The following is a 57,671-nucleotide window of genomic DNA, read 5'->3' on the forward strand; positions in this document are numbered from 1 at the left end:
CGTTCGGTGTAGCGGCAATACGGCGAAACCGCGCCGGGCGACTAGTCTTCGCGGGATAGCGCCGCGCGAGGGCACGCGGCGATGGCCTGCTCGGCGAGCGCCACCTGCTCGGCGGGCACGGGGTCGGTGAGGACCACGGCGTATTCGTCATCGTCGAGCTCGAACACCTCGGGCGCGATGTTCACGCAGAAGGCGTTGCCCTCACAGCGATCACGGTCCACTACCACGCGCATTGAAACCTCCTTCGATACTTCAGCGGGCTGCATCCTCACGCGTTCGCCTGCTGGCACACCCACCCGTCGGGCGTGCGTCCGGCCTCGATGAACCGGGTCAGCTCCGCGCTTGTTTGGGGCGGCAGGGTCGGTGTCGGCGTTCGGATAGATGACCGGCTCCTCTTTGGAGTTGTGCTGGTGGAGTTGATCCAGCAGCTGCGTGCACGTATCCCTCAGTCGCGGAATGTCGTTCCCGTCGGCGAGCAGATCCCCCAGCGTGTTCATGGTGTGCCAGAGCTGACCGTGCTCGCGCATCATCACGAAGATCGGCATCACGATCCCGGCCTCGCGCAGCGGCGGGAACAGGAAGACCTCCTCGAGGTAGATGTGCCGGCGCAGGGCTACCAGCGTGTCGGTCAATAGTTCCCGCTGCACGCTGCCGCAGTCGAGCTGTTCAATGAAAGCCTCTATCGCGTCATCGATTTCGCGGTGTTCTCGCGTCAGCTCGGCAGATAGCGTCAGGCTGGTCATTCGCGGTCTCCTCTGCGTCAGGCAGATTCTGTTCTAGTCGAGTTGGGCGTCGACACTGATCGTTGCGCCGGCGAACAGTCGTGACACCGGACATAGCGCCGCGGCCTGGTCCACCACGGCGGCAAACGAGTCGGCGTCCAGGCCGGCAACGCTGGCCTTGACCTTCAGCTGCGAGGTGGTGATCGTCGGAACACCATCGACCGCATCCAGGGTCACGGTGGCGGTGACCTCGAGTCGCTGTGGCGGAGTGTGGTTCTCGCCCAATTTCAGGGCCAACGCCATCGAAAAGCACGACGAGTGCGCCGCCGCCGCGAGTTCTTCGGGGCTCGACTTGCCGCCGGGCTCCTCGGTGCGAGAGGCCCACGTCAGCGGCAGGCCGTCCAGCGCTCCGCTGCTGCCCTGCGACAGTTTGCCTTCGCCCGACGCCAGCGGGCCTTCCCATGTGGTCCGCGCCGCCCGTTCCGCGATGCTCATAGTCCGCGCTCCCTTTCTCCATTGCGTGGCATTTATACAAGTCTTATTTGTGCAAACCCTAGCCCGTCACGGTGCGCGTTGGCCAGCATCATCATGCTGTTGTTTGCCGACGGTATGCGCTGATGACGTCGGGATCGGGGTCGATCCCCAGGCCCGGTCCCTGCGGGACCGAAATTCGGCCCGCCGTCGGGGTGAGGCCATCGCCATAGATGGAGGCTTCCAGTTCGAACCAGCGCCACTCGATCATGGAGTCGACGTCGCCCAGAGCGGCGGTCGCATGAAGCGCCGCGAGCAATCCGGGACCTTCGTAGAAGGAATGCGTCATCACCGGGACGTTGTGGACGGACGCGAGCGGAAAAACCTTGCGCAACTCGCTGATACCTCCCATCTTGGCCGGGCTCGGCTGAACAAAGTCCACCGCTTCCGCGGCGAGCATGCGCTCGAATTCCAGTACGGTGGAGGCGTTCTCGCCTGATGAGATCGGGATGCCGGTGGTTCGGCGCAGTTGGGCGAGTCCGTCGAAATCCTCCGGCGGCCACAGTGGCTCCTCGAGGAATTTGAGCCGAGCCGCCCGGAGTTCGTCAGCGACGGCAGTGGCTTCGGTCAAGGTCCAGGGGCAGCCGGCGTCCACGATCAGCTCGATATCGGGGCCGGCTTCCTCGCGGGCCGCCCGAATTGCCGACACCCCCGCCTCGTGCAGCTTGAGCACTTGGAATCCGGCGTCGATCGCCTGCCGAACCATGGCGCGGACCAGCGCCGGGTCGGAATAGCAGGCGAGGCTTGCGTAGCACGGCATGGTGGTCACCCCGCCGCCGAGGAGCTGGGACACCGAAGCATTGGTGAGCTTCCCGGCGATGTCCCACAAGGCGATGTCGACCGCCGAAAGGCCATAGGTCAACGCGCCACCGCGCCCGAACACGTGCAGCTTCTTTTGAATCTCCAGCATCAGCGGACCGATCCGCGTGGCGTCCCGCCCGATGCACAGGGGTGTGATGAGTTGGTCGACAGCAAGTTTGGCGGAATCGACGGCGCTGAAACCGAAGGCTTCCCCCCAGCCTTCCACTCCGTCGGAGGTCGTCACCTTGACGAGCAGCGAGTCCGCCGCGGTCAGTGCGTCTCCCCAGAGCGACGCCCCGGGAGTGCTGCCCGCCTTGAGCGGGATACGCAGGGGAACCGTCTCGATCTTCGCGATCACTGCGGCGCGGTCAGCGGCGATGGGCGCGGTGATCCCTGCCATGGCCGAGACTCAACTCGTCAGCCGCAACACGTCGGCGAGCGCCCGGCGCGGCGTGGGCGGTGGGGCTGCGTCGAGTGCCGGCGCGACACCCACCCGGATCAAGACCTGGGGGAGGTCGGTGTGACCCGTGACCGCCGCCAGCAGTTCACGGCTGACCGACAGTTCCGTCAGCTGCGACACCGGGCAGGTGGCCAAGCCGGCCATCGTGCATTCCAGGAGGACACCTGATAGCAACTCGCCGCACGCAAACGCGTTGGCGCGGCTGTCATCTTCGGTGGACAGCATCAAGATCTTCGAGAAGTCCCGCGTCACCCCGGCACGCCTGTCCGGGTTGCGGGTGAAGGGGAAGTGGCGATTGACGCCCACCCGATCCGACTCGGCGGCCGAGATCAACGAGCTGTAGGGGATCCCCTCCGATACTTCGAACGGTGCTGTCCACCAATCGAGTTCGACATGATACGCGGAGTCATACAGGCGCAGCGACTCGGTGAACTCGGCTGCTTCGGCCAGGCGCGGACGCATCTCCTCCGGCAGCACGTCCAATCGCACCACGCCCGCGTCGATCCTGCCGCGGAGCAAAGCCTCAAACGATCCCCAGTCGACCGGCGCAAGGAACGGGAGCCGGTCGGTCCGGCGTTGCAGGATCGCGTCGGCGCGGCGACGCTGGTGGTCCGTCACGCCGTCTGACGGAGCGAATGTCACCCTGGCCAGGTGCGTCGGATCGCGCGGCTCGGGAAATCGTTCGATCTCGGCGATCCAGCCCGCGGCCGCCATCGCCACCCGGAGGTGTTCAAGCGCACCCCCGCAGCTGATGTGGGCCTCGCGCATCGATCGGTCCGCGTGCACGACACGGCGTGTGTCGAGAAGCAGGTCCAGCCCCGCGCCGTCGGCCTCCCATCGCCACGGTTGGGTGTTGTACAGCGACGGGGCGCGGCAGGCCAAGCGAACCGCATCCTCGATGACCTTGGTTTCCACCATAGTGTCCAACACGGTGCACCTCCGGCTTCTCTGCTGGCCCAAGGCCGTTCGTTAGGGAGGACGACTCGGACATCCAGTGCTATTATTAATGAATAATATCCTCGAAATAGCTGGAAGGCAACCGCACGAGAGGACGGATGGGGTGGGCGAGCACAACGGGAGCGAGGCCGGACGGCCGCACCGCGGGGCGCAAAACCGGCAGCGCCAACGAGTTCTTGAACTGGTGCGTGAGCATGACGAACCGGTCGATGCGACCGAACTCGCCGGACGGCTCGGGCTGCACACGACGACCGTGCGTTTTCACCTTGACACGTTGTGCGCCGCGGGACTTGTCGAGCGGACTCGGATCACGCGGACCGGTGTCGGTCGTCCCCGTACCGGCTACCGCGCGATGCGCGAGCGGCTGGACTATCGAATCCTGGCCGAAATATTGGCCTTGGAACTCGGGGATACCGCCGACAAGAGGCGCCGCCGCGCCGAAGCCGCCGGCCGGCGCTGGGCTGAACGGATCGCCGACGACGTCCCGCACGAAGACGCTGCGGGACAACATGTTCCAGACGCGGCCGCACCGGGGAAGGTTGCTGAGGAGCGTTCGGTGATGATCACGACGGTGTTCGACAGGATGGGATTCGGTCCCGAGTTGGTCCCGGCTCGCAAATCGACCCGCGGCAACCAACGGACGATTCGTTTGCACAGCTGCCCGGTCCGTGATCTGGCCCGGGATCACCCCGAGGTGGCATGCGCGTTGCACCGGGGCCTCCTGCAGGGCCTGGCGGGCCCGACGAAGGCGGTTGGTTCGAAGCCGGGGATGCACGTCGAGCTCGAGCCGTTCGTCGAACCCGAATTGTGTCTTGCCACGGTGATCGCGCATGACTGAGGTGTGCGCCCCGGTTGGCCGAGCGGACGCAGATCTGGTCGCCCGCACGGACATCGAGGCGCTGTTGCGCCGGTTTTACGGCCGGGTGATGGTCGACGACGTCCTCGCTGAGCCGTTCGCGGAGTTGCGAAGCAAGGGCCTGGCGTCGCACCTCCCGGTGATGGCCGACTTCTGGGAGACCGTGCTGTTTCGCGCCGGACTGTACCGAGGCAGCGCCTTGCACGCCCACCGGCACGTCCATCGACGAATCCCGTTGGGCAGCCGTCACTTTGTCCGCTGGCTGAGCGTGTGGAACGACACCGTCGATGAGATGTTCCGGGGACCGATCGCCGAGCGCGCGAAGATTCAGGGCGCCCGGATCGCCTGGGCGATGCACCGACGGCTGACGGGCGCGGACTCACCGGAACTGGACACCCTGGTTCCGCGCTGAAACGCTGACCGGCCGCCGGACGCAAGGTGACGAGCTTGTCATCCGGGTCACGGTTCTTGGTTGCTTGCCGGTCATCGGAGCCCGATCCATCTGGTTTATACAAGCAGACTTGTGTAAACTCCACGGCATGGCATACGTGATAGGAAAGCCATGCGTAGACGTGATGGACCGGTCCTGCGTCGAGGAGTGTCCGGTCGACTGCATCTACGAGGGTGGCCGGGCGCTTTACATTCATCCCGACGAGTGCGTGGATTGCGGGGCGTGCGAGCCTGTTTGCCCCGTCGAGGCGATCTACTACGAGGATGACCTGCCCGAAGAGTTGCAGCCGTACCAGGCGGACAACGCGGCGTTCTTTTCCGAAACGCTTCAGGGCCGTGACGAGCCGCTGGGGTCGCCGGGCGGGGCCGCCAAGATCGGCCCGCTCGGCGTCGACACTCCGTTGGTGGCCAACCTGCCCAAGCAGGCCGAGCCGGCGTGAGCGCGGCCGTCATGTCATGCGACGAGCCGTCCGGCCACCGCCGCGATGAGCCGCGAACCCCTCGGATGGACCTCAACCGGCCGAAGCCGCAAGGAATTTCGGGGTGAACGCCCAGAGATCGATCGCCGTCGCCTCGGCGGGCGGATTTGAACTCCTCACGCCCGCCGGTGGGACGCTTCCTCGGACATCACATCCGCCCATACGCGACGGCCATCAGGAGGAAGATCGCTGCGATCAGAAGAAACATCGTCGCCAGCGGGTCGATCACATCGAATATCACGGGACGGCCATCAGCTGAGGCCCGCCAGGTGGACGCCGTAGGGAACGGCCTTCAGGAGCGTGACGGTGAGCGCGACACCGCTGGGCAGGGTGTAGGTGCGCCGCTCGCCGGGTCGAGCGCCGGCGATGGCGGCGCCCAGCGGCGATCGGATCGAATAAACCTCCATGCCACCGTATTCGGCGCCGCGCACGCTGAACAGGAACGTTTCGACCTCGCCGGTGTCGTCGTAGCGGATGGTCAAAACCATTCCGGGCTCGGCGATCCCGTCATCGGGCGGGTCCTCACCTACGACCGCATCGACCAACAGCTCATGGATCCGTCGAATGCGCACCTGCCACGCACGCTGGACAGCGACCGAATTTTCGTCGGTGGCATCGCCAACGGCGTTGGTGTCGCACAACTCCCGCAGCGTGGCCAGTTCCCGCTGGAGTCGCTCGTAGGCCTGCGGCGAAATCCATGCGGGTTGTGTGCTAGTCATATCTTTTCCCTTTCTTCTGACAGCGTTCGAGTGCACTCGAGAAACGTTCTCGCGGTCGGGACTTCGCGGGAGGTTTGCGTTCGGGGTTATCGGGCGGCGTTGCGCAGGGTTCTGTGCCGCGGGTCAAACTCGGCGAGAGCTTGGGGCTGCTTGCCGGTGGTGATGTGTTCGGCCAACAGCCGCCCGGTCACCGGGCCGTGTGCCAAGCCCCACATGCCGTGCCCGCCGGCCACGTAGATACCGCGCGCCAGCTCGCCGATCAGTGGCCACCCATCGGGGGGAACCGCGCAAGCACCGGCCCATACGTTGCTGCGCGCGGCCCAATCCACCCCGTCCAGCAGGGAACTGGCGGCGGCGGCGATGGCCTCCACCCGCTCGCGTGGGTGCGGCTGATGGGGTCGGCGAAGTTCCAGGGCGCTTGAAACACGCAGCGCGCCTTTGTAGGGCGTGCACGCCACCCGAATGTCGGGCAGGTAGATAGGCGCCAGTATCGGCCGGTCCACCGGCACGGTGAACGAGTAACCGCTCTGGGCCTGCACCGGGACGCGCAGCCACCGACCGGCCAGCCGCGACAACCGGTCACCGGTGGCGATGACCGCGGCATCGGCGGTCAGCGGGTCGCCGCGGCGCGGGTGCACTACGACACCGCGATCGGAGCCGTGAACGTCGTCGATTTCCCGCCTGTGCATCGCCGCCCCGCGGGCCATCACGGAGCGGCCCAGGGCTTCGACGAATCGTCGGGGATCGACGAACCGCTGACCATTGATGTTCAGGCCCGCGGTGACCCCGGGCGTGGCCAGGGGTACTTGCTCACGCAACGCCGCGCCGGAGAGTGCGGTGACATACATTGGCTGTCCGGCGTTTTCGAGCTGCTGCAGCATTTCCAGCATGCGCTGCGCCTCTTTGGTGCTGCGAAACAGCGCGGTGATCGGCGCGTCGGTGACCGGTGCATCGACGCCGTTGGCGATCAGCACATCGAAGGCTTCGATGCAGTCCTCGTTGAGCGCCACGCCGGCCCGCAGGGCCGACTGCGACGACGAACGCCGATGCGACGGTGAGAGCTGCATGAATATGGCCCCCAGGTGCGCGCCCAGGGTCGACGGCACCTGCGTAGGCGTGGCCGGTTCGCGACGGGCCTGCAGCTCGTCGCGCAGCACGCCGGGGGGCTGAAGCGGCAGAGTCAATGCCGGAGCGATCCATCCCGCATTGCCCCATGACGCACCCGCGGCGACGCCCGTGCGGTCGACCACCGTGACGTCGACTCCGCGTTCCTGGAGGAACCACGCCGTGGACAATCCGACGATGCCGGCGCCCAAGACGATCACGGATCTGGGTCCGCCGTCAATAGATTCGACGCCACCCATCGCGCACCTCCGCAGCTGATCTTCTCGATTGGTGATGTCCATGGTGGTGTGCGCAGGTGCCACCGTGTTTGCCGGAACTCGACAACGGGGGCGTGGGCCGTTGTTCCGAACCGACAACGCTGTTGCTGCCGTTATCTCACCGATGTCCGACGAGGTTGTCGAAGTCCCGTTGCCATCTGGCGTAGCGCGACCGGTCGAGCGCGATACGGACGACGCCGAATAAGCCCACCGCCAACAAACTCACGGTGGACCAGGTCGCCGCGGCGAACGCCACGCCCTCGTCGACGGCGGTCCGTACCGGCGGGCGCACCGGGGCGCCCGAGCCGTCGACCCAAATCTCTACCTTGTCACCGGGTTTCACGTTTAAGGGCGCGGTGACGTCGCCGCTGTGTTCGGTCCCGTCGACCGACCAGCGTGCGGGCACCGTCACCGTTGGGCTGTCGAGGGCCCTGCGCGGGTGGCTGTCCCCGGTGGACGTCGCGGTCACCTGCCGGTGAGCTTGGGCCTGCTCGGCGTGAACGCGGCTACTGGACTCGTGGACGGCGGTGCCCACGGCGGCCCCGATGGGAACCGCCACCAGCGAGATCGCAACGGCCAGCACCAACGTCAGCGCCTCCAGCCGGTCGCTGGCGCGTATCAGCGGGTTGCGCCCGAACAACCGCGAGGACAGCCTCCGCGGCAGTGGCACGGTGAAGCTCTCCATGGCGGCGCCGTCGTCCGGGTCGCCGGCGGGCCGAAGGTGATCGGGACGTTGGGTGCTCATCGGATGTTTCCTGTCGACGGGTCGGCGCGGGCTTGACGGTCGCACGCGGCGGACGGAAACACCCCCGCCACCGAAAACCCGGCCTTAGGTGGACAACCTCATGATGGCCGGGAGGGGTGGGGCGAGGTTTGCCGATACGAGACAATGGCGCCGCGGCGCTTTGTCGTATTCCGACAGCGCCGTCGCTCAATCGGTGTCGGTGGCCGCGAGCTCGATCATCATCGCCAGCCGCTTTCTGGCGTCGTCCAACGACAGGGTGGTGATCTCAGCCATCTTGCGCAGCCGGTAACGGACGGTGTTCTCGTGCACTCCCAGCCGTTCGCCGGCCTCGGTCGGGTCGCCCTGAGCCTGTAGCCACGCCCGCAGCGTCAGCACGTAGTCGGTGCCGTTGGCTTGGTCATGGCGGCGCAGTTCGGCCACGGGCCCGCGGGTCGGCGCGCGGCCCGAGCGCGCCGCGGCCCGCAGCCGCTGCAGCAGGATGTCGTCCCATGACTCGTCGTAGGCCGGAGGCGCGGCGGTGGGCGACATCTCGTGCAACGCCAGGCATTCGTCGGCCTCTTGGCGTGCGGCGGCGAGATCTGTCACCTCGGCCACACCGCTGACCCCGGCGATCACTGTCACCCGCTCGGGTAGGGACGCCTGCAAGGCGGTCACCCAGCGCCGCGCCGTCACCGCGTCCTCGCCGGGGAGCACGGTGTAAACGATATTGCCCGCCAAAGCGCTGCGCCCCGGCCGTGACCAGCCGAACCCGGTGGTGGCGCGCCCGAATGCCAACAACAGCGCGGCATCGCGGTCGGCTCCGACGAACGCCTGCACCGCGATGACGCGCAAACCGTTGTGCGCCAGGCCCAGCCTGCTCGCCACCGTGGGCGCGTCGGCGCCGCCCTCGAGCAACCGGATCACCAATTCGGACTCGACCTGGCGCTCCAGGTCCGCGCTCGCGCGTGACCGCAGCAGATGCAGGGCCACGGTGTGCGCGCCGTCGGCCAGGGCCCTGCGCGCCGCGTCGCCCAGCGGTGCCGGGCATGCCACCCACACGGACCCGATCAGTTCCGCGCCGGATCGCACCGCAACCACCATGCGCCCGGTCAAGCCAAGGTCAGGTGCCTCGGCGATGAACAGCGGCTCGTCGGAGGCCGCCAGGTGCGCGAGTACCCCCCGCTCCTCCAACAGCGCGCGAAGCGGTTCCGGCGTCTGCCGTCCGAGGATGGTCTCGACCCGCGCCGGGTCTGCATGGTGCTGCAGCCTCGAATACGCCAACACCCGCAACAGCCGATCGTGGATGACGACCGCGCTGCCGATCGCGTCTGCCAAGCTGTCGGCCAGCGCGAAGAGATCGGTTGGGCCGCGCCCGGATTCGGTCTCGCGGCCTTCCAGCACCAGGCCGTAGACCACCGCCGCCACCGCGCTCCATGACACCGTCTCATCGATGACCATCACCGCGCCGACGTCGGCGTTGCTGTCGAAGGTCACCGGTGTCTCACCGTCGCGCAGCAGCACCACGACCGCGCGCGCCGACGCCGCCCAGCGCACTGCCTCGTCGAGTGAGCCGGCGCCGATGGCCAGCAAGACGTCGCCCACCACCGGGCGTTCGGCGGACGGCTCGTGGACGACCACGCTGCGCAGCTCGGTCGACCGTGGCACCGAGGACCAACGCAATCGGACGCCATACCCACCCAGGACGTTCACCAGGCGGTCCAGTGTGATCATGCGCCGGCTCCAACGATGTTCAGAAACGAGAGGGAGGTGCCTTGAATTGTGCCCCCAGATCGCGAGCAGCGAGGCGGTTGTGGCTGCGGAGCCGGAAACCGCGTCGCGTGGCCGGCTGGACTTTTCACAATATCACTTGTAAAAACATAGGGCGGGCATGGACCACGTGGGCCACGATCAGCCAACGGCCGGCGACGGACATCTGCGAAGAAAGGGCAGCGACGCAATGAGTTTTCGCGACGACGGCAAGGTGTACCTCGAAGTCGGGGTCAACGAAGACGTCGGTAAGGACGAAAACCCGAATGTGCCGTACAGCGCTGAAGAGACGGCCCGCGACGTGGTCGAGTGCATTCAGGGCGGAGCCACGGCCGTCCAATTCCACGCCCGCTACGACGACGGTCGGCAGGCGTGGGCCGACGACGAGGTCTCGCGCACCATCTTGGCGACCGCGGCCCGTGACGTCGACCCGTTGGCCTATCCCGGCTACGCCGGCAGCCTCGACCACATCTGGGCGCTGGCCGAGCATCCACCGGCCGGCACCGGACTGCTGTTCGCGCCGTTCGACCCCGCTCAACACGTCCAGCGTGTGCTGTGGCAGGAGGACGAAAACCAGTTCAAGACAGTCGATTCGAGCGGTCCGAACGGTTCGCATCCGTCTTACCCGCCCGAACTCGACCGGTTCACCAAGTTGGGCCTGGTGCCCAGCATCGGTGTTTTCAACGACGTTGACCTGCGCTGGGTGATACTGGCGGCCCGCATTGGGATCGTGCGGCAACCGCTGAACATCAAGTTGTTCTTCTCCGATCGCTGGGTTTCCCATAGCGATCCCGACCCCGACGTCCTCGACTACCTGGTCTCGCGCGTCCCGACGTGGATCGACCACGAGATCGTCGTCGTTCCGTATGCGATGAGCTCCGCCGAACGGCGCCAAGAGCTTTGGGAGCATGCGCTCAACCGCGGGCTCGGCATCCGGGTCGGCATCGGGGATTGCCCATCGATATCGCGGACCGCCACCAACGCCCAGATGGTGGAACGCGCGGTCAACCTCATCACCAAACGGGGACTCACCCCGGCCACGCAGGATGACGCGCGTGCCCGCTTCGCCCCGGCCGAGGTGGACGAAAGCGAGTTGGTCAGGGTGGTCGTCAACCGGAATCGGTGCATGGGATGGGGTGTCTGCTACTCGCACGCGCCGGAGATCTACCAACCCGATGCCGAGGGCTACTGCGTCGTCGTCAAGCCCCATGTCGATGCCAGCCTGCTCGAGAAGGCCATCGAGGGCGCGGCGAGCTGCCCGGAACGGGCGATCCGCGTCGAGATGTGACAACGGCTCGCCGGCCGACGATTACGACGGGGGTGTTAGTGAGCGACGCAGGAAGGGCGTGAGTATGTCGACGGGCAGTGGGAACACCACGGTCGAGTTCTGGTCGGCGCCCAGCTCCAAAAGCGTTTGCAGGTACCGCAGTTGAAGCGAGGCCGGATTCTTCGACAGGGTCTCAGCGGCCTGGCGCAGCTCGTCGGACGCCTGTAGTTCGCCGCGGGCGTTGATGACCTTGGCGCGGCGTTCGCGTTCGGCTTCGGCCTCGCGGGCCATCGCGCGCTGCATGGATTCGGGGATCTCGACATCCTTGATCTCCACGACCCGGACCTCGATACCCCAGGGTCGGGTCTGCGCCTCGATGATGGTCCGCAGATCGTTGTTGAGATCCTCGCGTTGGGCCAGCAAGGTGTCCAGGTCTGCGCGGCCCAGCAGCGAGCGCAGGGTGGTTTGCGCGATCTGTGAGGTGGCCACTGCGTAGTTTTCCACGGCGAGAATCGCTTTGAGGGGGTCGACCACCTGGAACATCACCACCGCATTGACCCGGGCGGGCACGTTGTCACGGGTGATCACTTCCTGCGGTGGGATGGTCAACGTGACCACCCGCTGGTCGACCCGGATCATCTTGTCCACCAGCGGAATCAAACATCGCAGCCCCGGCCCGTAAAGCGGGCGGGCATGCCCCATCCGGAACACCACCCCGCGCTCGTACTCGCGCACCACCGCCAGCGAAACGAGCGCAAGCACGATCAGCAGCCCCGCGATCGTCAGACCAGCGACAATCAGCCGCGCGCTCACGGTGCGGCGCCCTTCTCCGATCGGCCTGCGCCCCAGCGGGTCGAATAGCGGTCGACCGCGACGGCCACCTGGTCTTCCATCCCCGAGCGGTGCGCCACGTGCTCGGGAGCGTCTGACGGGGTACGCCACAAATGGCCGGCCAGCGGCAACCCCGCCGCCATCGCGATGGCTATGGCGCCGATCAGAACCAGCAGGTCGGCGGGGGAGTGCAGCCTGGCGAGCATGACGAGGGGCATCACGACCGCCAAAGTGGCTACGCAGCAGGCGATTCCGCGGTGAAAGCGTCCTGCCTCGGAATGCGGCCAGGGGTCGATCTCGCGGCTGATTTCGCGCCCGTGCTCCGAGGTCGTGCAGGTCGATTTGACCGGGCAGCTGTTGCACACGCTGGGCTTCGCCCGATAACGCATCACCCGATGCTTCGGATCGAAGGAACTCGGCCACAGCCAGTGGTCTTCGGGACACACCCACGCGTCATGATCGGCGTGATAACGGAATCGGCCGCTGCGCCACTGCGCGGCGCGCTGCGACACCCGCCGCGCCATCATGTCGACACCCCAGGCGGTGGCCACCAGTGCCAGTGCATAGCCGGCAACCAGCCAGGCCGCGACGGTAGGGGACGCCATCGTCAACCTTTCTGCGATGCCGAGGGGACCGGGTCGAGTTCGGTGTAGAGCGGGTGTTCGTTCAGTTCGTCGCTGGCCGGCGCGCGGCGGACGTTGCGTATCGCCGTCCACGCGATCCAGACGAACGGCAGGACACCACCCAGGATGAAGACGAAGTCGCCGGGCAGCCGCAGCCATTCGATCAGCGAGTTGCCGGGGCGGGTGAGGTAGCCCAGCGAACGCGCCTCGAAATACCCTGTGCTCACGGAGTGGTACAGCTGCAAAACCCCCAGCGGCAGCAGGGTGGCGAACACCATCCAGGCCAGGCCGATGTTCATGCACCAGAAGGACAGCCGCGCCCACTTTTCCGGCCACTTGGCGGCGGGGATCGCGTAACGGAAGGCGAACATCGCCAGACCGACGGCCAGCATGCCGTACACACCCATCATCGCTCCATGGGCGTGGTTGGCGGTCAGTGCGGTGCCGATCTGGTAGTAGGACACGATGGGCAGGTTGATCAGGAACCCGAAGATGCCTGCTCCCAAGAAGTTCCAGAAGCCCACCGCGACAAGGAACATGACCGCCCAGCGGTGCGGGAACGGTGTTTCGTGGCTTTGTTGACGAGACCCTAGCTGAAGGAAGGCCCAGGCCTCGACGGTCAGGAAGGTCAGCGGGATCACTTCGGCCGCCGAGAAGAACGCGCCCAGTGCCATGTGTTCCACGGGGGTTCCCGAGAAATACAGGTGGTGCATCGTGCCGATCACACCGCCGGCGGAATACAGGATGATATCGAGGAAGATCACTCCGAGCGCGATGCGTTCGCGTACCACCCCCAGCAGGACGAAAATGTAGGCCACCATTACGGTGGTGAACAGCTCGAGGAAGTCCTCCACCCACAGGTGCACCACCCAGAACCGCCAGAAGTCGGCGACCGAGTAGTGGGTGTCGTGGCCGGCCAACAGGCCCACGGCATAGAAGGCGGGGATCGCCAGGCCGGTGAAGAAAAACATCCACGGCAGGTTCATCTTCGACGCGCCCTTGAGCTTTCCGCGGATGCCACGCCAGATGATGGCGATCCATAAGAACAGTCCGACGGTCAGCAGGATCTGCCACAACCGCGGCAGGTCGAGGAATTCCCACTGCTGGGAGAACAAGCCGCCCGCGGGAATCACCCCGTAGATCGAGAGGGCTTCGCAGATCAGTGAGCCGCCGACGACCAAGACCAGCGCGCCGAGGAGGCCGTAGACCAGCCAACTCTGCCGTCGCGGTTCGCGGCGACTGATGAAGGGCACCAGGAAGATCCCGCCCGCCAGAAACGCGGCCGCCGTCCAAAACAGCGACAGCTGCACATGCCAGGTGCGGGCGAGGTTGAACGGCAACAGCTTGGCCAGGTCCAGCCCGTAGAATGCCGACAGGTCGGCGCGATAGTGCTCGACGGCGCCACCCATCAGGGTTTGCGCCAAGAACAGCACCGACACGATCGCGAAGATCCAGATCGCGGCGCGCTGCGAGGCGGTTAGTCCCACCTCGCCGGGCTGGCGGAACGACAACGTGGATGCCTCGGCGCTGTGCCACCCGATCTTTTGGCTCCACCGCCCGTACACCGCGAACATGATCCCGGTCCCACCCAGCAGGGTGACCAGCGACAACACCGACCACACCACGATCGATGCGGTGGGCCCATTGTCGACCCGCGGCTCGGCCGGCCAGTTGTTGGTGTAGCTGTAGCTGTGACCCGGCCGCTCGGCGGCGGACGCCCACGCCGTCCACGCGAAAAACGCAGTGAGGTCATGGATGTCGGCCTTGCCGGTGATCATGCGCGGCAATAGTCCGTACTTGGTGGACTTCTCCCCGAAATAATCCGCGTAATGCTGTTGGATGTGATCGAAGGCGGCCGCCTGCTTATCGGTGAACACCAGAGTCTTGGTGTCGGCGTTGTAGCGGTTGGCGCGAAACTCGGCCACCACCCGCTCCTTGGCATCGGCCGCCCCCTGCGCCCGCCATTGCGCGGCCACATCGTTGGTCGACATACGCAGATATTCCGCGGTGTAATCGGGCCCCAGGTAAGCGCCATGCCCCAGCACGGAGCCGTACTGCATCAGGCCGCGCGCCTGATAAAGCTCCTGGCCGCGGGTGATCTGGGCGCCGGTGAACAGCACCTCGCCCGATTCACTAACGACGTTGGCCGGCAACGGCATTGAGGCGGTGTAGGTCCGGTACACCAAAATGCCCATCACCAAGAACCCAAAGATCATCACCAGGGCCACGCCCTGAGCCCAACCCTTGCCGATCAACGAGGTGGAGGGTGCTGGCGTGGTAGGTCGTGACGGTGCTGATCGGATTGCCATGTGCCGGTGCGCTCCTCGGGCTGGATGAAGGAGGGAAATCTGTCCGGGTAATTACACAATGGCGATTGTAGAAATTCACTATGAGCTGCATCACGCCCGCCGCGGTGGGCGCATGATCCAGTTAGCCGACTACCGAGCGCGTTTCGTACCCGCCTGCTGGCACACCCATCCATCGGGTATGCGGCCCGTGACGACGAACCGGGTCAGCTGCGCGCTCGTTGGCGCCGGCAACTCGTAGTCGGCGTGCAGGTAAACCACCGGCTCCTCTTTGAAGTTGTGCTCGTGCAGCTGGTCCAGCAGCTGGTCGCAGGTAGCGTCGAGTCGCGGACCTCCCGTCCGGTCAGCGAGCAGGCGCGTCAAGGCTTCCATCGTCCGCCACAGCTGGCCGTGTTCGCGCATCATCACGAAGATGGGCATCATGATCCCCGCCTTCCGAATTGGCGGGAACAGGAAAGTCTCCTCCAGGTAGATGTGCCGACGCAGCGCGTCCATCGTCGCCCTCAGCAGCTCGGGGTGCCGGTCGCCGCCACCGAGCTTCTCGATGAAACATTCGATCGCAGCGGCGATTTCGCGGTGTTGCCGCATGAGTTCGGCGGATAACACCCGGTCGGGCATCACGTGCTCCTCTACGTCGGTCTGCGGATCGGGGAGGTCGGTCTCGTAGCGGGCAATCGGTCAAGCCGGGGGCCTTGCCGGCGACGAACCGACGTTCGGTTCCCGTTGCCCGACAGCAAGCCCCTGCTGCATTCCCCCGATGAGCTGCTGTCTCTGACCAGGGCTGCCGGCGGGCCCGGGCTGTGGGCAGCTGCAGCTGAGGCCGCCGAAGGGATTGGGGCTGGGGCCACCCGGATCCGGATCGGCGCCGGCCTGCGCCGGTGTCGATGCCCCGAACGCCACGATGACGGCAGCGCACATCGAAGCGTTTGCGATGAACGCCAGCGGTTTTCGGGCCGCCGGCCCGGTCGCGCGTTCCTTCGGATTCGGAGAGCTCGCGCCCTCCGTGACGGCCCGCGGTCGGCGTCGGCGCATCACCCGGCCACCGGCGAATGCGGAATGAGCGAGACACGCAGGCCGACGCGCTGAACCGCGCCCTCGGATTCGCGTCCGACCATGCCGCCCAGCGGCAACTTGGACACGGTAGGGCCGGGGGTCGGCGCCGCGGCCCATCCGCCCGGCATGGTGCTGGAGTGGAGAGCCTGCAGCGGCGTGACCGACGACACGGTGGCGGCCCAACTCGGTGGCACGGACAACGTGCTCAGGGAGCTGGCTTGGCCCACACCCGCCGCGGCGCCGTGGCCCACTCCTGCCAGCGGGAGATTTCCCAAGCCCGCCGCGACGCCCATACCGCTTATGCCCTCCACTCCGCCGGCGCCCTCGGCCCCCAGGATGGAACCGGCGCCCGCGTAGTCCAGCGCCAATCCCTGGTAGTCCAAACCGAGCCCCTGGTAATCCAAATCGAGGCCGTAGAGGTCTATTCCGATTCCGCCGGTGTCGGCGATCAGGCCGGCGCCATCGGCCCCGAACCCGGCCGCTTCTCCGGCCAGGGCGCCCGTGCCACCGTCGAGTGCAGGTGCGGCCGCGAGCGTCGAGGCAAGTCCCGTCGCGGCGCCCGCGCCCGTGCTCGCGCTCTTTGTCGCCCCCTTGCCGGAGGCGTTGGTCAGACCCGACAGCGCGCTGAGCGGGGCGGTGGCCCCCGACGATCCCAGCGAAGCGCCCGTGCCCATCGCCGCCTGCGACAGCCCGGTGCTCGAGGACGAGCCGGGTGTCGACAGGCCTTGCAGGGTTTGCGGCACCGAGGAGGCCCACTGCGTCGCCGTCGCGTGGGCGGTGCTGCCGGACTGGAGCGCCGCGTGGGTGACGGCGCCGATGTGGCCGGCGACGGCGGTCGAAGTGGTCGTTTGCGGGGGTGGCGGCGCCACCGGCGAAAGTGCCGAGGCCGACGCCGAACTGGCGGCATAGCCGTACATCGCGGTCGCGTCTTGGGCCCACATTTCGCTGTACTCGGCCTCGGTGGCCATGATCGCAGGCGTGTTCTGCCCGAAGATGTTGGTCTGGATCAATGCCAGAAGCCGAACGCGGTTGGCGGCGACCAGCGGAGGCGGGACCGTCATTGCGTAAGCGGTTTCGAAGGCTGCCGCGGCGGCCGTCGCCTGCGCGCCGGCCTGCTGACATTGCTCGGCGGTCGCCGTCATCCACGTGATGTAGGGCATGACCGCGGCCACCATCGACATCGACGCCGGCCCCGACCAGGACTCGTCGGTGAGACGGGCGATCACGGCTTGGTAGCTGCCGGCGGCATCAGTCAGCTCGGCGGCCAGCGTCTCCCATCCCGCCGCGGCGGCCAGCAAACTTTCGGGACCGGGTCCCAAATACATTCGACCGGAGTTGATCTCCGGTGGTAACGCGCCAAAATCCATGCCTATCCCTGTCCTTGGTGACTCTTTGGGCGGACCTTGCTGATGCCGCGGTGCTCGCACGCGACATCTGGTCAGCAGTCGAAGTGGTGGTGAAAAGTCCAAGCGCCCAACGCATCACGCAGCGACCTGGGACGCCCGTGACCTCGGAATTCCGTTAACTGGCACGCCGGATTTCGCGGCGGTGCCGGGTGTGGTGGCCACAACGCATCGCTGAAACAGCCCAGACAAGCCGATCAGCGGATGCCGGGGGCGCCGGAGCTGAGAGCGGCTAGCGTCCAGCTCGCCGTGCGAGGGTGTTGCACGCCGACGAGCCGGTGTGCCCGATCAGCAACGGGCGACGCAGTATTGAAAAATATTGTGCCCGACGGGGCTGGTCGCCGGCGCGCGCGCCGGCGTATCGACGCGCTGCTGTGACCAGATTACCCCGACAGCGGGCGGGGCCGACGAGCCGGACTGCCGCGGAGTGGAAAGGGCGAAAGTGCTTCCGCGATCGCGCTTTAACGCGGCACTCTTGAACGCCTTGTCGTCGTTCACAGTGGAGCCGACGCCGAGGCGACGCACCGGAACCGACTCGTGGTCCGGGTATATCGGGTTGGAAAGCGGGCTGACCGACGAAGCCGCCACCTCCGGCGGTGAAGCGTTGGCGGCCATTTCGGCTCGCAAAGCCCCGCAACCGAGTACAGCTGCGACGAGGGTCAGCGCAGCAACGATGGCCAGCGCAGCTTGTCCTCGCGGCCACCGTGAAAACATTCCCACTCCGAAATTCACAGTGCCATGCACTCTACCAGCCGCGATACATCACCAGCCAAGCCGTCACGTCCAGCAAAACGATGATCGACATACGTTGGTGCGGCATCGATCGTGCGCCAGCTCGAAAAGGGCGGCGTCGTCAGACCATCCGCGGTCCGCCGAAACCCGGAACCGCGCCTACCGGGATCACGGCGAGCGCGATGACGAGAAGGATGAACAACCGCAACGTTTTTGGCGTGGGCGGCTGATCGATCTCCGGCCTGCGCGCTGCGAAAAGGACGAAAACGACCGCAACGTCGAACGCCACGATCGTCAGCCAGCGGGTCCAGTCGAAGCCGGTCAGAAAGACCGGGACGATCAACAGCAGGCCAGTGGTCACCCAGGTAGTCTGCCCCCGCAGCACCTCGACGAACGCGCGCAGCGGTACGCCCGACAGGACGCTGAGACCCCACACCGTCACCGCGGCGGCACCGGCACCGAAGATCACCGAGACTGTGAGACCGAGCGCGCCGATGTTCCCGACGGCCCGGATGGCGTCCGCGATTCCGTTGTCGTAGTTCGGCATCACGTTGCGGCACACCCAGTCGTGATAATCGGTTTGACTCGGTTGCCCCGCAAACACATAGCGCACCAGCGTCGCCGGCGATGTGACCGTGGCAAAGGGGTTGGGCACCGGGTGGTGCGGCACCGCCGCGCACAGTTGACGGGCGATGTCGTGGCGACCGAACGCCGCCACGGCGGCCGTGGTGAGGACGCCCGGCAACACGGCCAGCACCATGCCACGGCGCTGGGCCGTTTCCAACGCGCCGCCGAGGACGGCGATGGCCAGCAGCGCCCCCAACGCGAACTGCAGCCCTATCGCCTCGTGCACCAGCGTCAGCGCGGCGATGAGGGCGCCGTAGCCGGCGCACCAGCCCGTCGCGACGGGCCGGGAACGCGTGAGCGCCAACGCCGAGCTGAACACCGCCAGAGCCGCCGCGCCGAACAGGTCCGGCCGGGCCGAGAAGGCCGCAAACGGGACACCGAACGGCAACAACGGCATCACCCCCGCGACCAGCAGCCTGCGTTCAGACGGATGGCGACTGAAGAGCACCACACCGGCAACCGTTGCCAGGCCGCACAAATAGAGCGCGGTGGACAACCACCGCAAGCCGAGCGTGGCCGTGAAGTAGTGGCGTGGGGCCAACCGAACCAGCTCACCGGCGAGCCCGCGGCGCACGAAGCCGTGCGTGTAGTCGGCGGTGTAGTACGACATCCAGTACACGTCGAGCGGAACGACCTTGATCGCGAACCACAGCACGGCCGCCGCCCAGGCCGCGATCGCGACGGCGATAGCTACGTAACGGCGGCGTGTGCGTTGATCGGCCTCGAGGCCGAGGTCCACCATCACATCCCGCCCTCGTAGACCGTGGCGGCGCACAACCGCAGGTCGGCCAGCGCGCCACGCGCGAGCTCACGCGTGGCCGCTGTGGTGTCGCCGGCGCCGCTCTGGTAGGCGACGATCGTGAGAAATCGGCTGCCGTTGACCGTTCCTGTGGCGCAGAACAATTGGCCGCGTGTTTGCGCGATGCGCGACTGCGTGATGCCCTGCTCGGCCAGCCGCATCGAGAACTCGGTCGCGTCCGCACCGTCGATGCGGCGGACGGCGGGATCGAGGTTGCCGACGTTGGAGCAACCCACCGGTAGTTGGCCGGACGACATGGCGATGCCCTCGGCGCGACGCACCACCCATCGCGGCGTGAACGGAATGAGTGGCAATCCGGCGAGCATCTCGTTGGGTTGTCGATCCAGGGACGTCAGCAGGTTCTTGACTTCTGCACGCACGCCGCTCAGGTCGTGGACCACCGCGTGGCCGTCGACGGTGAGTGTGATCGAGGTCAGCGCGTTGGCGCGGTCGTCATCGGCGGTGCGATCGCTGACCGGAAGCACCACCGTCACGGAGCATCCGTCGGGGAGCACCCTGCCCATCCGGTGCGCCACGCGAGCGGCGAATGCGACGAACAGCGTGTTGCTGCTGCCGCCGAGGCCGCGGGCACGTGCGTCCCATGCCGCGGCGTCGGTTTGTATCGTCACCGACCCGAATGCGTTCTGGCCCTGACCCATTGGATCGTGCGCCCGAGGCGCCCGCGCCTGCGGGTGAACCTGCCGATCCGACGAGGCCTTGACCAGTATCGCCAGAGTCGCGATCAGCGCCCGGATCGCGGCCGGCAGGGCGAGAACGGCGTCAACCAGATCTTCCCGAATCGCGCGCCACCGGCCACGCGAATTCCGCTGCGGGTAGCCGCGATCGCGTCGTTCTCCCTTGACCGCTTCGGTGATGGCCGCCGCCATCGCGAGCCCGTCGACAACGCAGTGCGACGCGACCAGGGTGACGGCCGCCCCACCGTCGTCGAACGGCAACAGCCCGAGGTGAAACGACGGGCCGTGTTCGGGGTCGACGCGCACCCGCGCTCGTCGTTCGATCCACGCGCCGATCTCACGCCGCGGTTGCGGCGGCTCGCACGCGATGTCCGGCGAGCGGTCGTCGACGACCCAGCGATGACGCCCGAATGGCAGTGGTGAACGCTCGATCCGGCGCCCGAGCAGGCCGGCGCCGAGATTGTCTCGGAAGGACCGCAATTCGTCGATGTCCACGTCGCGGTCGTAGACCCACGTGCATTGCACCGTGCTGCCTTGGCCGGTGGCGCGCAACCGCAGGAACGCGGCCTGGTCCAAAAGCCCCAGCCTCGTCACTAGCAGCCCGCCTCGGCGGCGGCGCGATACCCGCGCACCGCGGCCGGCGCGAACACCGCGACCAGTACACCGGCCCACAGGCCCGCCTGCCACATCGGCGACAGCAGCGGCCCGCCCTCGGCGAGCGCGCGCATCGCCTCGATCGTCGGTGATATGGGTGAAAAGCGCACCACCGGTTGCAGCCAGCCCGGAAACACCCCGGCGGGCGCGACACCGGTGTTGAGGAACAGCAGCAGCACGCATCCCGCGCCCAGCCAGGTCACCATGGCTTTACCGTCCGCGCGGGCGGCGATCGCGATGACCAGCGTCGCCATCCCTGCCGAAATCGCCACGGGCACCAACACAAAGGCCAGTGCCGCGATCCAGCCGTAGCTGAATCGCAGACCCAGAGCCATCCCGAAGACGGTGAGCACAATGGCGGACGCGGTGGTGCGGGCGGCCTCGGCGACCAGCCGGCCGGCCACGGTGCTGGCCCGATGGACCGGCTGCACCCACAGCCTCGTCAGCACGCCCGACTCCCGCTCCGCCGGCAAAGCCAAACCGGCGCCGAGGGTTCCGAACACGGCGCCGACCACCGCACACATGGGGACCAGACCATAGAGGCTGTCGTGTCCCGTGACGGCCAGAACGGCCTTGCCGATCAGCAATTTGTAGACGATGAGCAGGAAGGTCGGGAACAGCAGCGCCTGCACCGCGACGATCGGGTCGCGCCGCCAGCGACGCAGGAGCCGCCCCGCCTCCGAGGCGCTGTGACTGACGAAGGAGGTCAGTGACGGTGCGAACGAAATCCCCTGTGGTGCAGTGGCATTCACCGCCCTGCGAGGTTGTTCGGCGGACACGTCCCGCGCCTGCCGGGCATCCCGCGCTGGAATCCGGACGGCCCGGGCCGCGCGGACACTTCCTCCGGCCGCGCGTTGCTGCATCCGCACCGCCAGAACGCCGAAAAGCGTCAGCATTCCAAGGCACCACGCCGATGCCACCGCCAAATCCCCACGCGTTGCGTGACCGGCGGCGAGTCCGCGCAACGTGTCGGTGACCCGGGAGACCGGCTGGTGCTGGACGAACGGGCCCAGCCATGTCGGAAACGATTCCGCGGGAGCGATACCCGTGGATAACAGGACCAGGACCAGTTGGGGCAGCAGCAGCAACTGGCTCGACGATTCGACGGTGCCGACCCGCGAGCCGAGGGCGTCAGCGCCCAGGCACACCGCCAACGCGAACGCCACGACGATGATCACGAACAGGACGGTGTCGCCCAGTCCGCCGACCATCCGGAAGCCAAACAACCACCCGACCGCGATAGCGGCGACGAGCGCGATGACCGAACGTATCAAGCAATAGAGCATCCGTGCGGCCAGGGGCACCGCCGCGGGCAGCGGCAGAGTCCGAAGCCGAGACCCGAAGCCGGACAGTCGGTCTCGTGCGGCGCGGTCGGCGGTGGTCATCGCCCCGAACAGCATCGCCTGCACGATGACCACCGGAAGGACATATTGCGGGTAGGTCATCGAACCGGTGTGGATGAGACTGCCCAACACCAAGGTGAACCCCAGGAAGCAGCCCACAGGCGCCAGCGCCGCGAACAGTAGGTCGGCATCGCGCCGGGAGCCTGACAGGGTCCGCGCGGTGAGTGCAACCAGGGCACTCATGCCGAGACCTCCTGCGGCGGGACGGAAACCGCATCATGCATCGCTGTTCAGCCCGGCGTCGGCCACCCGGGTGAACTCGGCGCGCATCGTCTCGACGTAGCGCGAGATGGACCCGCGGGCGACGTCGGTGCCGGGGTAGGCGACCACCAGCTGCGTTTTGTCGTGCATGCGATTGACCCACATGCACACCGTCTCCGAGAGCCGGTTGTCACCCCACACACCGGCGCGCAGGCCGTCGAAGTAGTCGCCGAACGGCAACTTGCGAATGTCGATGTAGGACAGCATCGGAACCGGTCGGTCCGGTACCTCGATGGGGCCTGACGATCGGTCCGGCGCCTCGAGCAGGTGGTAGTAGGGCACAGCGCCCAGGGCCGTGTTCGCGTCAAACGATGCCTGGGCGGCGGCGACGACCTCGTCGAACGAGGCGCCGGCGGTCGGAATTGCCAACGGGACGAAACTGGCCAACCATCCGACCGCGGTGGCGTGGGCGGGATCCCGGCGGTTGTCGAACGGCGTGAGGCCGAAATATGTTGCGGCGCCGGTCAACCGGTGCTCGGCCAGGGCGGCGCAGGCGAACACGCCACCGCTGAAACGCGCACCCGCGGCGCGGCATGCCGCTTCGAACCGTCGGCCCTGGTCGTCATCGATCAGGTCGAACACGTCGATGGCCCCCGGCGTATCCGCGGCCGCCTCGCCCAGCTCCAGCGGAAATTTCGGCAGCGCCCCGTTGTTCGCCGCGAGAAAGGCCCGCCACGACCGGATCTCGGGCGACTCTTCGTTCAGGCTCCTGGTGTACGCGTGCTGATTCGCGCTGTATTCGCGATGGCTGGCGGCGGGCGCCAACGGACTCTGCGCCTGCTGCAGCGCGCTGAAGTACATTGTCTGGATGTCGAGGAAGATCACCCCGGCCGACATACCGTCGGCGCGCAGGTGGTCTACGGCGATAAAGACCGTGAACCGGTCGTCGCCCTGGATGACGCCGAAGGTGAAGCAGTCCCATTGCAGGGGATCGGGAGTGTCGAGAAGCAGTTTGCGGATCTGCGGCGGGCCCATCCTCCCGAGATCCGTTGGCGCCAAAGTGATGACCTCCGGGTCGGCAATGACGTAGCGAAGGACCTCGTCGCCGTCGCCGAAGGCAAACCGGTCGTGGTAGGTGTCGTGGCGCCGCAGGTGCGCATTCACGGCGTACGTCATCGCATCGATATCGCAGACACCGCTGATTTCCCAGGCCCCGATGCACAACCGTGGGATATCACGGCCCCGGCTGACCTGGCGTCGGTAGTACCGAAGATGTTGCGATTGCTGATAACTGACCGGCGCCGGATGGTATTGCGCTTCGGCCGCGCGCCGATAGGTGGTCGCGGTGGGGTACCAGGATACGACGGTGCCCTCGGCCGTCCAGTCCTCAACCGTGCCCAAGAACATGCGTTACCTTTCGTCCGTCAGCTGGTGACGCCAGTTCGGATGACCTTAACGGCACCGCGCATGAGTTGCTGAACGAGCTGAGGGCCCAAAGAGCCCCGCTACGCGGGCCTGGCGATTGGCGCACCGCCGGATGCGTCGACGAATGCGCGCGAGAGATTAAGTTCAGCGTGATGTGAGTTGGCGACCCGCATGTTGCCAAGCGGCGCAAAGTGATGACTCGCCGGCGCGCCTGCGGCGCAATCATGAATTCCCCTTTCGGGCCCGAGCAATTCCCCAGGAACTTCTGACAACTCGTCGCGTGCCCGTGTGAGGTCATCGACGATGGGGGGTCATTAAAGCGCGTGCGTTAACACAGAACTGCTGCCCGAACAAGCATTTATCTCGACGCGATGACCAACCTGTCGATTCCCACCCACAGAGCGCTGTCTTGGCGAAGCCACCCGAGACGATGCTGGGCCTGCCGAAACGGCGCCTCGGTTACCATATCGTGATGTATGGCCGTATTGGAATAGTGTCAGCCGAACCTTTCTGGCACGGATGGTCCGGGCAAACAACATAGCCATGCTCAAAAGTGCGGTGGCACTGGGTCGCACGCTCCCGCCGATACGAAGTCGGCACGTGATTGGGCCGGATCCCCAGCGCTGTCAGCAAACTGCGCGTCAGTTTCGTCCAAATATTAGGCGGAGCTCAGGGGCGATTAACGCGTCGGTTTCCCTGGGGCGTTCAACAGTTCAATGAACCCCGCCTCGGCGAACCCGCAGACCGAACGCTTCGCACGTGGATTCGAAGGCGACCGCGAGGTTTTGGCAGCGCACTGACATTTGACAATGTTGACTCAGGGTTACGCGCAGACAAACAGTTGGGGAATCATCGACGATGGTCGTCCGACACCCGCCGTTCCCCTCCCGCGAGATTCCTACAGAAGGGACGTTAACGATGCCCGATGAGCTCCGGGGGTCGGCCAAGCTCTTCGATGCCCTGACCACCAAGGGCACCGCCTTCACCGAGGATGAGCGCCGGCGATTCGGCCTGATGGGCCTGCTGCCCACGACGGTGAAGACCCTCGAACAACAAGCCGAGCACTGCTGGCACGAATTCTCCACTCGCCGCGACGATCTGGACAAGCACATTTATCTGCGGGCGTTGCAGGACCGCAACGAGACGTTGTTCTACCGCGTTTTGCTCGACCACATCCCCGAGGCCCTGCCGATTGTCTACACGCCCACCGTGGGAGAGGCGTGCCAGCGTTTCAGTGAGATCTACCGGAGGCCGCGGGGACTGTTCGTGTCCTACGCCGAGGGGGACTGCCTTGAGGAGGTGCTGAACAATCGGCCCCAGCGCGAGGTGGACGTGATCGTGGTGACCGACGGGCAGCGGATCCTCGGGCTGGGCGATCAGGGTATCGGCGGCATGGGCATCCCGATCGGAAAGCTGTCCCTCTACACCCTCATTGGTGGCATCGACCCCGCTCGCACTCTCCCGATCGTGCTCGATGTGGGAACCGACAACAGCGAACTGCTCGATGACCCTCGGTATCTGGGCTGGCGGCACCGCCGTATCGACGACGACGATTACTACGCGTTCATCGACAAGTTCGTCGCCGCGGTGCACAAGCAGCTACCCAATGTGCTGGTGCAGTGGGAGGACTTCGCGACCACACATGCGCTACCGATCCTCGCCCGCTACCGCGACAAACTCCTTACCTTCAACGATGACATCCAGGGGACGGCCGCCGTCACCGTGGGAGCGCTGCACGGTGCCGCCAAGGTCGCGGGCCGCCCCCTGTCGCAGCAACAGGTCGTCATGCTCGGCGCCGGTGCGGCCGGCATCGGGGTGCTCGACATGATTCGCCGCCAAATGGTGAACGAGGGATTGTCCGAAAAGGCTGCCTCGGAGCGCATCTGGGTTGTCGACGTGGAGGGGCTCCTCACGGATGACCGCGCCGACCTCTCCGACGCGCAACGGGGATTCGCCCAGCCGGCGGGCCGGGTGGCGGGCTGGGGCGTGTCCGGACGCGTCGGGCTCGCCGACGTCGTCCACCATGTCGACGTCGGTGTGCTGCTCGGCCTGTCCACCGCCGCGGGCGCGTTCACCGAAGCCATCGTGCGTGAAGTCGCCGGCAAGACCGACCGGCCGATCATCTTCCCGCTGTCCAACCCGACGAGCCGGGCCGAGGCGTACCCGGCGGAGTTGGATCAGTGGACCGACGGGCGCGCCCTGATCGCTACCGGATCGCCGTTCGCGCCGCTGCGCCGCGGCGGGGTGGAGCGCCCTGTCGCCCAATGCAATAACGTCTACATCTTTCCCGCGATGGGTCTGGCCGTGACCGCGGCCCAGGCGACTCGAGTCACCGACGAGATGATGCGCGTCGCCGCCCAGACCTTGGGGGAGGCGTCGCCGGCTCTCGCGGATCCCGACCAGCCGTTGCTGCCCGCGTGGTCGGATGTGCCCGATGTCGCCGTCAGCATCGCGCGCGCCGTCGCCGTGCAGGCGGTGGCCGACGGCGTCGCCCCGGCCCGCAGCGACGCGGAACTCGGCGAACGCATCGCCGAGGTGCGGTGGCGCCCCCGATATCCAACCGCAGCCAGCCAGTGAGCCCAGGAATGGCGCCCACAACGAGTTCGGTGGGCGCTGCGCGGGTTCATCCCTGACCCGGGGCGAGCGCTGGCCCACCGCGTTACTTGAGGGTAGCCTAACCTAATCGCGATACGGGAGGTTGCCGACGTGCGCACCGCGATTCACCATCCGCTGATATCGGGGATGGACATCCGCCGAGAGCTGCCGGTCCATGAATCCAGCCGTCGCCTGCGCGGACTCTTTCCCGCGTGCCCGTTGGTGTATGGCATCGCCGTGCTCGACGATGTCGCGCGACATCGCTGGTGGCCCCTCGATTCCACGCGGACCGACACCCTGCTGCGGGCGATGTTCGACGATGCCGTGGACAACATCGGTCCCCACGCCGCCGCACGGCAGCTGGCGGCCAGCCTGATCCACGAGATCATCGGGCGGATGCTGCCGCTGGTGCTGCTGGAAGGAAGGGCCTGGGACGTGGGCCTGGAGAATCTCTGGCTGCACCGCGATCGGGACGGTGCGATCGATTGGGCCGCCGTGGTGGACCCCACGCTGCGCGTGCTGCCCGACGATCCCTGCGTGGTCGCGCCCGGCGGCGATGCCCGCGGGTGGCGTGCGCGCCAGGAGGGGCTGATAACGCTGCCGAACGAAGGGGCGCTGGCGATTTGGGTAGCGCATCGCTGCCACCGAAGCCTGACGCGGCTGTTCGACTCGGTGCACGCAATCAGCAACGGCGCCGTCTCGATCACGGCGATGTGGCACATCGTGGGATCGGCGACCATCGGGGTCGCCGCACAGATTCCACGCGCGGCGTCCGTGGACGACCACGTGATCACCCGCCGAAGCCAAGCCATCCTCGACGCGATGGTCGGATTCGGGCTGCCGGTACGCCGATCACGCTGCGCGGCAGCGCCTTTGCTTACCGCACCCGCCGGCTCTCATTGAGCGGCACTGAAACCGCGCCGTCGTCGCGCCCGTCCGGGCCCCTCGTGCCCGACAGCTTTCGAACCGTCGGGCCCCGCGTGGTATGTTCGCCGACGTGAACATCGGCGTGCGCGCGTATTGGCGCTTTATCGTGGCTCCGGGTGGAGCCGGCGATGCGGCGTCTGGTTGACGCACCCGCACGACTGAGACCCGGAGCCCAGCAGTGACCACAAGGTCGCTGCTTTTCGCTTTTCAGGGCATCGGGAACCAGCGGGCGTGCCCTGGCGGCCAACACAGAAAGACACACCCACCATGTCCCTCACCGACTTACCCACAGCTGTCGACACGTCCGACCACCGGATCGTCTCCTTCCGTGAACTCTCGGCTCCCGCCGCGATTCGCACCGAACTTCCGCTGACCCCTGCGCGCGCCCAGGTCGTCCAGCGCGACCGTGACGAGGTATCGGCGATCCTGGCCGGCCACGACGAACGGCTGCTACTCGTGGTCGGCCCCTGCTCGGTGCACGATCCCGTTGCCGCGCTGGACTACGCACGCCGGCTCGCCCCGCTTGCCGCCCAGTACGCCGAACGGCTGAAGATCGTGATGCGGGTCTACTTCGAAAAGCCGCGCACCACCGTCGGCTGGAAGGGACTTATCAACGACCCCGCGATGGATGGCAGCTTCGACGTGGAACGCGGCATCCGCACCGCCCGCGGGCTGCTGCTCGACATCATCGACGTCGGCCTCCCGGTAGGGTGCGAATTCTTGGAGCCCACCAGCCCGCAATACATCGCCGACGCGGTCGCCTGGGGCGCGATCGGCGCACGGACCACCGAATCGCAGGTGCACCGCCAATTGGCATCCGGGTTGTCGATGCCGGTCGGATTCAAGAACGGCACCGACGGCAACATCCAAGTCGCCATCGACGGCGTCAAAGCCGCGGCGGCGCCCCACCATTTCTTCGGAACCGACGACGTGGGCCGCGCGGCCGTCGTCGAAACGATGGGCAATCCCGACTGCCACGTCATCCTGCGGGGCGGCACCGCCGGCCCGAATTACGATGCGGCCTCGGTGGACACGGCCATCGAACGGTTGCGCAGCACCGGCCTTTCCGAGCTGGTCATGATCGACTGCTCACACGCCAACTCCGCCAAAGATCATGTGCGACAGGCCGAGGTCGCCGCCGAGGTGGCCGCGCGCGTCGCGGCGGGCGAGCGAGGTATCGCCGGCCTGATGCTGGAGAGCTTCCTGGTGGCCGGCGCCCAATCGCTCAGTGGCGAACTGACATACGGCCAATCCGTCACCGACGCCTGCATGGACTTCGGCACCACGGCGCGCTTGCTGGCGGAGCTCTACGAGGCCTTGGGCTGAACGCGGGGTGCAGCGTGCGGTGCGGTGCTCAGCGCGCCGAAACCTGGCCGGCGATGGCCTTTTTGTCAATCTTGCCGATCGGCGTGGTGGGCAGCGCGGTCATCGGAACCAAGACGTCGGGCCGGGCGTGTGCGGCCACGCCACGCTCGTCGAGGTAGCCGTTCAGCTCCGCAAGTGAAAGCTCTTGTCCTTTGAAAACGACCGCTGCACAGATCTTCTCGCCCAGGTAAGGGTCGGGCAACGCCACCGCGGCCGCCGAGAAGATCGCCGGATGGCTGTGCATCTGCTCCTCGAGGTCTACCGCGGAAACGGTTTCGCCGCAGCGGCAGATGACGTCCTTGACGCGGCCGGTGACCACCACGTAGCCGTCGTCGGTGATCCGGACCAGGTCACCGCTGCGGAAGAAGCCCTGCGCGTCAAAGTAGCGCTCATTGTCGCGCTCGGCGCGAAAGTAGCCGTTGAACGTGTAGGGCCCGCGGACCAGCAATTCGCCTTCCTCGCCCGCCGGCACCGGCCCACCGGCCCCGTCGACGACGCGCAATTCATCGGCGGCAGACAACGGCCGCCCCTGCGTGTGCTCGGTGAGGTCGGGTGGATCATCGAGGCGCGTGTAGTTCAGCAGTCCCTCGGCCATCCCGAATACCTGCTGCAGGCCCGGCGTCAAGGCGGCGCGCACCAAGCGGGCGTCCTCGGGCTCCAGCTTGGCGCCGCCGACTTGCAAGAGCCGCAAGGATTTTGGAGTCACCGGTTCCCACTCGCAGGCCTGCGCCCACAGTTTGGCCAGGGCCGGCACCAGGGCGGTGACCGTGACGCCGTGGCGGTCGATGGCGGCGAAGGCCGCCTCGGGGCTGGGATCGGTGCCGAACACGGTGGCGGCGCCCACCGTCATCGCGCCGAGCAGGCCAGGACAGGCGAGCGGAAAATTGTGCCCGGCCGACAGCACCGCAAGATAGACGTCGTCGCAGGTGAGCCGGCAGAGTTCGGCGCTGGCCGTCGCGTTGAACACGTAATCGTCATGGGTGCGGGGGATGAGCTTGGGTGTGCCCGTCGTGCCACCCGAAACCAGAAGCAGCGCAGGCGATCCCGGGTCGCCCGGCGCGGGTGGCGGGCCGACTGGGGCCTGCTCGCACAACTTCGCCCATGAGGTGAACGGTCCCGGGTCGCCGTCGACGATGACGTGCCGCAGCGCGCGGTGTTCCTCGACGAGGCCGAGCGCCATGGTTCGGTAGTCGAAACCCGCTGCCGTGTCGGCGATCAGTAGCCCGGTGGCCCCGCTGACCGCGGCGAAATGCCCGAGTTCGGCGGCCCGATGTCCCGGCAGGCACATCACCGGGATCGCCCCCGCCCGCAGCAGTCCGAACAGCGCCACCGCGAACTGGCAGCTGTTCGGCAGCTGCAGCAGCACCCGGTCGCCCGGGGCGATACCCAGTGCCCTCAGCCCCCCGGCGGCGCGATTAGCCTGGTCGTCGAGGTCCGCATAACTGAAGCCGGTACCGCCCACGGCGTCGAGCACGGCGATTCGGTCGGGCCACTGCCGCGCCGCGTCGGTCAGGATCGTGTCCAGGGGCCGTCCCGTCCAGTAGCCGGCCGCCTGGTAGGCGGCGGCGCGTTCAGCGGGGAACGGCACGAACCCGTCGAGGACTCCGGCCGGCGGCGGTGTGTTCGGGGTCATGGCTCCTCTGGCGGGGGCTTAGTAGCGGGGATGCAGGGAGTAAGGATAGGGTAACCAAAAAATTTAGGGCAGCCTGTGCTAATTCTGGGAGGGTCTGTGGTGCGCGCCCCGGCACGCTCGGAGGACATCCGGGCGGAGGTGGCCGAACTGCTCGGCGTCGACGTCGAGGCAGTTCAGCCGGGTAGCAACCTCATCGGTCAGGGCCTGGACTCGATCCGGATCATGACCCTGGCCGGACGCTGGCGCCGCCAGGGCCTCGCCGTCGATTTCGCCACGCTCGCCGAAATGCCGACCGTCGAGGCCTGGGCGCGATTGGTCGGCGCCGGCGGGCCGAGCGCTGATCGGCCCGCCGAGCCCGCCGATGCGCCCGCGGACGCTCAAGGATCCGGGGAGGACGAGCCCTTTTCGCTGGCCCCGATGCAGCACGCGATGTGGGTCGGCCGCCAGGAAAACCAGCAGCTCGGCGGCGTCGCGGGGCACCTCTACGTCGAATTCGACGGCGGACCGATCGATCCGGAACGCCTGCGCACCGCGGCCACCGCGCTGGCACGGCGTCACCCGATGCTGCGGGTGCGGTTCCTGCCCGACGGCACCCAGCGCATCACCCCGGCCGGCGAGTGCGGCGCGTTCCCGGTCCACGTCGAGGACCTGCGCGAGCGGCACACCGACGCGGTCGATCAGCGACTCGCCGCCATCCGCGCCGCCAAATCACACCAGCAGCTCGACGGCGCCGTGTTCGAACTGGCGGTGACGCTGCTCCCGGACCAACGGTCCCGGCTCCACGTCGACCTCGACATGCAGGCCGCCGACGCGATGAGCTATCGCACGCTGATGGCCGACCTCGCGGCGCTCTACCTCGGCCGCGACCTGCCCGAACTGCGCTACACCTACCGCCAGTACCGCCAGGCCATCGAGGCCGAAGACGCACGGCCGCAACCGGCCCGCGACGCGGACCGCGCCTGGTGGTCGCCGCGCCTCCCGGAGCTGCCGGACCCGCCCGCCTTGCCGACGGTCCGGGGCCGCGCCTGCAACGAGAGCACCCGGCGCTGGCACTGGCTGGACCCGCAGACCCGCGACCGGCTCTTCACCCGCGCCCAAGCGCGCGGATTCACTCCGGCGATGGCGCTGGCCGCGGGGTTCGCCAACACCCTGGCGCGCTGGTCGACGACGTCGCGCTTCCTGCTGAACGTCCCGCTGTTCGGGCGCCAGGCGTTGCACCCCGACGTCGACTCGTTGGTCGGGGACTTCACCTCCTCGCTGCTGCTCGACGTCGACCTCGCCGGCGCGGACACCGCGTCGGCCCGGACGCAGGTGGTGCAGGACGCGATGCGCACCGCGGCTGCCCATTCGGCCTATCCCGGGCTGTCGGTGCTGCGTGACCTCAGCCGCCATCGCGGCACCCAGGTGCTCGCGCCCGTCGTCTTCACCAGTGCGCTCGGGCTCGGCGAACTGTTCAGCTCCGAAGTGACCGGCCAATTCGGCACACCGGGGTGGATCATCTCCCAGGGGCCGCAGGTGCTGCTCGACGCGCAGGTCACCGAATTCGACGGCGGCGTCCTGGTGAATTGGGATGTGCGCGAAGGCATCTTCCCCGCCGGGGTCATCGACGCGATGTTCGCCCACCACATCGACGAGCTGCTCCGGCTGGCCGGCGCCGACGATGCCTGGGACGCGCTGGCCCCCCCGGCACTGCCCGAGGCTCAGCGGGCCGTGCGCGAGGCGATCAACGGTCGCACCGCCGAACCGAGCGGAGAAGCCTTGCACGACGGGTTCTTCCGGCAAGCCGAGCGGCAGCCCGATGCCCCGGCGGTCTGCGCCAGTTCCGGTGACCTCAGCTACGCGCGGCTACGCGACCAGGCGCTGGCCGTGGCGGCCGCGCTGCGTGCGGCAGGCATCACCGCCGGCGACACCATCGCGGTGATGGGCCCCAAAACCGCCGAACAGATCCCGGCGCTGCTGGGCATCCTGTCCGTCGGTGCTGCCTACCTGCCGATCGGCATCGACCAGCCACGCGACCGCGCCGAGCGCATCCTCGAATCCGCCCGCGTGAGCCTGGCCGTGGTGTGCGGCGGACAACGGCTGTCCACGCCGGTACCCGAAGTGGTGCTCGCCGACATCCTTCGCGATGCCCCCGCGGGCGCCGAGATCCAATCCGCGAGAATCGATCCCGCCGGGCTCGCCTACGTGTTGTTCACCTCCGGCTCCACCGGCGAGCCCAAAGGCGTCGAGGTCACCCACGACGCGGCGATGAACACCGTGGAATTCATCGCCCGCCACTTCGAGATCGGCCCGGCCGACCGGTGCCTGGCGCTGTCGACCCTGGAGGGCGACATCTCGGTGATGGACATCTTCGTCACCCTGCGCACCGGAGGGGCCATCGTGGTGGTCGACGAAGCGCAGCGGCGTGATCCCGACGCGTGGGCCCGGCTCATCGACGCGCACCAGGTCACGGTGCTGCATTTCATGCCCGGCTGGCTGGAGATGCTGGTCGAGGTCGGCCGCGGGCGGCTGTCCTCGGTGCGGGTGGTGCCCACCGGAGGCGACTGGGTGCGGCCCGAAGTGGTGCGCCGGCTGCGGGACGAGGCGCCCGACCTCCAGTTCGCGGGCCTCGGGGGCGCCACCGAAACCCCCGTGCACAACAGCATTTTCGAGGTGACCGAGCCGATACCGGAACACTGGACGTCGCTGCCCTTCGGCGTCCCGCTGCCCAACAACGCCTGCCGTGTCGTCGACGACAGCGGCGCCGACTGTCCCGACTGGGTCCCCGGCGAGTACTGGGTGTCCGGTCGCGGCATCGCGCGCGGCTACCGCGGACGTCCCGATCTCACCGCGGAACGCTTCGTCGAGCACGACGGCCGAATCTGGTATCGCACCGGGGACCTGGTCCGCTACTGGCCCGACGGCACCCTCGAATTCGTCGGCCGCGCCGACCATCGCGTCAAGATCAGCGGGTACCGCGTCGAGCTGGGCGAGATCGAGACCGCATTGCGGCGGGTGCCCGGGGTGCGCACGGCGGTGGCCGCCCTGATCTCCGTATCCGGGGAATCCGACGTGCTGGCCGCGCAGGTGTGCGCGGACGACGCCGCCCTGACCGCCGAGGGCATCCGGCGGGCGGTCGCCGACCTCGTTCCCGCACACATGATCCCGCGCCACATCGCGGTGGTGGAGCGGATCGGCTTCACCGATGCCGGAAAGCTCGACCGCCGCGCCGTGGCGCGCGAATTGGAAAACGCCGTGGCGCAATCGCAGCAGCCGGGGCACCGCGCGCCGTCGACGCCGTTGGAATCCGCGCTGGCGATGATCGTGGGCGACCTGCTCGGCCGGCAGAACATCGGTGTCGACGACGACTTCTTCGCGCTCGGCGGTGATTCGGTGCTGGCCACGCAGGCGGTGGCGCGAATTCGGGCATGGCTGGACGCGCCGGACATCATGGTCGCCGACATCTTCGCCAACCGAACCGTGTCGGCACTGGCCGCGGTCCTCAGCGCCGGCGAGCACGAACCCGGCCGGCTCGACCAGGTCGCCGAGCTATACCTCGAGGTTATCGGCATGGACGCCGAATCGGTTCTGGCGGCCTCTCAGCAACCCGCGAAATCGTAAACGGCGCAATGACATTGAATAATCTGATCACCGTGTCCTCCACGTTCCCGTCCTGGATCAAACTGACCCGGGGCCGCAACGACGGGACCGCGGACCGCTCCGCGGGTGCCACCGTGGTATTCCCGCACGCCGGTGCGGCCGCCGCGAGCTACCGGGTGCTCGCCGCGGCGCTGGCCGCCGGCGGAGACACCTACGTCGTGCAGTACCCTCAGCGGGCCGACCGCCTCAGCGAACCCGCACACGAAAGCGTGCGCGACCTCGCCGCCAGCCTCTTCCGGGCCGCACCATGGCCCAGCGTCGCGCCACTGACATTGTTCGGCCACAGCATGGGCGCCGTCGTCGCCTTCGAATTCGCCCGCGTCGCCGAGATGCACGGCGCGGCCGTGCGCAAGCTCTGGGTTTCGGCGGGCCCACCGCCCTGCGTCGTCGCCGACATGCCCGAACTGCCGACCAGCGACGACGGGCTGCTGGCGGACATCGCCGATTTGGGCGGCACCGACCCCGAACTGCTTGCCGACGAAGAGTTCTCGGAACTAATGACCACCGCGGTGCGCGCCGATTACCAGGCCTTCAACCGCTACGACCCCAGCCCCGACGTCCGCATCGGCGCCGACATCCACGTGTTGGGCGGCCATGACGACCACCGCATCGGGACGGGCGTGCTGCGCCAGTGGGACAAGCACACCGCCGGATCCTTTGCCATGTCGCTGTATGACGGCGGGCACTTCTACGTCTACGACCACGTCGACGCGGTCGCCGCACAGGTGAACGCCGGGTGATACCAATGTCGGACGATGCGTACGGCGCCGAGGGCGTCGACCCTGTCGTGATCGTGGGGATGGGTGTCGAGGCGCCCGGCGGCATCGAAAACGCCGAGGGTTACTGGGATCTGCTGGCGCACGGCCGTGAAGCACTGGGACCGTTTCCCACCGACCGCGGTTGGGCCGTGCGCGAGCTGCTGGCCGGCTCCCGCCGCAGCGGATTCAAAGAGATTCACGATCGCGGCGGATTCCTCAGCGGGGCAACAACGTTCGACCCGGAGTTCTTCGGCATCTCACCACGCGAGGCCGTGGTGATGGACCCGCAGCAGCGGGTGTCGCTCCGGGTGGCCTGGCGCGCTTTGGAAACCAGCGGCATCAACCCCGACGACCTGGCCGGGCACGACGTGGGCTGCTTCGTGGGCGCCTCCGCCACCGGCTACGGACCCGAGATGGCCAGGTTCTCCGAACAAAGCGGCCATCTGCTCGCCGGGACCGCCCTCAGCGTGATCTCGGGCCGCATCGCCTACACGCTGGGATTGGCCGGCCCGGCACTCACACTGGATTCTTCGTGCGCGTCCGCGCTGGTGGCATTCCACGTCGCGGTGCGCTCGCTGCAGAACGACGACTGCGACATGGCCATCGCGGGTGGGGTCAACGTGCTCGGCTCACCCGGCTTCTTCGTCGAGTTTTCCAAACAACACGCCCTCTCCGATGACGGGTACTGCCGCCCCTACAGCGCGCAAGCCAGCGGAACCGTGTGGGCCGAGGGAGCGGCGATGTTTGTGCTGCAACGCAAATCGGCCGCGCTGCGGGCCGGCCGGCAGATCCTGGCCGAGGTGCGCGCCACCGCCATCAACCAGGACGGGCGCAGCGCCGGGCTCAGCGCGCCCAGCGGCGACGCCCAGGTTCGCCTGTTCCAGCGGGCCATCACCCAGGCCGGGATCAAGCCCGCCGAGGTGGGCATGATCGAGGGGCACGGCACCGGCACCCGACTCGGCGACCGCACCGAATTGCGCTCGCTGGCACAGACCTACGGCGACACCGAAGCCGGCGCCGGGGCGCTGCTCGGTTCGGTGAAGTCCAACGTCGGGCACTCGCTGGCCGCCGCCGGCGCGCTGGGACTGGCCAAGGTGCTGGTCTCGGCAGAACACGGGGCGGTCCCGCCCACCCTGCACGCCGACAACGCCAGTCCCGAAATCGAGTGGGACAAACAGGGTTTGCGGTTGGCGCAGACTCTGACGCCCTGGCCGGCCGTCGACGGGCAGCGCATCGCCGCGGCCTCCGCGTTCGGGATCGCCGGCACCAACGCGCATCTGATCGTCTCCGTCCCCGAGGTCGCGTGATGCTCACCCATCGTCTGCCCGACGGGCGTATCCCGGTGCTGCTGAGCTCCCACGACCCCGAGCTGATCCGCAGGGACGCCGCGGCGATCCTCGATTACCTGGGCCGCGTCGACCCACCGAACGCGGCCGCCGCCGTCGCATCCACCCTGCTGCGGCTGCGGCGGGCGCGACGTCACCGCGCCGTGCTGCGAGCAGCCGACGGCGCCGAGCTGGTCGCCGGGCTGTCCGCGATCGCGCGGGGCGAAGAACACGAGCTGGTCACGCGATCCGCGAAGACGACGCCGCCGCGCATCGCGTTCGTGTTCCCCGGCCAGGGCAATCAATGGCAGGCGATGGGCGCCGACGCCTACCGTCAGCTGCCCGCCTACCGCGAGACGGCCGACCGGTGTGCGGGAGAGTTCGTCGTCGCCGGATTCGACTCCCCGCTCCCGTATCTGGTGGGGGAGGAAGAGCGCGGCTGGTCACGTGCCGAAATTCAGGGAGCACAGTTCACCCACGCGGTCAGCCTGGCCGAGGCATGGCGACACTGCGGGCTGCTGCCCGAAATCACCATCGGCCACAGCCTCGGCGAGGTGGCGGCGGCCTATGTGGCCGAAGCGATCTCGCTGCCCGACGCCGTCGCCCTCGTGGTCGCCCGCGCCACCGTCGTCGGCCGGCTGACGGGCCGCTACGCGATGGCGGTGCTGGGCACCGGCCTCGACATCGCCGAATCGCTGCTGGCCGAGGCTCCCGGCTGGGTGGAAGTCTCGGCGGTCAACGGGCCGTCGTCGACCGTGGTCGCCGGCGACCACGACGCGGTCGCCGCCGCGGTGCGGCTGGCGCAACGGCGTGACATCTTCACCCATCAACTGTCCGTCGACTACCCCGGCCACACCAGTGCACTACGCCCGTTGCGTGCCGGCCTGGCCGAGCTGACGCCGCAGTCGCGGTTCCGGGACGGGCCGGTGCGGTTCGTCGGCTCCACCCTGGGCGCCGAGTTGGGCGAAGCGACCGACTTCATCGAATACTGGTACGAAAACCTCTGCGGCACAGTGAGATTCGATCTCGCCGTGCAATACGCCCGCAGCTGCGGAGCCGATACGTTCGTGGAGCTCTCGGCGCACCCTGCACTGCTCTATCCGCTCGGCGACATCGTCGACGACGAGGCGGTCGTCGTCGGCTCGGGGCACCGCGACCGCCCCGTCACCGAATCCCTCTCGGCGAGCATCGCCGCCGTCGCGACCGCCGACCCCGGCTGCCGGTGGGCCGACGCCGTCCCGGCGGGTGAGCGGGCTCCACTGCGAGGGTTCCCGAACGCGCCGATGCGCGCGGTGCACCTCTGGGCAGCGCCGGAACGAGCCACCGAACCGGCCTCGGTGCCCGCGCTCACCGTGGCCGTCGAGGACTGGCAGCACACCACCTCGCCCATCGGTCCGAGCGCGACACGCCCCGGCATCGGCTTCGCCGGAACGGACGCGCTGACCCGGCAGCTGGCCGATGCCGCTGCGGCGCACGGCAATTGCCGCGTGGTGCCGCCGAACGAGGCGGAGATCCTCGCCATCGTGGCGCCGGGTATCGACGAGCTCGACGCCACGGCCGCGATCGAGCAGATCGCCGCCCGGCCCGATGCCGGCCTACCCGATTACCCCGCGCTCATCGGCCCACGATGCCGGGCCGTCTGGCTATTGACCGTCGGCGCCGAACACATCGATCGGGATGACACCACCGCCTCGCCGGCGCAGGCGGCCCTGGCGGCGATGCATCGCAGCGTCGGGTTCGAATTCCCGGACCAGGCCTTCGGGCATCTCGACCTCGAGCGCGCAGATGTGGACGCCGCGACCGCGCGCGCCGTCGTCGACGTGCTGTCGGGCGAGGCGGCCGAGGTCGCGTTGCGGGGCGGCGAGTCACCGCTGAGCCAGGTCCGACGCCACGTCCGAACATTCCGCGCGTGCCGCGAATCGGCGACCCACCGGCCCCTCGACGCCGCCGCCCTGGACGACGTGGTGATCACCGGCGGCAGCGGGGCCATCGGCCTGCAATACGCGCGGTTCTGCCTCGAACGCGGTGCCCGGAGCATCACCCTGTTGAGCCGCAACGGCGTGGACCCGGCCGCGCTGCGCGAGCTCGCCGACAGGCACGGCGCCGAAGTGCGCGCCCCGCAATGCGATATCACCGACCGCGCCGCGCTGGCCTCCGTGGCCGCCACGCACGCGGGTTCGGGGGCGTCGCTGCTCATCCACACCGCGGGCATCGCGCAGGCCCGCTCGCGCGCCGACCTCACCGGTGCCGATGTGGCGGCGGTGTGCGCCGCCAAGGTCCGCGGATTGGCGTTGATGGCCGAGGTTTGGCCGCTGCAACCGGACTGCCGAATCCTCGCCTGCTCCTCGGTGTTCGGTGTTTGGGGCGGCTACAACCACGCGGCCTACGCGGCGTCCAACCGGATGCTCGATGCGTTGGCCGCCAGGTTGCGTGCCGAAGGCCGCGACTGCATGGCGATCCGGTGGGGGCTGTGGCAGGGCGCTGGGGTGGTGGTCGGCAACGAGATCACCCGCACGGAACGCTCGGGGCTGGTGGCGATGGAGCCGGAGGTGGCGATCGAGGCCAGCCTGTACCGCTACGACGGCGACCCGCTGATTTTCGACGCCGACTTCGACCGGCTGCAGGTGTTCTTCGAAAGCCAGGGAATGCCAATGCCGTTCAGCGCTCCGCAGAGCGGCGACGTCGGGATGGCGGAAGACGCCGTGGTGGCGAAGCCCCTCGCCGACGTGGTGCGAACGGAATTGGCCGCGACCCTGCATCTGGGTGATTCGCTGTCGATCGACCCGGGCACGTCGCTGATCGACCTCGGGGTGGACTCGCTGCTTGCCCTCGATCTACGTAAGCGGCTGCGCCGGACGGTGGGGAACTCGGTTCCGGTGGCGCGCATGCTCGGCGGCATCACCGTCAACGAGCTGATCGACGCGCTGCGCGCCGACTCACCCGGCGGCCCCACGCCGCCGTCGCCCATCGAGCGCACCGGCGCCGCCAACGGTGCGCACCACTCAACGCTCGCGACGCTCGAAAGGTTGGACTCCTAGCGTGACAGACACCACCGGCGCCGGCACCCGTCTCGACGATGAGCGCTTGGAACTCCTGCGCCGCAAGCTCGCCGAGCGCGGCCTGGCCAGGTCGACCGGCGCGGCTTCCGTCGCCACCTACGACGAGCCACGCATGTCCGCCGGCCAGCACCGGATGTGGTTCGTGCAGTCGGTCGATCCCGACAGCGCGTTGCTCAACATCTGCGTCTCCTATCGCCTCACCGGCGCCGTCGACGCCACGCGGCTACACCGCGCCGCCGACGCCGTCGCCGCGCGACACCCCGTCCTCCACACGACGTATGACACCGACAGCGAGGGCGACCCGCGGCCCGTCGTCCGCGACGACCTGCGGCCCGAATGGGCCGAACACGACCTGTCCGGGTTGACCGATCAAGCTCGCCGCTTGCGCCTGGATGTGCTGGCGCAGCGGGACTTTCGCCGCCCGTTCGACCTGAGCAAGGATTCACCCCTGCGAGTCACCGTGGCGCACGTGGCCGCCGATGACCTGATACTGCTGATCACCGCGCACCATATCGCCTGGGACGACGGCTCGTGGGCGCCGTTTTTCGCCGACCTGACTCGTGCGTACACCGACCCCGACGGCTTCGCCGCCGCTCCGGTGCTGCCGGCCCCTTCCCACGACCCGACCGCGATCCGTCAGGCGGATCTGGACTATTGGCGGCCGCTGATGGCCGATCTCCCGGAGCCACTGGAACTTCCGGGGCCTAACGGTTCGGTGGTGCCCAGTACCTGGCGCGCGCAACGCGCGACCGCGCCGCTGTCGGCGGACGTCGTCGACCGGGCGGCCGCGCTGGCCCGCGAGACCGGCGCCACGCCCTACATGGTGTTGATGGCCGCGTTCGGCGCCCTGGTGCACCGCTACACCCAGTCGACCGACTTCCTGTTCGCGGCCCCGGTGCTGAACCGCGGCGTGGGAACCGAGGGTGCCATCGGGTACTACGGCAACACCGTGGTGGTCCGGCTGCGCCCGCGGCCGCACCAGACGTTCCGCGAACTGCTGGCGCAGACCCGTGACGGCGCGGTGGGCGCCTTCGCTCATTCGCGGGCCGACCTGGATTGGCTGGTGCGTGAGTCAAACCCCGACCGCCGGCACGGCGCTGACCGGATGACCCGCGTCAGCTTCGGACAGCGGGAGCCCGACGGCGCCGGCTTTTGCCCACCGGGCGTGCGTTGCGCGCGCGCCGAGTTGCGCGGTCATTTCAACCAGCTGCCGCTGAGTCTGATGGTCGAACTGAACCGGACGCCGGATGGCTTGGGCGGCGGCGTGATCGAGGCCGAGTACCTCGTCGAGGTGCTGGATCAGCAGTTGGTGCAGCAACTCCTGCGCCACTACGCCGCCCTGCTGGACAGCGTGCTGTCCGACCCCGACGCGACGCTGTCGGCGTGCGCGCTGATGAACGACGAAGACGCCGAGCGGCTGCGGTCCGTGTCGACCGGTGAAGAATTCGTCACCCCGGCGAGCACCTTGTCCGCGCTGGTCAGCCGGCGAGCGGCGCTCACGCCCGACGCCATCGCGGTCGTCTACGAGGGGCGCGCCTACACCTACCGCGAAATCGATGAAGAGTCGAACCGAGTGGCGCACTGGCTCATCGAGCGTGGAATCGGCACCGAGGATCGCGTCGCGGTCCTGCTGGACAAGTCACCCGAACTGGTCATCACCGCGCTCGGCGTGCTCAAAGCGGGTGGGGTCTACCTTCCGGTGGATCCCACCTACCCGGAGGACAGGCTGAGCTTCATCCTCGGGGACGCGGACGCCAAACTGGTGCTGCGCGAACCGGTTTGCGAAGCGGGGGACTACCCGACCACCGCGCCCACCGCGCTGCTGCGGCCGCTGAGCCCGCAGAACACCGCGTACCTGATCTACACCTCGGGTTCGACCGGGCTGCCCAAGGGCGTTCCGGTGCCCCACGCGCCCATCGCCGAGTACTTCGTCTGGTTCGGCGAGGAGTACCGGATCGACGAAACCGACCGGCTGTTACAGGTGGCGTCGCCCAGCTTCGACGTGTCGATGGGCGAAATCTTCGGCACCTTGATCATGGGTGCCCGACTGGTGATTCCGCGCCCCGACGGGCTGCGCGACATCGGCTACCTCACCGACCTTCTGGCCCGCGAAGGCATCACGTCGATGCACTTCGTGCCGTCGCTGCTGGGTCTGTTCCTGTCGTTGCCCGGCGTCAGCCAGTGGCGCACGTTGCGGCGCGTGCCCATCGGCGGGGAGGCCCTGCCCGGCGAGATCGCCGACAAGTTCCACGCCACCTTCGACGCGTCGCTGCACAACTTCTACGGCCCGACCGAGACGGTCGTGAACTGCACCAGCTACCCGGTGGAGGGCACCCAGGGCACGCGGGTGGTGCCGATCGGCCGGCCCAAGATCAACACGCAGGTGTACCTGCTCGACAACGCCCTGCAGCCCGTTCCCATCGGGGTGATCGGTGAAATCTACATCGCCGGAACACATGTCGCGCACGGATACCACCGCAGGCCGCAGCTGACGGCCGAGCGCTTCGTCGCCGACCCCTTCACCCCCGGCGGGCGGATGTACCGCTCCGGCGACCTGGCCCGGCGCAACGCCAACGGGGACATCGAGTTCGTCGGCCGCGCCGACGAGCAGGTGAAGATCCGCGGTTTCCGCATCGAGTTGGGCGAGATCGCCGCCGCCATCTCGGTCGACCCCAGCGTCGGACAAGCCGTCGTGCTGGCCATGGACCTGCCTCAGTTGGGCAAGAGCCTGGTGGGATACGTGACTCCGGCCGAGGGCGCTGGCACGGAAACGGTTGACGTCGAACGCATCCGCGCTCGGGTGGCCGCCGCGCTGCCGGACTACATGACGCCGGCCGCCTATGTGGTGCTCGACGAGATCCCGATCACCGCCCATCAAAAGATCGACCGCGCCGCGCTGCCGCAGCCGCAGCTCGCGGCCGGCACCGAGTACCGCGACCCCACGACACCCACGGAAATCCGGGTGGCCCAACTATTTTCGGGGCTGCTCGGCCACGAGCGGGTGGGTGTCGACGACTCGTTCTTCGATCTGGGCGGGCACTCGCTGGTCGCCACCAAACTGGTCACCGCGATCCGCGCGGAGTGCGGCGTGGAACTCGGCATCCGCGACGTGTTCGAGCTCGCCACGGTGGGCCTGCTGGCGGAGCGGGTCGACCAGCTGAGCTCGGGCCAACTGACGCAGTCGCGCCCCAGGCTGATCGCGACCGCACACGACGAGCCGATGCCGCTGTCGGCGTCGCAGCTGCGCAGCTGGTTCGCCTATCGCCTGGACGGGCCCAGCCCCGTCAACAACATTCCCTTCGCGGCCAAGCTGACCGGACCGTGGGACATCGATGCGCTGATCGCCGCCGTCGGCGATGTCCTCGCCCGGCACGAAATCCTGCGCACCAGCTACGTCGAGCTGGACGGCGTGCCCTATCAGGTCGTGGGCCCGGCGGGCGTCGAGGTTCCGGTGCGCCGCGCGGAGGGAGTCGGCGAGGCGTGGCTGCAGGAGCAGCTCGACGCCGAGCGGCGCCACTGCTTCGAACTGGACTCGGAATTGCCGATCCGGGTCGCGGTGCTGCGCACCGAGAACGCGGACGAGCACGTGCTGTCGGTGGTCGTGCACCACATCGCCTCTGACCACTGGTCGGCGGGCGTGCTGTTCTCCGACGTGATGACCGCCTACCGGGCGCGGCGCGGTGGCGAAGCGCCGTCCTGGGCGCCGCTGCGCGTGCAGTACGCCGACTACGCGGCGTGGCAGCGCACGTTTTTGGGTGACGCCAGCGGCCAGGAGTCCGCCATCGCCGGCGAGCAGCGGGAGTACTGGACCCGCAAGCTGGCCGGGCTGCCGGAGGACACCGGGTTGCGCCCGGACTTCCCCCGCCAGCCGGTGCCCAGCGGGGAGGGCGAATCCGTCGACTTCCACATCGACTCGGCGACCCGCGCCAAGCTCGGCGAGCTGTGCCGCGAGTTGGGCATCACCGAATTCATGCTGCTGCAAACGGCTGTGGCCGTGGTGCTGCACAAGGCCGGTGGCGGCGTGGACATTCCGTTGGGCACCCCGGTCGCCGGCCGCACCGAAGCCGAATTGGACCAACTGATCGGCTTTTTCGTCAACATCCTGGTGCTGCGCAACGACATGGACGGCAACCCGACGTTGCGCGAACTGCTGAAACGGGCGCGGGAGACCGCGCTGGCCGCCTACGCCCACCAAGACCTGCCGTTCGACCGGGTGGTCGACAGCGTCAGCCCGGCGCGATCGCTGTCCCGCAACCCGCTGTTCCAGGTCGTCGTGCACGTCCGGGATCACCTGTCCGCCACGCGGGTCATCGAGACCGCGCCCGCGGGCGGCGACGGGCGGGACACCGTGTGCACGTCGCTGGATCCCATCTTCGACATGGCCCACGCCGACCTCAGCGTCAACTTCTTCGGCACCGACGGCGCCGACGACATCGGGTACAACTGCAATGTCATTTTCCGCACCGAGCTCTATACCAGAAGCACCATCGAGCGGTTGGCGCAATGGCTGACCAGGGCGGTCACCGCGTTCGCCGAGGACCTCGATCAGAGTCTGCGCGACGTTGCGCTGATCGACGCGGGAGAACAGCGCCGCATCCTGCAGGACTGGAGCCGCGGCGCGCCGCCACCGCAGGACCGGCCGCGCACCATACCCGAGCTGCTGGAACCCAGTCGGGCCTGGGGAGCGGATCGGATCGCGGTGCGCTGCGGGGACGAGCAGATCGATTACCCTGCGCTGCATCGCCGTTCGGACAACTTGGCCGCGCTGCTCGTGAAGAACGGCGCAGGACCGGGCGCGTTGGTCGGGCTGTCAACCCGCCGCAGCATCGACCTGGTGGTGGCGCTGGTGGCCATCATGAAGGCCGGCGCCGGTTACTTCCCCATCGACCCCGGCTATCCCTTGGCGCGAAAGCAATTTATGCTCGACGACGTCACGCCGCCGGTGGTGGTCGCCACGACCGAAGCGGTGGAGACCATGCCGCGCGTGCCGGGGGTCGAAGTGCTTTCGCTGGACGACCCCCACGTGCGCGCGGTGGTGGACAGCGATGGCGTGGACCCCCAGTCGCGGAATGTGCGGCGGCCGCACCCCGATGACCCCATGTATCTGGTGTTCACCTCCGGATCCACCGGCAAGCCGAAAGGCGCGGTGGGCACCCACCGTTCGATGGCGGCCCGGCTGGACTGGCAACTGCGGCACTACCCGCCCAGGACCGAGGACGTGCGGTTGGCGCAGGCGTCGATCACGTTCCTCGAAGGCGGGATGGAGATGCTGGCCGGCCTGGCCGCCGGTGCGACCATGATCCTGGCCGACGACGCCGAGCACCGCGACCCCGAGGCCCTCGGGGAGCTGATGAACCGGTATTCGATCGCCCAGGTGACCGCCGTGCCCAGCCTGGTCTCGGCGTTGGTGGACAGCCGGCCCGACGCCGTGCGCGCGCTGTCGCGGCTGGTGTGCGGTGGCGAGCCGGTCAGCGCGTCGTTGCTGCAACGGCTGGCGTCGGTGTGCGCCGACGACGGCGGGACCGAGTTGTTGAACAACATCGGTTCCACCGAGACCTCCGGCGCGGTGTCCCGCGGGCGGTTGGGCTTGCCGAATCCGCTTGTCGGAAAGCCGGTCCCGGGCGCGCAGGCCTACCTCCTCGACGATGGGCTGCGACCCGTGCCGGTCGGTGTGGTGGGCGAGCTGTACTACGCCGGCGACCAGCTGGCGCGCGGGTACTGGAAGCGCCCCGGCCTGACCGCGACACGGTTCGTCGCCAATCCGTATGGCGGGGAGCCCGGTTCGCGCCTGTACCGCAGCGGCGACCTGGCCCGGTGGACCGAGGACGGCCAACTGGAATTCGTCGGACGCTCCGACCACCAGGTGCAGGTCCGCGGTTTCCGGGTCGAGTTGGCCGAGGTCGAGGCGGCCCTGGCGGCCGCCGACGGCGTCGCCGCCGCAGCCGCCCGCACCTGGGAGGTGCACGGCGGCACGTCGCTGGCCGGATATGTTGTGCCGCAACGGCCGATCGTCGACGACGTCGAAAAGGCGGCCTTCGCGGGGGAGGTGCGCGCCGCGATCGCCACGACCCTGCCGGGCTACATGATGCCGTCGTCGCTGACCGTCCTCGATGTCCTGCCCAAGACCGAATCCGGCAAGTTGAACCGGCCCGGGTTGCCGCGGCCGGCGGTCAGCACCGGCGGTCTGACCGAACCGGCGCGCACGGACACCGAACGGGCGCTGGCCAAGGTGTTCGCCGAACTGCTGTCGACCCCCGAAGTGGGGCGCTTCGACGACTTCTTCGCCCTCGGCGGCGACAGCATCCTGTCGGTGCAGCTGGGCTCGCGCGCACGGGCGGTCGGGCTGGCCGTGAGTCCGCGGATGATCTTCGAGAATCCGACGGTGCAGCAGCTGGCCGCCGCCCTGGACGCCCTGGGCGACGGGGAGGCTGACACCGGGCGGGACGACCAGGCGACCGACGTGCGTTTCGAGCCGATGAGCACCTCCGGTCTCTCGTCGACGGATCTGGCTGCGGTGACCCAACTTTGGTCGGCGTCACGCGAAGGCACGTCATGACGGCCGCCGACACCGACGTCGCGCCCGACATCGAGGACGTGATGGCGCTGAGCCCCCTGCAGGAGGGCTTGTACTCGCTGACCACGCTCGCCGAATTCGCCGACGGCGAAGCGGCGGACGATCCGTACGTGATCGGCATGGCGGCCGACATCTCCGGCGCACTCGATGTCGCGCTGCTGCGCGAGTGCGCGGAGAAGATGTTGGTGCGTCACCCGAACCTGCGGGCCAGCTTCTTCAGCCGGGGCATCCCGCGGCCGGTGCAGATCGTGCCGTCCCGCGTCGAGTTGCCGTGGCGATCCGTCAGCGCGGCACCCGAGGACGTGCCGGCGCTGGAAACCGGCGAACGCCGCCGGCCCTTCGACCTGGAACACGGACCGGCCATCCGCTTCCTGCTGATCGAATTGCCCGGCGCGCAATGGCGTTTGGTGCTCACCGCCCATCACATCGTGATCGACGGCTGGTCGATGCCCGTGTTCATCAACGAGATGATGATCCTGTACCAGGCCGGAGGCGACCTGTCGGCGTTGCCCGTCGCTCCGCGGCCGTACCGCGATTACATCGGCTGGCTGGCCGGGCGTGACCCGGAGACCAGCCAGCAGGTCTGGCGCCGGCACCTCGCCGGGCTGCCGGGCCCCACCCTGCTGGCCGCCGCCCTGGGCTCGATGGACACGACCCAGGGGCGGCAGACGGCGCTGCCGCGCACCACCGAACTGCGGCTGCCGGCGGAGGCCACCGCGCGGCTGGTCGACGAGACCCGTTCGCGCGGCATCACCGTCAACACCTTGATGCAGATGGCGTGGGCGCTGGTGCTGTCCCGGCTCACCGACACCGACGACGTGGTTTTCGGGGTCACGGTGTCGGGCAGGCCGCCCGAGCTGACCGGCGTCGAGACCATGGTGGGTCTGTTCATCAACACCGTGCCGCTGCGGGTGCGGCTCGACCCCGCGGCCAGTGCCGGTGAGCAATGCCGCGCCGTACAGCGCGATGCCGCCCTGCTGCGCGAGCACAGCTATCTCGGGCACGCCCAATTGCGCTCCCTCGGTGGGGTCGGGGAGATGTTCGACACCCTGCTGGTCTATGAGAACTTCCCGATGAACGGACTGTCCTCCGGCGGTGAATTGACCGCCGGCGGTGCGACATTCCGGCCGTCCGCCCTTCAGAACCTGTCGCATTTCCCGATCGCCATCGCCGCCCACATGGACGCCGGCGAACTGGTGGTGCTCATCGAAGTGATCGACGGCGCCCTGGGCGCCATTCCGGCCGCTACGTTCGGGCAGCGGGTGCTGTCCACCGCCGAGCGGCTGTTGCAGGGGTGGGAGCGTCCGCTGCGTGAGGTCAGCGTCCTCTTCGAGGACGAGGCAGCCCCGCTGCGTGCCGCCGGCGCGCCCGCCGCGACGTCACCGCGGTGCATTCACGCGCGGTTCGCCGAGGTCGTGGCCAGGACGCCGGACAGCCCGGCGGTCAGCTGGGCGGGTGGCACGCTGAGCTATCGCGAGCTGGACGACCGGAGCACCCGGCTGGCCGCTCAGCTCGCCCGCAGCGGTGTCACGCCCGAAACACCGGTCGGCATAAGGCTTTTCCGGGGCCCGCGGTACGTCGTCGCGATGCTCGCGGTGCTCAAGGCCGGCGGCATGTGCGTGCCCATGGAGCCGGGGATGCCCCCGGAACGGGTGACCTCGATCCTGCGCCAGTCCGGCGCGTCGATCGTCTTGGACGAGGAGCTGACCGCGCAGCTGCTCGAGTCCGGCGGACCGCACCACGGCTTCGACCCGGTCGACGTCCCGCTCGAGCGGGCCGCGTACGTCGTGTTCACCTCGGGAACCACGGGAGAACCCAAGGGGGTCATCGGGACTCACGGCGCGGTGGGGGCCTACGCCGACGACCATCTGGACCGCGTGCTGCGGCCCGCGGCCGCGCGGCTGGGCCGTCCGCTGCGCATCGCCCACGCGTGGTCGTTCGCCTTTGACGCCGCCTGGCAGCCGTTGGTCGCCCTGCTCGACGGCCATGGCGTGCATGTGGTCGACGAGCACACCCAGACCGATGCCGAGGCGCTGGTCGCGCTGATCGCCGAGCACGGCATCGACATGATCGACACCACCCCGTCGATGTTCGCCCAGCTGCAGGCGTTCGGCCTGCTGACCGATGCGCCGTTGACGGTGCTGGCGCTCGGGGGAGAGGCCCTCGGCAGCGTCGCCTGGGCCCGAATCCGCAAGGCGTGCACCACCACATCGATGGCGGCGTTCAACTGCTACGGGCCGACCGAGACGACGGTCGAGGCGGTGGTCGCCGCGATCGCCGAGCACGACGAGCCCTGCATCGGGCGGCCGACCCGGCACACCCGCGGGTACGTGCTGGATTCCGGGCTGCGTCCGGTGCCGTGCGGCGCGACGGGCGAACTGTACCTGGGCGGCGCCCAGCTGGCCCGCGGCTATCTGGGCCGCGCGGGCGAGACCGCGGCGCGCTTCGTCGCCGACCCGTTCGCACCCGCGCAGCGGATGTATCGAACGGGCGACCTGGTGCGCCGGATGCCCGACGGCACACTGCAATACATCGGTCGCGCCGACGCCCAGGTGAAAATCCGTGGCCACCGCGTCGAGCCCGGGGAGATCGCCGCCGCCCTCGAATCCCATCCCGCCGTCCGGCACGCCGGGGTGCTCGTGCATCAGCACCGCGGCGCGCCGCGGCTGACCGCGTACGTGGCGACCGACCCCACCGGCGACCAGCCGACGGTGCCCGACCTGCGCGGCATGCTCAGCACCCGGCTGCCGCGCTACATGGTGCCGCAGCGCATCGTCCTGGTCGACGAGATCCCGTTGACTCCCAACGGAAAGCTGGACGAATCCGCGCTGGCCGCCGTCGACGTCGCCGAGTCCGTCGGCGGCGCGGCAACACCCGAGACCGCCACCGAATCCGCGCTGGCCGAACTGCTCGCCGAACTGCTCGGGCACCCGCGCGTCGACGTCACCGCGGACTTCCTGCAGCTGGGACTGGACAGCATCATGGCCTTGTCGGTGGTACAGGCGGCGCGGGCCCGCGGAATCGCGCTGCGCGCCAGGCTCGTCCTCGACTGCACCAACGTCCGCGAACTGGCCGACGCGGTCGACTCGGAAACCGCGGCCACCGCCCAGCGGGTGGACGAGACAACCGGACCAATGCCGTTGCTGCCCAACGGCCGATGGCTCTACGAACACGGCGACCCGCGCCGGCTCGCCCAGACCGAAGCCATCCGGTTGCCCGAGACGCTGCGCCGCGAACAACTCGACGCCGCGCTGGCAAGCATCGTCAACGGCCACGAGGTGCTGCGCACCCGGGTCGATCGCTCCACCATGACCCTGGTTCCGGTACCGGCCGCGGACGTCCTGAGCGAACTCAAAGAGGTTGCAGTGGGCGGAGATCTGGGCGCGGCGGTACCGGCCCACGTCGCCGAGGCGGTCGACCGGTTGGACCCCGAACGCGGAACGCTGCTGGCCGCGGTGTGGCTCCGGCCCCCGGCCGGAGAGAGCGTGCTGTTGCTGGCCGCGCACGTCGTCGCGCTGGACCCGGCGTCGTGGCGGGTGATCCTCGGTGAACTCGGTGCCGCCCTGACCGCCGCGGCCACCGGTCACCCGCCGGCACCCATTCGGGAACACACCAGCTATCGGCGCTGGGCCGAGGCGCTCACCGCGCGAGCGCGCGGCCTGGACACGGTGCAGTACTGGGCGTCGGAGTTGGCCGGCGACGATCCCGACCTCGGCGCCCGGCGCCTCGACCCGGACCGTGATCGGGCGCGCGATCTGATCGTCCGCAACGTCCCCACCGACGCCGACCTCACCCGGCGGCTGCTGAATTCGGGTCTGCCGTTACCCACGCTGTTAATCGCCGCCACCGCGGCGACAGTGACGAGCTGGCGCCGGCTACGTGGCCAGGCAACGGCGCCCCCGCTGCTGGCGCTCGAAACCCACGGCCGCGCCGACAGCTTGGTGGACGGTCCGGGCGCGCACACCATCGACACCGGCGACACGGTGGGGCTGCTCAGCTCGATCTACCCCGTGCGGGTGGACTCGGCCGACCCGCACAGGGTGGCGGAGAAATTGGCCGCGATCCCGGGCGATGGGCTCGACTTCGGGTTGCTGCGCTACCTGCGGGACGACACCGCCGAGCGGCTCGCCGGTTTCCCGCCGCCGCAAGTGTTGCTGAATTACCTTGGCGCCGCCCACACCGACGGCGGCACCGGGCTGACGCTCGAACGCGAGCTGCTCGCGGGGGTGTCGCCGGTGCCGGAGCCCGAGCAGGCGGTGCGCCACGAGCTCACCATCGCGGCGATAGTGCTGACGTACGGCGGGGAGCGGGTGCTGGCGGCGCAGTGGCGCGCGCTGCCCGACATTCTCACGGACGCAGACATGACTGCGCTGCAAGGACTTTGGATCGATTCGCTGCGGGAGATGGTGAAATGAGCACACTCGCGATCGTGGGCGCCGGCGCCAAGGCGGTGGCCGTCGCGGCCAAGGCATCGGTGCTTCGCGACATGGGCGTCGAGGTTCCGGACGTGGTCGCCGTGGAACGGATCGGCGTCGCGGCGAACTGGCAGGCCAGCGGCGGCTGGACGGACGGCGCGCATCGGCTGGGCACCAGCCCGGAAAAGGACGTCGGCTTTCCCTACCGCTCGGCGCTGGTGCCGCGCCGTAACGCCGAGTTGGACGAGCGGATGACCCGCTACAGCTGGCAGTCCTATCTGATCGCCACGGCGTCGTTCGCCGAGTGGATCGACCGCGGCAGGCCGGCGCCGGCGCATCGCCGGTGGAGCCAGTATCTGAGTTGGGTCGCCGACCACGTGGGCATGAATGTGGTGCACGGCGAGGTCGAACGGCTGGCTGTCACCGGGGACCGGTGGGCGATCCACACCCACGAAACCACCGTGCACGCCGACGCGTTGATGATCACCGGCCCGGGCCAGGCCGAAAAGTCCTTGCTTCCCGGCAATCCGCGCGTGCTCTCGATCGCCCAGTTCTGGGACCGCGCCGCCAATCACGACCGGATCAGTGCAGAGCGGGTCGCGGTGATCGGCGGTGGTGAGACGGCCGCGGCGATGCTCAATGAGCTGTTCCGGCACCGGGTCTCGAGCATCACGGTCATTTCCCCGCAGGCGACACTGTTCACGCGCGGCGAGGGGTTTTTCGAGAATTCGCTGTTCTCCGATCCCACCAACTGGCCGGCCCTCACCCTGGCCGAACGTCGTGATGCGTTGGCCCGCACGGACCGGGGGGTGTTTTCGTCGAACGTGCAGGAGGCGTTGCTGGCCGATGACCGCATCCATCACCTGCGTGGCCGCGTCGCCCACGCGGTCGGCAGGCAGGGGCAGATCCGGCTGACGCTGTCCACCAACCGCGGCAGCGAGAACCTCGAGACGGTCCACGGGTTTGATCTCGTCATCGACGGCTCCGGCGCCGACTCTTTGTGGTTCGCACCATTGTTCAGCCAGGAAGCGCTTGATCTGCTCGAACTCGGACTGGGTGGGCCCCTGACTTCGGAGCGGCTGCAGGAGGCGATAGGTTATGACCTGGCCGTCACGGACGTCACACCCAAGTTGTTCTTGCCGAACCTGTCGGGACTCACCCAGGGGCCCGGGTTCCCGAACCTGAGCTGCCTTGGACTGCTATCCGATCGGGTGTTGGGTTCCACCGTCAGCCCGTCCAAGCATCCCCTGAGAAGGAGACATGATGAGCACCAACCCCTTTGACGACGAGAACGCGACCTTCGTGGTGCTGGCCAACGACGAGGACCAGCACAGCCTCTGGCCGACCTTCGCCGACACGCCTTCGGGCTGGCGGGTGGTCTTCGGGGAAGCCAGCCGCGCGGACTGCCTGGACTACGTCGAACAGAATTGGTCAGATATCCGCCCCAAGAGCCTGATTGAGGCGCTCGCGGGGGAGTAACCCGCCACTGGCCCTCGCAACAGCAGGCAAGGGACGGCCGCTACACACTTGCGGCACAGGCCATTCAGCGTGTTTTCCCGCGTCGCCGCCGTAGCGTCGTCGTAACGTGACCAACCTGAGACACAAATGCGGGTGTCACCATGCACACTTACACCATCTTCAACCATGAAGACGTGTGACCGCGTGCGGCGCATCCGCGAAATCCCGCAACGGTTCATGTGCATCGAAGGGGGACCTGTGAAAACCGTGAAGTCCATTGCCACGGGCGTGGCGGCGCTGGCCGCCATTGGCGGCGCCGCCGCCGGCGTGGCTTCTGTTGCAGCGCCGATCGGCGCGCATGATGTGCAGCTGGCGGCGTTCGGAGCGCCACTGCCGCAAGACCCGCCGCCGCCTCCGCCCCCGCCGCCGGGCGCGCCTGGGCAATTGCCGACGGCCGATCAGTTGGCCACTCTCTGCAACCAGGTAACCGACCCCGGCGTCAACTACAGGGACAAGGCCAACTTCGTTGAAAACGGCGTCAGTCAAAACGAGGGGATGGTGGCCGACCACGACCTGCGAAAGGCCTACCGCAACGGGAACTTCCCCGAGCAGTTCAACGTGACCAACATCGCCCCGGCGGGTCCGAACATGGCCCAGGCCGACGTCGCCATCACGAGCCCGAAGTTCGCCGGACCGGTCACCAAGCACCTCGCGTTCGTCAACCAAGGCGGGAACTGGGTCTTGCAGCACGACGCGGCGATCGCTCTGATTCAGGCCGCGACCGCCACCAACTGATCACCGCGCGGTGCCTACCGCGCAAAACCGATGCCAGTCTGGCGGATTCGCCAGATGTCTCATGGACACCCCATGCGCCGGCTTCCGCGGGCGCATGGGGTTCGGCAGCTACGGCATCTACGGCCACGCCCGCACAGCGCGCGCACAGGTTGCTCATGTTGTTTGCACAACGGGTCGCCGTAACGTATCGGTGCCGGGACACGAAGTACGAGACGCAAAGGGCACGCTGACACCACCCGTGCGTCAACATTCGTGCCCACCAAAAGGGGGAACCATGAAAACCGTTAAAACGCTTGCCACCAGCGTGGCAGCTCTGGCGATCGTCGGGGGCGCGGCCGCCGGCCTGACCTCGATGTCGGCGCCGAGCACACAGGTCGGGGTGCACCTCGCCACGATCGGCGCGCCGCTTCCGCAGGATCCGCCGCCGGCGCAGCCGGTCGCGGGGGCCAACGTCCCGACGCCCGATCAGCTGACCGGCCTGCTCAACAGCCTGGCGGACCCGAGCGTGTCGTTCAACAACAAGAGCAACCTGGTGCAGGGCGGCATCAGCGGCATCGAAGCCCACGTCGCCGACAAGAAGCTGCAGAAGGCCGCGAAAAACGGTGACCTGCCCCTGTCGTTCGACGTGACCAACATCCAACCGACCGCCGCCGGTTCGGCGACCGCCGACGTGTCGGTCTCCGGCCCCAAGCTGACGTCACCGGTCACCCAGAACGTCACCTTCGTCAACCAGGGCGGCTGGGTGCTGTCGCGGGCGTCGGCGATGGAGCTGCTGCAGGCCGCCGGTCAGTGATCGGCGCCGAGCGCGCGCAGGTCTAGTTTCGCGACGCGTGCCGGATCCGCCAGCACATCGATCGCCCGGATCCGGCCGGCGCGCACCACGAATCCCATGACGGACGCCGCGCGTCCCCCGACGAAGATGACGGCGCCGGCGGCGCCGTTGACGGTCGCCGCGCGGACCTCGCGGTCGGGACCCGCGTAGGCGCGGGCCAGCCTGGCCACCGAGTCCGCGCCGTCGGCCCGGAACGCCGCCGCGGCCGGGCCGAAGTCACCCCGCAGCACCACGTCGGGATGCAGCACCGACACCAGGCGGTCGAAGTCACCGCTGCGCCCCGCCGCGAAGAAGGCGTCCACCACCTCGCGCTGGGCGGTGAGGTCGCCGTCGGGTTCCGGGTCGGCCCGCTCGATCCGCCGGCGCGCCCGGCTGGCCAGCTTGCGGGCCGACTCCGGCGTCCGGTCGACGACCGTGGCGATCTGATCGAACGGCACGCTGAAGACGTCGTGCAACACGAAGGCCAATCGCTCCGCCGGCGACAGCGTGTCCAGCACCACGAACAGCGCCAGCCCCACCGCGTCGGCCAGCATCGCGCGGTGTTCCGGGTCGAATTCGTCGTCGGCTTCCACGATCGGGTCGGGCAGGCGGCCGGCCAGCTCCTCGCCGCCGTGAGTTCGGCGCTCGCGCAACATGTTCAGGCAGATGCGGGCGACCACGGTGGTCAGCCACGCCTCGGGGTTGGCGATTGTTTCCGCGGAGCTGCCGCTCCACCGCAGCCAGGCCTCCTGCACCGCGTCCTGGGCGTCGTCGATCGAGCCCAGCATGCGATAGGCGAGGGCGCCCAGCCGTGGCCGGGCCGCCTCGAAGCGCGCCGTCAGTGCCCGCAGTGACGGCGGTGATGCGTCCGGTTTTGTCATGGCCGATCGGTCTCCGGCAGGGCGCACACGCGGTCGCCGGAAAAGCCCGAGGACCCGATGTCGAGCGCGATGTTGAAGCGGGCGCGCAGATTGCCCAACGTGATGACGTGGGTCAGCGCGACGAGTTGGGCGGTGTCGAAATGCGTCCGCAGCGCGTCGAAAAGTTGATCGCTCACGTCGACCGGGGTGCGGCTGATCGCGGTCGCGTAGTCGAGGATCAGTTTGTCGACGTCGGAAAAGCACTGCGCGTCGCGGTAATTGGCCATCCCCAGCAGTTCTTCGTCGGTGATGCCCCATTGCCGGGCGATCTGGGAGCCGAGGTCGATGCAGTATGCGCAACGCACCGTCGTCGCCGACTTCAGCTCGGCCAGCGCGCGGTGGCGCGGGCTGAGAACGTCCAACTTCGATTCGGCCTGCTCCAACTTGCCGTAGGCGTTGAGCAATCTCGGGATGTGGGCATACATCCGCAGCGGTTCCAGCATTCCCGCGGTTTCCAGCCCGGTCATCTGGGCGAGCTTGCGCCTGGTGAAGAAGAAGGCGATCTTGGCGCCCAGGCCGGCGTCGCGGTCGGAGACTCCCTGTAGCCGTGGCATGGCGATCCTCCTGGCAAGTTGTGGTCGTGAACCAACGTCCTCACTAGGTCGACACGCGGGAGGGCCCGAACGTGACCACTAACTCACCCGGGCTGGCCCAGCGGCAGATCCATGTCGAACACGCGGGCGTGCAGCACCGTGCGGTTTCGCAGCGCGGCGCGCACCGCGCGGTGCAGGCCGTCCTCGAGATAGGTGATGCCCTTCCAGCGCACCGCGTGCGGGAACAGGTCGCCGTAGAAGGTCGAGTCCTCCGAGAGCAGGCGGTCCAGCGCGAGCACCGTTGTGGTGGTGACCAATTCGTCGAGCCGGATCTGTTGCGGCGGTATCTGGGACCAATCCCGATAGGACAGGTTGTGCTCGGGATACGGTTTACCGTCGCGCACGCCCTTGAAAATCATTGGCCGATCTCTCCCGACGTCTCGCTATGCCCCGACCGGTTCATGCTGGAAAGGCTAGTCGGACACCGGTGGTCCCGGCGAGCAGACGCAAAGCACCGCGGCACGCCGACGAAGAGGGACTTTTGCCTCCGCTCGCGCTCCAGTGGTGAGGCCGAGCGAGCCCGAGACCGTAAAATGGACCCGGTCTAACAGCCATCGAAGGAGGTGACGACCAGTGGGAACTGCCGATGACCGTCGGTTCGAGGTGCTGCGGGCCATTGTCGCCGATTTCGTCGCCACCAAAGAACCGATCGGTTCCAAGACGTTGGTGGAGCGCCACAACCTGGGCGTCTCATCGGCGACCGTCCGCAACGACATGGCCGTGCTCGAGGCCGAGGGCTACATCACCCAGCCGCACACCAGTTCCGGGCGGGTCCCCACCGAGAAGGGCTACCGCGAATTCGTCGACCGGCTCGACGACGTCAAGCCGCTTTCCTCCGCCGAACGGCGCGCGATCCAAGGCTTCCTGGAGTCCGGTGTCGACCTCGACGACGTCCTGCGCCGCGCGGTACGGCTGCTCTCGCAGCTGACCCGGCAGGTGGCCGTCGTGCAGTACCCGACGCTGTCGTCGTCGACCGTGCGCCACCTGGAAGTGATCGCCCTGACGCCCGCGCGGCTGCTGATGGTCGTCATCACCGACTCCGGCCGGGTGGACCAGCGCGTCGTCGAACTCGGCGACGTCATCGACGACCACGAACTCTCGCAGCTGCGGGAGATGCTGGGCCAGGCGCTGGTGGGCAAGAAGCTGTCGGCCGCCTCGATCGCGGTGGCCGACCTCGCCGGACAGCTGAGCAGCCCGGAGGGCCTGGGCGACGCGGTGGGCCGATCGGCGACGGTGTTGCTGGAGTCACTGGTCGAGCACACCGAGGAACGCTTGCTGATGGGCGGTACCGCCAACCTGACCCGCAACGCCGCCGATTTCGGTGGCTCGCTGCGCTCCATCCTGGAGGCGCTCGAGGAGCAGGTGGTGGTCCTGCGGTTGCTGGCGGCCCAGCAAGAAGCCGGTAAGGTGACGGTGCGCATCGGCCACGAGACGGCCGCCGAGCAGATACTGGGCACTTCCGTGGTAACCACCGCCTACGGCACCTCCGACACCGTTTACGGGGGAATGGGTGTGCTGGGGCCCACCCGGATGGACTATCCGGGAACTATCGCCAGCGTTGCTGCGGTTGCCCTGTATATCGGCGAAGTCCTGGGTGCTCGATGAACGCGCACCCGCTGTGTGGGTAGGCGCGGAGAAAGACCAGGTATAGGAGAGTCAGGCGTGGCACGCGATTATTACGGGCTGCTCGGCGTGAGCAGAAACGCCGGTGACGCGGAGATCAAGCGCGCGTACCGCAAGTTGGCGCGCGAACTGCATCCCGACGTCAACCCCGACGAGGCCGCGCAGGCGAAGTTCAAGGAGATCAGCGTCGCCTACGAGGTGCTGAGCGACCCCGAGAAGCGGCGCATCGTCGACCTGGGCGGCGATCCGCTGGAGAACGCGGCCGCGGCCGGTGGCGGTTTCGGTGGCGGTTTCGGTGGCCTGGGCGATGTGTTCGAGGCGTTTTTCGGTGGCGGCTTCAGCGGTGGCGCGTCCTCGCGCGGCCCCATCGGGCGGGTGCGGCCGGGCTCGGATTCGCTGCTGCGGATGCGGCTCGATCTCGAGGAGTGCGCGACCGGCGTCACCAAGCAGGTGACCGTCGACACCGCGGTGTTGTGTGACCGCTGCCAGGGCAAGGGCACCAACGGCGACTCGGCGCCGGTGCCGTGCGACACCTGCGGCGGTCGCGGCGAAGTCCAGACCGTGCAGCGCTCCCTGCTGGGCCAGGTGATGACGTCGCGGCCGTGTCCGACCTGCCGCGGCGTCGGCGTCGTCATCCCCGACCCGTGCCACCAGTGCATGGGGGACGGCCGGGTGCGGGCCCGCCGGGAGATCAGCGTCAAGATTCCCGCCGGTGTCGGCGACGGCATGCGCGTGCGGCTGGCTGCCCAAGGCGAGGTGGGACCCGGTGGCGGGCCGGCCGGCGACCTGTACGTCGAGGTTCACGAACAGGGCCACGACGTCTTCGTCCGCGAAGGCGACGACCTGCACTGCACCGTGTCGGTGCCGATGGTCGACGCGGCGCTGGGCGCCACGGTCACCGTCGACGCCATCCTGGACGGCGTCAGCGAAATCACCATCCCGCCTGGCACGCAACCGGCTTCGGTCATCACGCTGCGCGGCCACGGGATGCCGCACCTGCGGACCGGCACCCGCGGCGATCTGCATGTCCACGTCGAGGTGGTGGTTCCCGCCCGCCTGGACAGCCGCGACACCGAACTGCTGCGCGAACTGAAGGCGCGCCGCAGCCGCGACGTCCCCGAGGTGCGCTCGACCCACGCCGGCGGCGGCTTGTTCAGCCGGCTCCGCGAGACGTTCACCGGACGCTAGCCGCGCCGCGCCGATGGTCGCGACCCTGTTTTACGCCGACGATCTGCCCGAGACCGGCGCGCTGGCCGTCCTGGCCGGTGACGAGGGGTTTCATGCCGCCAGCGTGCGGCGGATCCGCCCGGGCGA

General features: G+C 68.3%; 43 protein-coding genes and 1 pseudogene (1 of these 44 only partly in view). 21 read left to right on the forward strand and 23 right to left on the reverse strand.

The annotated features are described in order from the left end of the window. Positions 1-41 precede the first annotated feature (41 nt). From AC0KTM_RS07205 to AC0KTM_RS07225, 5 genes and pseudogenes are all read right to left on the reverse strand, one after another. Positions 42-233 carry a ferredoxin gene (locus AC0KTM_RS07205; RefSeq protein ID WP_225326954.1) on the reverse strand — a complete coding sequence of 64 codons (192 nt, stop codon included), beginning with the start codon at positions 231-233 and terminating at the stop codon, positions 42-44. Positions 234-268: 35 nt separating this feature from the next. Continuing rightward, a pseudogene (locus AC0KTM_RS07210) lies at positions 269-743 on the reverse strand (hemerythrin domain-containing protein). Between the two features lie 33 nt (positions 744-776). Beyond that, a complete protein-coding gene (locus tag AC0KTM_RS07215) occupies positions 777-1,217 on the reverse strand; it encodes an OsmC family peroxiredoxin (protein ID WP_238957708.1) in 441 nt (146 codons plus the stop codon). A 91-nt stretch (positions 1,218-1,308) separates the two neighbouring features. Next, positions 1,309-2,454, reverse strand: a complete 1,146-nt coding sequence (locus AC0KTM_RS07220; RefSeq protein WP_238957709.1) for a mandelate racemase/muconate lactonizing enzyme family protein — start codon at positions 2,452-2,454, stop codon at positions 1,309-1,311. Between the two features lie 9 nt (positions 2,455-2,463). Next, positions 2,464-3,444, reverse strand: a complete 981-nt coding sequence (locus tag AC0KTM_RS07225) for an Acg family FMN-binding oxidoreductase (protein ID WP_238957710.1) — start codon at positions 3,442-3,444, stop codon at positions 2,464-2,466. A 130-nt stretch (positions 3,445-3,574) separates the two neighbouring features. On the opposite strand from AC0KTM_RS07225, the gene AC0KTM_RS07230 reads away from it, so the two are divergent. From AC0KTM_RS07230 to AC0KTM_RS07245, 4 genes are all read left to right on the forward strand, one after another. Next, on the forward strand, positions 3,575-4,309 hold the full coding sequence (locus AC0KTM_RS07230) for a helix-turn-helix transcriptional regulator (RefSeq protein ID WP_238957711.1): 735 nt from the start codon (positions 3,575-3,577) through the stop codon (positions 4,307-4,309). Continuing rightward, positions 4,302-4,739 (forward strand): group III truncated hemoglobin, encoded by a 438-nt coding sequence (locus AC0KTM_RS07235; RefSeq protein ID WP_238957712.1) that lies wholly within the window; start codon positions 4,302-4,304, stop codon positions 4,737-4,739. The genes AC0KTM_RS07230 and AC0KTM_RS07235 overlap by 8 nt, the downstream gene beginning before the upstream one ends. Positions 4,740-4,866: 127 nt before the next feature. Next, positions 4,867-5,217, forward strand: a complete 351-nt coding sequence (fdxA, locus tag AC0KTM_RS07240) for a ferredoxin (RefSeq protein WP_238957713.1) — start codon at positions 4,867-4,869, stop codon at positions 5,215-5,217. A gap of 103 nt (positions 5,218-5,320) precedes the next feature. Further along, a complete protein-coding gene (locus AC0KTM_RS07245) occupies positions 5,321-5,515 on the forward strand; it encodes a hypothetical protein (protein ID WP_238957714.1) in 195 nt (64 codons plus the stop codon). On the opposite strand, the gene AC0KTM_RS07250 is transcribed toward AC0KTM_RS07245, so the two are convergent. The 4 genes from AC0KTM_RS07250 to AC0KTM_RS07265 all read right to left on the reverse strand — a co-directional run bounded on the left by AC0KTM_RS07250 (position 5,508) and on the right by AC0KTM_RS07265 (position 9,812). Continuing rightward, positions 5,508-5,975, reverse strand: a complete 468-nt coding sequence (locus tag AC0KTM_RS07250; protein WP_238957715.1) for a GreA/GreB family elongation factor — start codon at positions 5,973-5,975, stop codon at positions 5,508-5,510. The two genes, AC0KTM_RS07245 and AC0KTM_RS07250, sit on opposite strands and share 8 nt — an antisense overlap. Before the next feature lie 86 nt (positions 5,976-6,061). Next, a complete protein-coding gene (locus AC0KTM_RS07255; protein ID WP_472415268.1) occupies positions 6,062-7,339 on the reverse strand; it encodes an NAD(P)/FAD-dependent oxidoreductase in 1,278 nt (425 codons plus the stop codon). Between the two features lie 136 nt (positions 7,340-7,475). Further along, the gene (locus AC0KTM_RS07260; RefSeq protein ID WP_238957717.1) at positions 7,476-8,102 is read right to left on the reverse strand and encodes an Rv1733c family protein; all 627 of its coding nucleotides are present in this window, start codon (positions 8,100-8,102) and stop codon (positions 7,476-7,478) included. Positions 8,103-8,288: 186 nt separating this feature from the next. Then, positions 8,289-9,812: a PucR family transcriptional regulator gene (locus AC0KTM_RS07265; protein ID WP_238957718.1), complete on the reverse strand. Its 1,524-nt coding sequence runs from the start codon at positions 9,810-9,812 to the stop codon at positions 8,289-8,291. Between the two features lie 226 nt (positions 9,813-10,038). Between AC0KTM_RS07265 and AC0KTM_RS07270 the strand changes: the two genes are divergently transcribed. Next, positions 10,039-11,136, forward strand: coding sequence for a 3-keto-5-aminohexanoate cleavage protein (locus AC0KTM_RS07270; RefSeq protein ID WP_238957719.1), 1,098 nt, complete (start codon positions 10,039-10,041; stop codon positions 11,134-11,136). A 21-nt stretch (positions 11,137-11,157) separates the two neighbouring features. Here the strand turns inward: AC0KTM_RS07270 and AC0KTM_RS07275 are convergent, their stop codons facing one another. From AC0KTM_RS07275 to AC0KTM_RS07320, 10 genes are all read right to left on the reverse strand, one after another. Beyond that, complete coding sequence (locus tag AC0KTM_RS07275; RefSeq protein WP_238957720.1) at positions 11,158-11,928, reverse strand: slipin family protein; 771 nt, start codon at positions 11,926-11,928, stop codon at positions 11,158-11,160. Next, positions 11,925-12,551 (reverse strand): hypothetical protein, encoded by a 627-nt coding sequence (locus AC0KTM_RS07280; RefSeq protein WP_225326940.1) that lies wholly within the window; start codon positions 12,549-12,551, stop codon positions 11,925-11,927. Before AC0KTM_RS07280 ends, AC0KTM_RS07275 begins: the two co-directional genes overlap by 4 nt. Before the next feature lie 2 nt (positions 12,552-12,553). Further along, positions 12,554-14,878 carry a nitric-oxide reductase large subunit gene (locus AC0KTM_RS07285; protein ID WP_238957721.1) on the reverse strand — a complete coding sequence of 775 codons (2,325 nt, stop codon included), beginning with the start codon at positions 14,876-14,878 and terminating at the stop codon, positions 12,554-12,556. 129 nt (positions 14,879-15,007) lie between these two features. Continuing rightward, positions 15,008-15,493, reverse strand: coding sequence for a hemerythrin domain-containing protein (locus AC0KTM_RS07290; protein WP_225326938.1), 486 nt, complete (start codon positions 15,491-15,493; stop codon positions 15,008-15,010). 413 nt (positions 15,494-15,906) lie between these two features. Further along, a complete protein-coding gene (locus AC0KTM_RS07295; protein WP_238957722.1) occupies positions 15,907-17,295 on the reverse strand; it encodes a PPE family protein in 1,389 nt (462 codons plus the stop codon). A 324-nt stretch (positions 17,296-17,619) separates the two neighbouring features. Next, a complete protein-coding gene (locus AC0KTM_RS07300; protein ID WP_225326936.1) occupies positions 17,620-17,946 on the reverse strand; it encodes a hypothetical protein in 327 nt (108 codons plus the stop codon). A 238-nt stretch (positions 17,947-18,184) separates the two neighbouring features. Beyond that, positions 18,185-19,432: a hypothetical protein gene (locus tag AC0KTM_RS07305; RefSeq protein WP_225326935.1), complete on the reverse strand. Its 1,248-nt coding sequence runs from the start codon at positions 19,430-19,432 to the stop codon at positions 18,185-18,187. After that, a complete protein-coding gene (locus AC0KTM_RS07310; protein WP_238957723.1) occupies positions 19,432-20,778 on the reverse strand; it encodes a condensation domain-containing protein in 1,347 nt (448 codons plus the stop codon). The genes AC0KTM_RS07305 and AC0KTM_RS07310 overlap by 1 nt, the downstream gene beginning before the upstream one ends. Next, positions 20,778-22,424 carry an ABC transporter permease gene (locus tag AC0KTM_RS07315; protein WP_225326933.1) on the reverse strand — a complete coding sequence of 549 codons (1,647 nt, stop codon included), beginning with the start codon at positions 22,422-22,424 and terminating at the stop codon, positions 20,778-20,780. Before AC0KTM_RS07315 ends, AC0KTM_RS07310 begins: the two co-directional genes overlap by 1 nt. 33 nt (positions 22,425-22,457) lie before the next feature. Beyond that, entirely contained in the window at positions 22,458-23,849 is a 1,392-nt protein-coding gene (locus AC0KTM_RS07320; RefSeq protein WP_238957724.1) for a condensation domain-containing protein, read from the reverse strand. A 936-nt stretch (positions 23,850-24,785) separates the two neighbouring features. Between AC0KTM_RS07320 and AC0KTM_RS07325 the strand changes: the two genes are divergently transcribed. The 3 genes from AC0KTM_RS07325 (at position 24,786) to AC0KTM_RS07335 (ending at position 28,715) form a co-directional block, all read left to right on the forward strand. After that, positions 24,786-26,444: an NAD-dependent malic enzyme gene (locus AC0KTM_RS07325; RefSeq protein ID WP_238957725.1), complete on the forward strand. Its 1,659-nt coding sequence runs from the start codon at positions 24,786-24,788 to the stop codon at positions 26,442-26,444. Positions 26,445-26,573: 129 nt separating this feature from the next. Then, entirely contained in the window at positions 26,574-27,365 is a 792-nt protein-coding gene (locus AC0KTM_RS07330; RefSeq protein WP_225326930.1) for an iron reductase, read from the forward strand. A 291-nt stretch (positions 27,366-27,656) separates the two neighbouring features. Further along, on the forward strand, positions 27,657-28,715 hold the full coding sequence (locus tag AC0KTM_RS07335) for a 3-deoxy-7-phosphoheptulonate synthase (RefSeq protein ID WP_238957726.1): 1,059 nt from the start codon (positions 27,657-27,659) through the stop codon (positions 28,713-28,715). A 28-nt stretch (positions 28,716-28,743) separates the two neighbouring features. Here the strand turns inward: AC0KTM_RS07335 and AC0KTM_RS07340 are convergent, their stop codons facing one another. Then, positions 28,744-30,387: a (2,3-dihydroxybenzoyl)adenylate synthase gene (locus tag AC0KTM_RS07340; protein ID WP_238957727.1), complete on the reverse strand. Its 1,644-nt coding sequence runs from the start codon at positions 30,385-30,387 to the stop codon at positions 28,744-28,746. Between the two features lie 96 nt (positions 30,388-30,483). Here AC0KTM_RS07340 and AC0KTM_RS07345 point away from each other — a divergent pair, with 96 nt between their 5' ends. The 10 genes from AC0KTM_RS07345 to AC0KTM_RS07390 all read left to right on the forward strand — a co-directional run bounded on the left by AC0KTM_RS07345 (position 30,484) and on the right by AC0KTM_RS07390 (position 53,203). After that, entirely contained in the window at positions 30,484-33,987 is a 3,504-nt protein-coding gene (locus AC0KTM_RS07345; protein WP_472415270.1) for a non-ribosomal peptide synthetase, read from the forward strand. An 8-nt stretch (positions 33,988-33,995) separates the two neighbouring features. After that, entirely contained in the window at positions 33,996-34,766 is a 771-nt protein-coding gene (locus AC0KTM_RS07350; protein ID WP_225326926.1) for a thioesterase II family protein, read from the forward strand. A gap of 5 nt (positions 34,767-34,771) precedes the next feature. Next, the gene (locus AC0KTM_RS07355) at positions 34,772-36,091 is read left to right on the forward strand and encodes a beta-ketoacyl [acyl carrier protein] synthase domain-containing protein (protein ID WP_472415272.1); all 1,320 of its coding nucleotides are present in this window, start codon (positions 34,772-34,774) and stop codon (positions 36,089-36,091) included. Further along, a complete protein-coding gene (gene mbtD / locus AC0KTM_RS07360; protein WP_225326924.1) occupies positions 36,091-39,147 on the forward strand; it encodes a mycobactin polyketide synthase MbtD in 3,057 nt (1,018 codons plus the stop codon). Before AC0KTM_RS07355 ends, mbtD begins: the two co-directional genes overlap by 1 nt. A gap of 1 nt (position 39,148) precedes the next feature. Next, on the forward strand, positions 39,149-45,724 hold the full coding sequence (locus AC0KTM_RS07365; protein WP_238957732.1) for a non-ribosomal peptide synthetase: 6,576 nt from the start codon (positions 39,149-39,151) through the stop codon (positions 45,722-45,724). Beyond that, positions 45,721-50,157 carry an amino acid adenylation domain-containing protein gene (locus tag AC0KTM_RS07370; protein WP_472415274.1) on the forward strand — a complete coding sequence of 1,479 codons (4,437 nt, stop codon included), beginning with the start codon at positions 45,721-45,723 and terminating at the stop codon, positions 50,155-50,157. Before AC0KTM_RS07365 ends, AC0KTM_RS07370 begins: the two co-directional genes overlap by 4 nt. Then, the gene (gene mbtG, locus AC0KTM_RS07375; protein WP_225326921.1) at positions 50,154-51,440 is read left to right on the forward strand and encodes an NADPH-dependent L-lysine N(6)-monooxygenase MbtG; all 1,287 of its coding nucleotides are present in this window, start codon (positions 50,154-50,156) and stop codon (positions 51,438-51,440) included. The genes AC0KTM_RS07370 and mbtG overlap by 4 nt, the downstream gene beginning before the upstream one ends. Next, positions 51,421-51,636 (forward strand): MbtH family protein, encoded by a 216-nt coding sequence (locus tag AC0KTM_RS07380; protein ID WP_472415276.1) that lies wholly within the window; start codon positions 51,421-51,423, stop codon positions 51,634-51,636. The genes mbtG and AC0KTM_RS07380 overlap by 20 nt, the downstream gene beginning before the upstream one ends. 237 nt (positions 51,637-51,873) lie before the next feature. After that, complete coding sequence (locus AC0KTM_RS07385) at positions 51,874-52,410, forward strand: MTB12 family secreted protein (protein ID WP_225327039.1); 537 nt, start codon at positions 51,874-51,876, stop codon at positions 52,408-52,410. A 274-nt stretch (positions 52,411-52,684) separates the two neighbouring features. After that, entirely contained in the window at positions 52,685-53,203 is a 519-nt protein-coding gene (locus tag AC0KTM_RS07390; protein ID WP_472415278.1) for an MTB12 family secreted protein, read from the forward strand. Here the strand turns inward: AC0KTM_RS07390 and AC0KTM_RS07395 are convergent. The 3 genes from AC0KTM_RS07395 to AC0KTM_RS07405 all read right to left on the reverse strand — a co-directional run bounded on the left by AC0KTM_RS07395 (position 53,197) and on the right by AC0KTM_RS07405 (position 55,093). Continuing rightward, positions 53,197-54,102 (reverse strand): sigma-70 family RNA polymerase sigma factor, encoded by a 906-nt coding sequence (locus AC0KTM_RS07395; protein ID WP_472415280.1) that lies wholly within the window; start codon positions 54,100-54,102, stop codon positions 53,197-53,199. The genes AC0KTM_RS07390 and AC0KTM_RS07395 overlap by 7 nt on opposite strands. After that, a complete protein-coding gene (locus AC0KTM_RS07400) occupies positions 54,099-54,695 on the reverse strand; it encodes a carboxymuconolactone decarboxylase family protein (protein ID WP_472415282.1) in 597 nt (198 codons plus the stop codon). Before AC0KTM_RS07400 ends, AC0KTM_RS07395 begins: the two co-directional genes overlap by 4 nt. A gap of 83 nt (positions 54,696-54,778) precedes the next feature. Continuing rightward, a complete protein-coding gene (locus AC0KTM_RS07405) occupies positions 54,779-55,093 on the reverse strand; it encodes a type II toxin-antitoxin system VapB family antitoxin (RefSeq protein ID WP_225326916.1) in 315 nt (104 codons plus the stop codon). Positions 55,094-55,307: 214 nt separating this feature from the next. On the opposite strand from AC0KTM_RS07405, the gene hrcA reads away from it, so the two are divergent. The 3 genes in view from hrcA to AC0KTM_RS07420 are tightly spaced (at most 57 nt apart) and all read left to right on the forward strand, a layout consistent with a single transcriptional unit that may run on beyond the window. After that, complete coding sequence (gene hrcA / locus AC0KTM_RS07410; protein ID WP_225326915.1) at positions 55,308-56,339, forward strand: heat-inducible transcriptional repressor HrcA; 1,032 nt, start codon at positions 55,308-55,310, stop codon at positions 56,337-56,339. Between the two features lie 57 nt (positions 56,340-56,396). Further along, positions 56,397-57,545, forward strand: coding sequence for a molecular chaperone DnaJ (gene dnaJ, locus AC0KTM_RS07415; protein ID WP_225326914.1), 1,149 nt, complete (start codon positions 56,397-56,399; stop codon positions 57,543-57,545). Positions 57,546-57,558: 13 nt separating this feature from the next. Continuing rightward, positions 57,559-57,671 carry the beginning of a 16S rRNA (uracil(1498)-N(3))-methyltransferase gene (locus AC0KTM_RS07420; RefSeq protein WP_472415284.1) on the forward strand. The gene runs 649 nt beyond the window's last position, so only the first 113 of its 762 coding nucleotides appear in the window; its start codon is at positions 57,559-57,561; its stop codon lies off the right edge, out of view.

This window comes from Mycobacterium sp. NTMscope_Eco_3, from assembly GCF_976985685.1.

What these genes read in the sequence shown, in the direction of transcription:
- AC0KTM_RS07290 (WP_225326938.1), bottom strand. Translation starts at nt 15,493, where the DNA reads ATGCCCGACCGGGTGTTATCCGCCGAACTCATGCGGCAACACCGCGAA.
- AC0KTM_RS07215 (WP_238957708.1), bottom strand. Translation starts at nt 1,217, where the DNA reads ATGAGCATCGCGGAACGGGCGGCGCGGACCACATGGGAAGGCCCGCTG.
- AC0KTM_RS07285 (WP_238957721.1), bottom strand. Translation starts at nt 14,878, where the DNA reads ATGGCAATCCGATCAGCACCGTCACGACCTACCACGCCAGCACCCTCC.
- AC0KTM_RS07325 (WP_238957725.1), top strand. Translation starts at nt 24,786, where the DNA reads ATGCCCGATGAGCTCCGGGGGTCGGCCAAGCTCTTCGATGCCCTGACC.
- AC0KTM_RS07340 (WP_238957727.1), bottom strand. Translation starts at nt 30,387, where the DNA reads ATGACCCCGAACACACCGCCGCCGGCCGGAGTCCTCGACGGGTTCGTG.
- AC0KTM_RS07260 (WP_238957717.1), bottom strand. Translation starts at nt 8,102, where the DNA reads ATGAGCACCCAACGTCCCGATCACCTTCGGCCCGCCGGCGACCCGGAC.
- AC0KTM_RS07305 (WP_225326935.1), bottom strand. Translation starts at nt 19,432, where the DNA reads ATGGTGGACCTCGGCCTCGAGGCCGATCAACGCACACGCCGCCGTTAC.
- AC0KTM_RS07335 (WP_238957726.1), top strand. Translation starts at nt 27,657, where the DNA reads ATGTCCCTCACCGACTTACCCACAGCTGTCGACACGTCCGACCACCGG.
- AC0KTM_RS07320 (WP_238957724.1), bottom strand. Translation starts at nt 23,849, where the DNA reads ATGTTCTTGGGCACGGTTGAGGACTGGACGGCCGAGGGCACCGTCGTA.
- AC0KTM_RS07300 (WP_225326936.1), bottom strand. Translation starts at nt 17,946, where the DNA reads ATGGCCGCCAACGCTTCACCGCCGGAGGTGGCGGCTTCGTCGGTCAGC.
- AC0KTM_RS07405 (WP_225326916.1), bottom strand. Translation starts at nt 55,093, where the DNA reads ATGATTTTCAAGGGCGTGCGCGACGGTAAACCGTATCCCGAGCACAAC.
- AC0KTM_RS07380 (WP_472415276.1), top strand. Translation starts at nt 51,421, where the DNA reads ATGAGCACCAACCCCTTTGACGACGAGAACGCGACCTTCGTGGTGCTG.
- AC0KTM_RS07255 (WP_472415268.1), bottom strand. Translation starts at nt 7,339, where the DNA reads ATGGGTGGCGTCGAATCTATTGACGGCGGACCCAGATCCGTGATCGTC.
- AC0KTM_RS07315 (WP_225326933.1), bottom strand. Translation starts at nt 22,424, where the DNA reads ATGAGTGCCCTGGTTGCACTCACCGCGCGGACCCTGTCAGGCTCCCGG.
- AC0KTM_RS07350 (WP_225326926.1), top strand. Translation starts at nt 33,996, where the DNA reads ATGACATTGAATAATCTGATCACCGTGTCCTCCACGTTCCCGTCCTGG.
- AC0KTM_RS07280 (WP_225326940.1), bottom strand. Translation starts at nt 12,551, where the DNA reads ATGGCGTCCCCTACCGTCGCGGCCTGGCTGGTTGCCGGCTATGCACTG.
- AC0KTM_RS07390 (WP_472415278.1), top strand. Translation starts at nt 52,685, where the DNA reads ATGAAAACCGTTAAAACGCTTGCCACCAGCGTGGCAGCTCTGGCGATC.
- AC0KTM_RS07220 (WP_238957709.1), bottom strand. Translation starts at nt 2,454, where the DNA reads ATGGCAGGGATCACCGCGCCCATCGCCGCTGACCGCGCCGCAGTGATC.
- mbtD (WP_225326924.1), top strand. Translation starts at nt 36,091, where the DNA reads ATGCTCACCCATCGTCTGCCCGACGGGCGTATCCCGGTGCTGCTGAGC.
- AC0KTM_RS07270 (WP_238957719.1), top strand. Translation starts at nt 10,039, where the DNA reads ATGAGTTTTCGCGACGACGGCAAGGTGTACCTCGAAGTCGGGGTCAAC.
- AC0KTM_RS07400 (WP_472415282.1), bottom strand. Translation starts at nt 54,695, where the DNA reads ATGCCACGGCTACAGGGAGTCTCCGACCGCGACGCCGGCCTGGGCGCC.
- AC0KTM_RS07235 (WP_238957712.1), top strand. Translation starts at nt 4,302, where the DNA reads ATGACTGAGGTGTGCGCCCCGGTTGGCCGAGCGGACGCAGATCTGGTC.
- AC0KTM_RS07250 (WP_238957715.1), bottom strand. Translation starts at nt 5,975, where the DNA reads ATGACTAGCACACAACCCGCATGGATTTCGCCGCAGGCCTACGAGCGA.
- AC0KTM_RS07355 (WP_472415272.1), top strand. Translation starts at nt 34,772, where the DNA reads ATGTCGGACGATGCGTACGGCGCCGAGGGCGTCGACCCTGTCGTGATC.
- AC0KTM_RS07295 (WP_238957722.1), bottom strand. Translation starts at nt 17,295, where the DNA reads ATGGATTTTGGCGCGTTACCACCGGAGATCAACTCCGGTCGAATGTAT.
- AC0KTM_RS07370 (WP_472415274.1), top strand. Translation starts at nt 45,721, where the DNA reads ATGACGGCCGCCGACACCGACGTCGCGCCCGACATCGAGGACGTGATG.
- mbtG (WP_225326921.1), top strand. Translation starts at nt 50,154, where the DNA reads ATGAGCACACTCGCGATCGTGGGCGCCGGCGCCAAGGCGGTGGCCGTC.
- AC0KTM_RS07205 (WP_225326954.1), bottom strand. Translation starts at nt 233, where the DNA reads ATGCGCGTGGTAGTGGACCGTGATCGCTGTGAGGGCAACGCCTTCTGC.
- AC0KTM_RS07395 (WP_472415280.1), bottom strand. Translation starts at nt 54,102, where the DNA reads ATGACAAAACCGGACGCATCACCGCCGTCACTGCGGGCACTGACGGCG.
- AC0KTM_RS07265 (WP_238957718.1), bottom strand. Translation starts at nt 9,812, where the DNA reads ATGATCACACTGGACCGCCTGGTGAACGTCCTGGGTGGGTATGGCGTC.
- fdxA (WP_238957713.1), top strand. Translation starts at nt 4,867, where the DNA reads ATGGCATACGTGATAGGAAAGCCATGCGTAGACGTGATGGACCGGTCC.